Origin of the sequence: Campylobacter sp. CNRCH_2015_0338h (genome assembly GCF_025772785.1) — a bacterium.
Lineage (GTDB): Bacteria > Campylobacterota > Campylobacteria > Campylobacterales > Campylobacteraceae > Campylobacter_D.
In genome coordinates this window covers 1-57,671 of sequence record NZ_JAKMST010000008.1, presented here as the reverse complement: position 1 = coordinate 57,671, position 57,671 = coordinate 1, and the positions used below count along the sequence as shown (strand labels likewise).

General features: G+C 30.0%; 53 protein-coding genes, 1 tRNA gene, 1 other RNA gene and 2 pseudogenes (1 of these 57 running past the window's edge). 31 read left to right on the top strand and 26 right to left on the bottom strand.

The features are described from left to right. The 5 genes in view from L8X30_RS06775 to tig are tightly spaced (at most 14 nt apart) and all read right to left on the bottom strand, a layout consistent with a single transcriptional unit that may run on beyond the window. On the bottom strand, positions 1-877 hold the 5' portion of the coding sequence (locus tag L8X30_RS06775) for a YifB family Mg chelatase-like AAA ATPase (RefSeq protein ID WP_263679577.1). 632 nt of this gene lie to the left of the window's left edge; 877 of the gene's 1,509 nt are visible here — the first part of the coding sequence; it begins with the start codon at positions 875-877; the stop codon falls past the left edge of the window. Next, positions 874-1,398, bottom strand: coding sequence for a peptide deformylase (def, locus tag L8X30_RS06770; protein ID WP_257904743.1), 525 nt, complete (start codon positions 1,396-1,398; stop codon positions 874-876). Before def ends, L8X30_RS06775 begins: the two co-directional genes overlap by 4 nt. After that, positions 1,395-2,435, bottom strand: a complete 1,041-nt coding sequence (locus L8X30_RS06765) for a GGDEF domain-containing protein (RefSeq protein WP_263664077.1) — start codon at positions 2,433-2,435, stop codon at positions 1,395-1,397. Before L8X30_RS06765 ends, def begins: the two co-directional genes overlap by 4 nt. Positions 2,436-2,449: 14 nt before the next feature. Next, positions 2,450-3,040, bottom strand: a complete 591-nt coding sequence (clpP, locus tag L8X30_RS06760; protein ID WP_087699173.1) for an ATP-dependent Clp endopeptidase proteolytic subunit ClpP — start codon at positions 3,038-3,040, stop codon at positions 2,450-2,452. Continuing rightward, complete coding sequence (tig, locus tag L8X30_RS06755) at positions 3,040-4,359, bottom strand: trigger factor (protein WP_039619387.1); 1,320 nt, start codon at positions 4,357-4,359, stop codon at positions 3,040-3,042. The genes clpP and tig overlap by 1 nt, the downstream gene beginning before the upstream one ends. Before the next feature lie 109 nt (positions 4,360-4,468). Here tig and folE point away from each other — a divergent pair, with 109 nt between their 5' ends. The 10 genes from folE to L8X30_RS06705 all read left to right on the top strand — a co-directional run bounded on the left by folE (position 4,469) and on the right by L8X30_RS06705 (position 13,155). After that, positions 4,469-5,041, top strand: a complete 573-nt coding sequence (gene folE, locus L8X30_RS06750; protein WP_012662169.1) for a GTP cyclohydrolase I FolE — start codon at positions 4,469-4,471, stop codon at positions 5,039-5,041. Further along, complete coding sequence (gene fliI, locus L8X30_RS06745; RefSeq protein ID WP_039668920.1) at positions 5,041-6,351, top strand: flagellar protein export ATPase FliI; 1,311 nt, start codon at positions 5,041-5,043, stop codon at positions 6,349-6,351. Before folE ends, fliI begins: the two co-directional genes overlap by 1 nt. 54 nt (positions 6,352-6,405) lie before the next feature. Beyond that, positions 6,406-6,894, top strand: a complete 489-nt coding sequence (locus L8X30_RS06740) for a hypothetical protein (protein ID WP_263664075.1) — start codon at positions 6,406-6,408, stop codon at positions 6,892-6,894. Between the two features lie 53 nt (positions 6,895-6,947). Then, entirely contained in the window at positions 6,948-7,127 is a 180-nt protein-coding gene (locus L8X30_RS06735; protein ID WP_039619394.1) for a putative motility protein, read from the top strand. 78 nt (positions 7,128-7,205) lie between these two features. Further along, entirely contained in the window at positions 7,206-8,351 is a 1,146-nt protein-coding gene (locus L8X30_RS06730; protein WP_263679585.1) for a hypothetical protein, read from the top strand. Between the two features lie 122 nt (positions 8,352-8,473). Next, positions 8,474-9,652 (top strand): NifS family cysteine desulfurase, encoded by a 1,179-nt coding sequence (locus tag L8X30_RS06725; RefSeq protein WP_263679576.1) that lies wholly within the window; start codon positions 8,474-8,476, stop codon positions 9,650-9,652. Positions 9,653-9,662: 10 nt separating this feature from the next. After that, positions 9,663-10,634: an iron-sulfur cluster assembly scaffold protein gene (locus L8X30_RS06720; protein ID WP_087685319.1), complete on the top strand. Its 972-nt coding sequence runs from the start codon at positions 9,663-9,665 to the stop codon at positions 10,632-10,634. 81 nt (positions 10,635-10,715) lie between these two features. Next, positions 10,716-11,876, top strand: a complete 1,161-nt coding sequence (nhaA, locus tag L8X30_RS06715) for a Na+/H+ antiporter NhaA (protein ID WP_263679575.1) — start codon at positions 10,716-10,718, stop codon at positions 11,874-11,876. Then, positions 11,873-13,027, top strand: coding sequence for a Na+/H+ antiporter NhaA (nhaA, locus tag L8X30_RS06710; protein ID WP_263679574.1), 1,155 nt, complete (start codon positions 11,873-11,875; stop codon positions 13,025-13,027). The genes nhaA (L8X30_RS06715) and nhaA (L8X30_RS06710) overlap by 4 nt, the downstream gene beginning before the upstream one ends. 53 nt (positions 13,028-13,080) lie before the next feature. After that, positions 13,081-13,155, top strand: a tRNA-Glu gene (locus L8X30_RS06705). A gap of 195 nt (positions 13,156-13,350) precedes the next feature. Here the strand turns inward: L8X30_RS06705 and L8X30_RS06700 are convergent. From L8X30_RS06700 to L8X30_RS06675, 6 genes are read right to left on the bottom strand one after another with little or no spacing between them, the layout of a single operon-like run. Then, a complete protein-coding gene (locus L8X30_RS06700; RefSeq protein ID WP_039629140.1) occupies positions 13,351-13,977 on the bottom strand; it encodes a trimeric intracellular cation channel family protein in 627 nt (208 codons plus the stop codon). A 35-nt stretch (positions 13,978-14,012) separates the two neighbouring features. Then, positions 14,013-15,056, bottom strand: coding sequence for a Cj0069 family protein (locus L8X30_RS06695; RefSeq protein ID WP_263679573.1), 1,044 nt, complete (start codon positions 15,054-15,056; stop codon positions 14,013-14,015). Positions 15,057-15,110: 54 nt separating this feature from the next. Beyond that, the gene (gene aroC / locus L8X30_RS06690; RefSeq protein WP_263664063.1) at positions 15,111-16,199 is read right to left on the bottom strand and encodes a chorismate synthase; all 1,089 of its coding nucleotides are present in this window, start codon (positions 16,197-16,199) and stop codon (positions 15,111-15,113) included. Beyond that, positions 16,196-16,864 (bottom strand): ribonuclease III, encoded by a 669-nt coding sequence (gene rnc / locus L8X30_RS06685; RefSeq protein ID WP_263677482.1) that lies wholly within the window; start codon positions 16,862-16,864, stop codon positions 16,196-16,198. Before rnc ends, aroC begins: the two co-directional genes overlap by 4 nt. Then, positions 16,857-17,297 carry a ribonuclease HI gene (gene rnhA / locus L8X30_RS06680; RefSeq protein ID WP_039668930.1) on the bottom strand — a complete coding sequence of 147 codons (441 nt, stop codon included), beginning with the start codon at positions 17,295-17,297 and terminating at the stop codon, positions 16,857-16,859. The genes rnc and rnhA overlap by 8 nt, the downstream gene beginning before the upstream one ends. Beyond that, positions 17,294-18,256 (bottom strand): hypothetical protein, encoded by a 963-nt coding sequence (locus L8X30_RS06675; protein WP_263679572.1) that lies wholly within the window; start codon positions 18,254-18,256, stop codon positions 17,294-17,296. The genes rnhA and L8X30_RS06675 overlap by 4 nt, the downstream gene beginning before the upstream one ends. A gap of 74 nt (positions 18,257-18,330) precedes the next feature. Between L8X30_RS06675 and dnaG the strand changes: the two genes are divergently transcribed. Both dnaG and L8X30_RS06665 read left to right on the top strand, forming a co-directional pair. Beyond that, positions 18,331-20,115, top strand: a complete 1,785-nt coding sequence (gene dnaG / locus L8X30_RS06670) for a DNA primase (protein WP_263679571.1) — start codon at positions 18,331-18,333, stop codon at positions 20,113-20,115. A gap of 65 nt (positions 20,116-20,180) precedes the next feature. Next, positions 20,181-21,164, top strand: coding sequence for an MnmA/TRMU family protein (locus L8X30_RS06665; protein WP_263679570.1), 984 nt, complete (start codon positions 20,181-20,183; stop codon positions 21,162-21,164). A gap of 23 nt (positions 21,165-21,187) precedes the next feature. Here L8X30_RS06665 and L8X30_RS07975 read toward each other — a convergent pair. The 4 genes and pseudogenes from L8X30_RS07975 to L8X30_RS06650 form a co-directional block, all read right to left on the bottom strand. Continuing rightward, positions 21,188-21,568 (bottom strand): annotated as a pseudogene (locus L8X30_RS07975) (methyl-accepting chemotaxis protein); the annotation flags it as partial. Between the two features lie 1,068 nt (positions 21,569-22,636). Then, positions 22,637-23,272: pseudogene (locus L8X30_RS07970) on the bottom strand (PDC sensor domain-containing protein); the annotation flags it as partial. Positions 23,273-23,450: 178 nt separating this feature from the next. Next, complete coding sequence (gene pbpC / locus L8X30_RS06655; RefSeq protein ID WP_263679568.1) at positions 23,451-25,655, bottom strand: penicillin-binding protein 1C; 2,205 nt, start codon at positions 25,653-25,655, stop codon at positions 23,451-23,453. Further along, the gene (locus L8X30_RS06650) at positions 25,652-30,937 is read right to left on the bottom strand and encodes an alpha-2-macroglobulin family protein (RefSeq protein WP_263679567.1); all 5,286 of its coding nucleotides are present in this window, start codon (positions 30,935-30,937) and stop codon (positions 25,652-25,654) included. The genes pbpC and L8X30_RS06650 overlap by 4 nt, the downstream gene beginning before the upstream one ends. Before the next feature lie 100 nt (positions 30,938-31,037). Between L8X30_RS06650 and L8X30_RS06645 the strand changes: the two genes are divergently transcribed. After that, positions 31,038-31,400 (top strand): hypothetical protein, encoded by a 363-nt coding sequence (locus L8X30_RS06645; protein WP_263664050.1) that lies wholly within the window; start codon positions 31,038-31,040, stop codon positions 31,398-31,400. Between the two features lie 31 nt (positions 31,401-31,431). Continuing rightward, positions 31,432-31,746, top strand: coding sequence for a hypothetical protein (locus tag L8X30_RS06640; RefSeq protein ID WP_263679566.1), 315 nt, complete (start codon positions 31,432-31,434; stop codon positions 31,744-31,746). On the opposite strand, the gene L8X30_RS06635 is transcribed toward L8X30_RS06640, so the two are convergent. Both L8X30_RS06635 and L8X30_RS06630 read right to left on the bottom strand, forming a co-directional pair. Next, entirely contained in the window at positions 31,743-33,614 is a 1,872-nt protein-coding gene (locus tag L8X30_RS06635) for a mechanosensitive ion channel family protein (protein WP_263679565.1), read from the bottom strand. The genes L8X30_RS06640 and L8X30_RS06635 overlap by 4 nt on opposite strands. Further along, positions 33,611-34,249 (bottom strand): carbonic anhydrase, encoded by a 639-nt coding sequence (locus L8X30_RS06630; protein ID WP_263679564.1) that lies wholly within the window; start codon positions 34,247-34,249, stop codon positions 33,611-33,613. Before L8X30_RS06630 ends, L8X30_RS06635 begins: the two co-directional genes overlap by 4 nt. 160 nt (positions 34,250-34,409) lie before the next feature. Here L8X30_RS06630 and L8X30_RS06625 point away from each other — a divergent pair, with 160 nt between their 5' ends. From L8X30_RS06625 to L8X30_RS06575, 11 genes are all read left to right on the top strand, one after another. Next, entirely contained in the window at positions 34,410-35,111 is a 702-nt protein-coding gene (locus L8X30_RS06625; RefSeq protein ID WP_039619421.1) for a Bax inhibitor-1/YccA family protein, read from the top strand. 102 nt (positions 35,112-35,213) lie between these two features. After that, a complete protein-coding gene (secG, locus tag L8X30_RS06620) occupies positions 35,214-35,558 on the top strand; it encodes a preprotein translocase subunit SecG (RefSeq protein ID WP_263679563.1) in 345 nt (114 codons plus the stop codon). A 12-nt stretch (positions 35,559-35,570) separates the two neighbouring features. After that, entirely contained in the window at positions 35,571-36,128 is a 558-nt protein-coding gene (gene frr, locus L8X30_RS06615) for a ribosome recycling factor (protein ID WP_039668941.1), read from the top strand. A 2-nt stretch (positions 36,129-36,130) separates the two neighbouring features. Beyond that, entirely contained in the window at positions 36,131-36,739 is a 609-nt protein-coding gene (pyrE, locus tag L8X30_RS06610; protein ID WP_263679562.1) for an orotate phosphoribosyltransferase, read from the top strand. Beyond that, positions 36,739-37,155, top strand: coding sequence for an RDD family protein (locus L8X30_RS06605; protein ID WP_263664044.1), 417 nt, complete (start codon positions 36,739-36,741; stop codon positions 37,153-37,155). Before pyrE ends, L8X30_RS06605 begins: the two co-directional genes overlap by 1 nt. Further along, a complete protein-coding gene (locus L8X30_RS06600) occupies positions 37,152-38,174 on the top strand; it encodes a ribonucleotide-diphosphate reductase subunit beta (protein WP_263664043.1) in 1,023 nt (340 codons plus the stop codon). Before L8X30_RS06605 ends, L8X30_RS06600 begins: the two co-directional genes overlap by 4 nt. A gap of 124 nt (positions 38,175-38,298) precedes the next feature. After that, positions 38,299-38,466 (top strand): hypothetical protein, encoded by a 168-nt coding sequence (locus tag L8X30_RS06595; RefSeq protein ID WP_039619427.1) that lies wholly within the window; start codon positions 38,299-38,301, stop codon positions 38,464-38,466. A 10-nt stretch (positions 38,467-38,476) separates the two neighbouring features. Then, a complete protein-coding gene (locus L8X30_RS06590) occupies positions 38,477-39,994 on the top strand; it encodes a disulfide bond formation protein B (protein WP_263679561.1) in 1,518 nt (505 codons plus the stop codon). A 90-nt stretch (positions 39,995-40,084) separates the two neighbouring features. Further along, positions 40,085-40,714, top strand: a complete 630-nt coding sequence (locus L8X30_RS06585) for a protein-L-isoaspartate(D-aspartate) O-methyltransferase (RefSeq protein WP_263664091.1) — start codon at positions 40,085-40,087, stop codon at positions 40,712-40,714. Between the two features lie 102 nt (positions 40,715-40,816). After that, a complete protein-coding gene (locus L8X30_RS06580) occupies positions 40,817-40,990 on the top strand; it encodes a hypothetical protein (RefSeq protein WP_263679560.1) in 174 nt (57 codons plus the stop codon). Then, on the top strand, positions 40,981-41,556 hold the full coding sequence (locus tag L8X30_RS06575) for a carbonic anhydrase family protein (RefSeq protein ID WP_318529751.1): 576 nt from the start codon (positions 40,981-40,983) through the stop codon (positions 41,554-41,556). The genes L8X30_RS06580 and L8X30_RS06575 overlap by 10 nt, the downstream gene beginning before the upstream one ends. 11 nt (positions 41,557-41,567) lie before the next feature. On the opposite strand, the gene L8X30_RS06570 is transcribed toward L8X30_RS06575, so the two are convergent. Both L8X30_RS06570 and typA read right to left on the bottom strand, forming a co-directional pair. Next, complete coding sequence (locus tag L8X30_RS06570) at positions 41,568-42,200, bottom strand: poly(A) polymerase (protein WP_263679559.1); 633 nt, start codon at positions 42,198-42,200, stop codon at positions 41,568-41,570. After that, positions 42,200-44,008, bottom strand: a complete 1,809-nt coding sequence (gene typA, locus L8X30_RS06565) for a translational GTPase TypA (RefSeq protein ID WP_039629177.1) — start codon at positions 44,006-44,008, stop codon at positions 42,200-42,202. Before typA ends, L8X30_RS06570 begins: the two co-directional genes overlap by 1 nt. Positions 44,009-44,134: 126 nt before the next feature. On the opposite strand from typA, the gene L8X30_RS06560 reads away from it, so the two are divergent. From L8X30_RS06560 to L8X30_RS06540, 4 genes are read left to right on the top strand one after another with little or no spacing between them, the layout of a single operon-like run. Further along, positions 44,135-44,473, top strand: coding sequence for a hypothetical protein (locus L8X30_RS06560; RefSeq protein WP_257404661.1), 339 nt, complete (start codon positions 44,135-44,137; stop codon positions 44,471-44,473). Positions 44,474-44,476: 3 nt separating this feature from the next. Continuing rightward, a complete protein-coding gene (locus tag L8X30_RS06555; RefSeq protein ID WP_263679558.1) occupies positions 44,477-46,108 on the top strand; it encodes a flagellar hook-length control protein FliK in 1,632 nt (543 codons plus the stop codon). A 52-nt stretch (positions 46,109-46,160) separates the two neighbouring features. Then, a complete protein-coding gene (locus L8X30_RS07965) occupies positions 46,161-47,168 on the top strand; it encodes a flagellar hook capping FlgD N-terminal domain-containing protein (protein WP_412175003.1) in 1,008 nt (335 codons plus the stop codon). Positions 47,169-47,172: 4 nt separating this feature from the next. Then, a complete protein-coding gene (locus tag L8X30_RS06540) occupies positions 47,173-48,798 on the top strand; it encodes a flagellar hook protein FlgE (protein ID WP_263679557.1) in 1,626 nt (541 codons plus the stop codon). Positions 48,799-48,808: 10 nt separating this feature from the next. Here the strand turns inward: L8X30_RS06540 and L8X30_RS06535 are convergent, their stop codons facing one another. Next, positions 48,809-49,252, bottom strand: a complete 444-nt coding sequence (locus L8X30_RS06535; RefSeq protein ID WP_263679556.1) for a hypothetical protein — start codon at positions 49,250-49,252, stop codon at positions 48,809-48,811. 52 nt (positions 49,253-49,304) lie between these two features. Here L8X30_RS06535 and ffs point away from each other — a divergent pair. Beyond that, positions 49,305-49,402: signal recognition particle sRNA small type (ffs, locus tag L8X30_RS06530), an RNA gene on the top strand. A 3-nt stretch (positions 49,403-49,405) separates the two neighbouring features. Here the strand turns inward: ffs and L8X30_RS06525 are convergent. From L8X30_RS06525 to L8X30_RS06505, 5 genes are all read right to left on the bottom strand, one after another. Continuing rightward, positions 49,406-50,629 carry an HD domain-containing protein gene (locus L8X30_RS06525; protein WP_263679555.1) on the bottom strand — a complete coding sequence of 408 codons (1,224 nt, stop codon included), beginning with the start codon at positions 50,627-50,629 and terminating at the stop codon, positions 49,406-49,408. Positions 50,630-50,793: 164 nt separating this feature from the next. Next, positions 50,794-51,402: a protein adenylyltransferase Fic gene (fic, locus tag L8X30_RS06520; RefSeq protein ID WP_263679554.1), complete on the bottom strand. Its 609-nt coding sequence runs from the start codon at positions 51,400-51,402 to the stop codon at positions 50,794-50,796. Positions 51,403-51,464: 62 nt separating this feature from the next. Continuing rightward, on the bottom strand, positions 51,465-52,445 hold the full coding sequence (locus L8X30_RS06515; RefSeq protein ID WP_263679553.1) for an ABC transporter ATP-binding protein: 981 nt from the start codon (positions 52,443-52,445) through the stop codon (positions 51,465-51,467). Further along, a complete protein-coding gene (locus L8X30_RS06510) occupies positions 52,445-54,028 on the bottom strand; it encodes an ABC transporter permease (protein WP_263679552.1) in 1,584 nt (527 codons plus the stop codon). Before L8X30_RS06510 ends, L8X30_RS06515 begins: the two co-directional genes overlap by 1 nt. 17 nt (positions 54,029-54,045) lie before the next feature. Beyond that, on the bottom strand, positions 54,046-55,050 hold the full coding sequence (locus tag L8X30_RS06505; RefSeq protein ID WP_220517292.1) for an extracellular solute-binding protein: 1,005 nt from the start codon (positions 55,048-55,050) through the stop codon (positions 54,046-54,048). A 189-nt stretch (positions 55,051-55,239) separates the two neighbouring features. On the opposite strand from L8X30_RS06505, the gene cgb reads away from it, so the two are divergent. Continuing rightward, entirely contained in the window at positions 55,240-55,668 is a 429-nt protein-coding gene (cgb, locus tag L8X30_RS06500) for a single-domain globin Cgb (RefSeq protein WP_263679551.1), read from the top strand. Between the two features lie 22 nt (positions 55,669-55,690). Here cgb and L8X30_RS06495 read toward each other — a convergent pair whose 3' ends face one another. Then, the gene (locus L8X30_RS06495; protein ID WP_263679550.1) at positions 55,691-57,319 is read right to left on the bottom strand and encodes a multidrug ABC transporter permease/ATP-binding protein; all 1,629 of its coding nucleotides are present in this window, start codon (positions 57,317-57,319) and stop codon (positions 55,691-55,693) included. Positions 57,320-57,671 lie beyond the last annotated feature (352 nt).

Below are 57,671 nucleotides of genomic sequence, written 5' to 3'. Positions count from 1 at the left end.
CATTTTTAGTTCCTCCACCAAAAATACTAGCCCTAGTGCTTGTATGATGAGAACTTCTAAAAACCCTACTAGCACTAAAATCATCATCTAAAGAGTTTAATGACTTATAGGCATTTTGGGCTAAAATTTCTTTCAAACTTTGTGGTGGCATGATGAAAGGAAGTCTTTTAGCACACATACTTTTACCACTACCTGGACTACCTTCAAATAAAATATTATGCATACCCAAAGCTGCTATTATACAAGCAAATTTAGCATTTTCTTGACCCTTAACTTCTTTAAAATCATAAGGATAAATAGAATTTTTTATATATTTTTGATTATTAATTTCTATGGCATTTTCAAACAAAGGATGAGCATTATTTATATGATAATTCTCATAATTTTTTTCTTTAAAAAAATCCATAGCTTGGGCTAAATTTTCCAAAGCATAGATTGTTAAGTTAGGTATCATCGAAGCTTTTTGTGCTATGGCTTTTGGTACCACTACTTTGGCATTTTGTACTTTTGCACTTAAAAAAAGCAAGATAGAAAATAAACTAGCAGTACTTTTAATACTACCGTCTAAACCAAGTTCTCCAAAAACAAAAAAGTCATCTAAATTTTCTTTTTGAAATAAAATCAAAATCGCAATAGCCAAATCAAAATGAGAGCCATTTTTAGGGATATCTGATGGACTAAGATTGATAGTGATTTTTTGTGCTGGGAAATTGAAATTTTGACTTAGTAAAGTTGCCTTAACTCTTTCTGTGCTTTCTTTGATAGTAGAATTTGCAAGGCCTACTATACTAAAACCTGGCAAACCTCTTGTGAAAGTTGATTCTACATCGATAATATCAAGCTCTGTAGAAAAACTTGCACATTTTAGTTTTTTCATTTGGTCTTTTTGGATTTTTTCTTAAAGTCTTTATCAAATTTTTGGCGTTTTAAAAAAGAAAGTTTTTCTATAAATAAATGCCCATCAAGATGATCAACTTCATGTTGAATAGCCACTGCTAAAAAATCATGTGCTTGCAAACTTTGTGGCTTGCCAAATCTATCTTGATAATCAAGTTGTATATTTTTATAGCGCATTACATCTTCATAAAAACCTGGTATGCTTAAACAACCCTCGTTACAAGAAATTTTTTCATCATCTAAAGGTGTTATAATAGGATTAATAATTTCTAAAAGAGTTTGTTTATCTTCTTTTTGCTCACCTTCTTCATCACCAATATCTACAAGCAAAGCTCTAATTGGCACATCAACTTGAATAGCAGCCAAGCCTACACCCTTATTAGCTATCATTGTTTCATACATATCATCTAGAAGTATATGTAAATCTTTATCAAAATTTTCTACTTTTTTTGACTCTAAAAATAATCTTGGATTAGGATAGGTAATTATCTTTCTTATCATTTTTCTTTTTCCACTATTATAAAGGGTTCTAAATTTTTTCCTGAATCTTTTAAAGCTTCAATACATTTTTCTATTAATTCTTCACCCTTGCTATCTTGATTAACAGCACTTATAGCCACTTCAACATCTACATCTATTTCTTTATCTGCTAGGAAAAAATTTGAATTTTCTAAAGATTCTAAAATTTTATTACATATTTCTTGTGCTTTTTCTAAATTTGTATGAGAAATCATCATAGCAAAAATATTGTTTCCACAATGGGCTACTATATCGCTTGAAGAGACATTTTTACTAAAAATTCTACACACACCTTTTAAAAAAGCATTTTTTTCTTTTTGAGTATAAGTTTGCTCAAGAATTTCTTCTTTTACTCTAAAAAATATTAAGGAAGTATGATAATTATATTTTGCATTACTTTCAATGCTTTTTTCTAAATTTTCTAAAAAATATTTTTTATTATAAACTCCAAATTTAGAGTCAAAATCACTTTGCTCTTCTATATGTTTATAAGTTTGTCTAACCTCATCAAAACTTTCTTTAATCTCATCTGAATATTTATCTAAAATACTAGAAAATCTTGAAAGATCTGCTTCAAGAGCGTGAATTACATTAGAAACAGCTAAATTTCCTGTACTAATAGCAAGTTCTGAATTACGTCTTCTTAACATATCTTTAACTGTTTCAAGATGTCTATAAATCATAGCAATGTATTGCAATAATGCCGAAGTAGAACTAAAACTTTTTTTGATTTCTTGTTCTATATTTGCACGTTTGATACCATCATCGTTTTGCTCAAATTCCATAATCTCGCTAACTTTTTTCTTAAAAGCTACCGGACGTTCTTCAAGCATTTTTTGAAAATAAACTCCATAATTAGTTGGTGTTGGAGGTACATTATCTTTTACAAGCTCAGTCAAAATAGACTTTGCAAATTTTTCAAATTCACCTCCACTAATTTTTTGAATTTTTGGAGCTTCTTTGGCTGGAGTTGGATCGCTACTTAAATTTAAATCAGCAAATAAATCATCATCTAACATTGCTATGCTTTTCCTTATTTAAAACTTTTTTCCAAAACCTTATCGATTAAGCCATATTCCTTAGCTTCTACAGCACTCATAAAAAAGTCTCTATCAGTGTCTTTTTCTATTTTAGAGAGTTTTTGTTTGGTGTTTTTAGCCAAAATATCATTTAAAATCGCTTTTAATCTTAGAATTTCTTTTGCTTGAATTTCTATATCAGTTGCTTGCCCTCTTGCACCACCTAGTGGTTGATGGATCATAATTCTTGAATTTGGCAGAGCAAATCTTTTCCCTGGAGCACCACAACTAAGCAAAAATGCACCCATTGAAGCAGCTTGACCAATACAAATAGTACTTACATCAGCTTTAATATAATTCATCGTATCATAAATACTAAATCCACTGGTTACAACCCCACCTGGTGAGTTAATATAAAGATAAATATCTTTTTGAGGATCTTCAGCCTCTAAAAACAAAAGCTGAGCTACAATAGAAGCAGCAAGATCATCATTGATCTCGCCACTTAGCATGATAATTCTATCTTTTAAAAGTCTTGAATAAATATCATAACTTCTTTCGCCTCTGCTTGTTTTTTCAACCACATAAGGTATGTATGAGCTCATTATTTTTCACTTTCTTTTTCAGTTTTCTTTTTGTCATTTTTTTTGAAAATATCAGCAAAAAGTTTTTCTTCGATTAAAGACATTTTAATAGCAGGCAATGCACCTTGTTTTTTGTAATTATCTAAATGTTCTTGCGGGTTAAAACCATATCTATAAGCTTCAAAATAAATCGCTTGGATTAATTCTTGATCGCTTACTGTAACATTTCTAAGTTTTGCTAGCTCGTCTATAATGAAAGTTAATTTTACGCTTTTTTGTGCATCTTCTTTAAAACTTTCTCTTTTTTCTTTATATTTAGCCTCATCTTTAAATTCTTTTAATTCTTCTTCGCTTAAAGTTCTCAAAGAGCTTCTAAATTGCATATCTGTTTCTTGCTCTACTATATTTCTTGGTAAAACAAAGTCAAACTTAGCTACCAAAGCTTCTGCAAATTGATTTTTAAGCTCATCGTTGATAAGTTTAAAGATTTTTTCATTTTTTAGTTGTTCTTTTAATTTTGCATCTAATTTTTCAACACTTGGTTCTTTTTCTTCAGGTAACAAGCTTTTTAAAAGCTCTTCATTTAACTCAGGTAATTTAAGTTCTTGAATTTCGTGAATTTTTACTTTAAATACCGCATCTTTTCCTGCTAAATGCGCTGCGCCATATTCTTTTGGAAAAGTTACATTAATATCTTTTTCCTCACCTGCTTTTAAACCAATCATACCTTCTTCAAATCCTGGTATGAATTGTTTTGAACCAATTTCTAAAACATAATTTTGAGCTTTTCCGCCATCAAATGCTTTACCATCAACAAAACCTTCAAAATCAAATTTAGCAAAATCACCTTCTTTTAAAGCTCTTGCTTCTTTAATCGCTTCAGGAGTAGCAAATCTTTTTAATAATTCTTCTTTTTTTGCATCAATTTCTTTTTGAGTTACTTTTGGTGTATTATAAGTTGGAATTAGTTCTTCATATCCATCTAATTTTACTTCTGGTCTAAAAGATAATACCATTTGAGCCTCAATAGCGCCATCTTTTCTATCAAATTTTTCAAAATATGGCTCACCTACTAAATCTTTAGCCTCTTTTTTAACTTCTTTTAAAGCACCATCTACAGCATTTCTTAAAAGATCTTGCTCCGCATCTCTTGTAAGCTCTTTTTCATATCTTTTAAGTATAGCAGCAACAGGAACTTTTCCTGCTCTAAAACCATCCATTTTCATAGTTTTAGATGCTTTTTTAGCTAATTTTTCAACTTCTGCTTTAATAGCTCCTTGAGCAATTTTCACAGTAGCATTTGCATTTGCAAAATCAATTAGTTTTGCTGTAACTTCCATAATATTTTCCCTTTTTAAATAAAATTTTTTGATAATATACCAAAATTTTCCTTATCACTTTATATAAAAATAAAAATATGTTAAAATTTTAATTTTTGATGGAGAAAAAATGCAAGAAAAATTTGAACAATCAGTAAAAAATATGTTAGAAATTATCGGAGAAAATCCACAAAGAGAAGGGCTTTTAAAAACTCCTACTAGAGTTTTTAAAGCTTTTGAATTTTTAAATAGCGGTTATAAACAAGATCCAAAACAAATACTAAATGATGCCTTATTTGAAAGTTCAAACAATGAAATGGTTTTAGTAAGAGATATAGAATTTTATAGTCTTTGCGAACATCATCTTTTGCCTTTTTTTGGGCGCGTGCATGTTGCGTATATACCAGATAAAAAAGTCGTAGGACTTAGTAAAATTCCACGCCTTGTAGAAGTTTTTGCAAGACGCTTACAAATTCAAGAGCAACTCACAGAGCAAATCGCAGAAGCACTAATGGAACATGTAGGTGCAAAAGGTGTTGGGGTGGTTATTGAAGCAAGACATATGTGTGTTGAAATGCGTGGGGTGCAAAAGGCAAATTCTACTACTAGTACTTCAGCATTAAGAGGTAGCTTTTTAAAAAGTGAAAAAACAAGAAAAGAATTTTTTACCTTAATTAACTCAGCAAAACAGGTTAGATTTTAATGGGTTTAGAAAAACTTCGTAGCAAAATTGCTTCACAAAATCTTGCTAGTGTTTTTGGACAAATTACTAAAATTTCAAGTACTAGTATAGAAATAAATGGCTTAAAAACTAGCATAGGTGATATTATTAAAATAGTTTCTAGTGAAGATGAGAGTAAAGAAGCTATGGCTATGGTAGTAGAAGTAGATGAGAATTTAAGTTATTTAAGTCCTTTTGGTTTTGTGGAAGGTTTTAAAATAGGCGATCGTGCTTTTATTAATGATGCGGGTATGCAAATAGGAGTTAGTGATGAACTTTTAGGAAGGGTGGTTGATCCTTTTATGCGACCAAAAGATGGTAAAGGACCTATTGAGGCAAGTAAATTTATGCCTATTATGCGTGCACCTATTGATGCAATGAAACGAGGTTTGATAGAGGAAGTCTTTCCAGTAGGAGTTAAAACAATAGATGCGCTTTTAACTTGTGGGGTAGGACAAAAGCTTGGGATTTTTGCAGGAAGTGGGGTTGGTAAATCAACCCTTATGGGCATGATAGTAAAAAATTCCAAAGCTCCCATTAAAGTCATAGCTTTAATCGGTGAGCGCGGTAGAGAAATTCCTGAATTTATACAAAAAAATCTTGGTGGTAAACTTGATGATACTGTCATCATCGTTGCAACAAGTGATGATAGTGCGCTGATGAGAAAATACGGAGCATTTTGCGCTATGAGTGTGGCTGAGTATTTTAAAGAACAAGGCAAAGATGTGTTATTTATCATGGATAGTGTAACGCGTTTTGCTATGGCTCAAAGAGAAATAGGTCTAGCTCTAGGTGAACCTCCTACAACAAAAGGTTATCCACCAAGTGTTTTAAGTCTTTTACCTCAGCTTATGGAACGCGCAGGAAAAGAAGAAGGCAAAGGAACCATAACAGCTTTTTTTACCGTGTTAGTTGATGGAGATGATATGAGTGATCCAATAGCTGATCAAAGTAGATCCATCCTAGATGGGCATATAGTGCTTAGTCGCGAACTTACTGACTTTGGAATTTATCCACCTATAAATATACAAAATTCAGCCTCAAGGGTTATGGGTGATATTATTAGTGATGAACACAAACTAGCTGCTAGAAAATTTAAACGTTTAAATTCTTTGCTTAAAGAAAATGAGGTTTTACTTAGAATTGGTGCTTATCAAAAAGGCACTGATAAAGAACTTGATCAGGCTATCGCTAAAAAAGACTTTATGCAACAATTTCTTAGTCAAAATCCTGAAGAAAGTTTTGAATTTGAAGATACTATCAATATGCTAAAAATGATTGATACACAATAATTGGAATGATTTTTGCTTTTTTTATGATAAAAAGTCATGAAAAAAGGATGGATCATGTCAAATATAGCTTTTTTAGATCATCAACAAAGCTTGGGTTTAAAATACACCGATATTTGTCAAAATATCTTTGAAAGAGAAATTTTTACACATATGTTTTTAGAGTGTATAAGCTATCTTTTATTAGAAAATAAAGCTAAATTAAAATACTTAAAAATTATTAATTCAAAAGAAGAATTTATCGTTGAATTTAAAATCAACAATCAAAAAAAATCATTTATTATCAATGATAAAAAAATACTAAATGCAGAATTTAGTGCAAAAAGAATAACTCAAGATGAGTATGAAAGAGAAATCGCTAGAATTTATCAAATAGAAAGATATTTAAAAACACAAAGCAATCTTCAAAATTTTTCTAGCGAAATTAACACTACCATGAAAAATCTTTTTAAAGATATGGATGAGTTTAAAAACTATATCGATATGCTTGAAGCAAAAGAAAACACTCACAATCACTACTTATCAAAAATTTATAATATAGCTTAATATTAACCAAACTTTGCCGATAATACTACTAATCCAAACAAAAGGAGTATGTTATGGGCGAAGTTACTAACAACCAAGCAAGTTTAATGCTTAACATTGCAACTACTATGATGAAAAAAACCATAGAAGCCAATGAAAATGCAGTAATGCAAGTACTTGAAGGCGTAAATGCAAACCCTGCTCCAACTACTACTCCTAGCACTAGTTCAGGATTGCTTGACATTTACGCTTAATTTTTCTCTTCGATTCAAAAAATTTTGGCATAGCTTTTGCTTTTTTAAGGCTAAGCAATATTTTTGAAGAGAAGAGTTATGTTTGTAAATTCTAATGTCAATCCGTATCAGAATTTTGCAAATTATCCTTTTGCAAAGACTGGACACGCGGAAGAAAAAAAAGAAAATACCAATATTAAAAGTGATTTACTTGATATAAAAGGTTCTAATTTAGATTATGAAGTAAGCTATGCAAGCGAGTTTGGTTTTAGAATCAATGAGCAAGGTTTTTTTGAAAAAGATCTTAATAAAACGGCTGCTTTGCCTCTTGATTATGATATTAATATAAAAAGTATAAGAGAAATTTCAAAACAACTTATAAAGCTTGATGAAAATTTAAACTATAACAAAATAGACTTACCAAGACTTTTAAACACTTATCATAATACGCTAAAAACCATCAATCATGAATTTCAAAAAAATGATAATAATTTTTTAAGCAAAGCGCAAATTTCAGAATTAAATCAAGGTTATAGCTATACTTATGAAGGAAAAATTTTAAAAGTTTATGAAAATGCCAAAAGTTTACAAAATGCAAAAGAAGCAAATAAAAATCTAAATACCTTAATGCTTGATAACAAAATAGGAGACTTTGCATTCAATGCGAGCATTGAAAACACGGCTAGTAATCCTATCATAAGACCTTATCTAAACCGACAAGGCGAAGTTTCTAAAAGTGGATTATTGCTTAATTATATTTATCATGATTTAAAAGAACAAAATAATCAAAAGGCTAATTTCTTTTTAACTCCTATTGAGTTAGATATGTCTTCTAATGTAAATTTTCAAAAACTCATGAGAGGTCAAATGAGTATGCAAGATTATCTAAGTGAAAGCAATAAAGAAAAAATGAGTTTTGATTTATATTTATATATCAATGGAGTAGATAAAAACAACACCACAGAAGATAAACTTTCAGTTTTCTTTCAACAATACATTAACTATCAACACAGTATCAACATGCAAGAATTTGCTAATTCAAGTTCTATTTATAGTCTTTATAGTGAGCAAATTAGCAAAGATTTTGAAGCTTTAAAAAAAGAGTTTAATCAAAATGATTCTAATATAGATCTTGAAAAAATTAATACTCAAAAAGAACTTTTAGACACTCAATTTTTAGAAAATCGCAAAAGACAAGCAAGCATTAATAAAATTTTACACTCATATTTAAATGCAATGGCTTAACTTGTGCTAAAATAATAAAAAATTTTACACAAGTGAAATCCATTTAGTTTAATGTTAAATTTAACATTTTAGTGTATATTAACAAAAAAGATAAAAATTATCCTAATTAAAGGAGTGTAATTTTGAAAGTATATTTAGATAATAATGCAACAACACAACTTGCACCAGAAGCTTATGAGCTTATGAAACCTTTTTTAAAAGAACATTATGGTAATCCAAACAGCCTTCATCAATGGGGTAGTGCAACTCACCCTGCTTTAAAAGAAGCTATGGATAAACTTTATGCAGGACTTGGGGCAAGCGATTTAGATGACATCATTATCACTTCCTGTGCCACAGAGAGTATCAACTGGGTATTAAAAGGTGTGTATTTTGATAGAATTTTAAATAGCAATAGAAATGAAGTAATCATTTCTAGTGTAGAACATCCTGCAGTAGCAGCTAGTGCTATGTTTTTGAAATCTTTAGGAGTAAAAGTCATAGAACTTGGCGTTGATCATGAGGGTGTTTCTAGTGTAAAAGATCTAAAAGAAGCTATTTCAGATAAAACTGCCCTAGTAAGCATTATGTGGGCAAATAATGAAACTGGCATGATTTTTCCTATAGAAGAAATGGCTCAAATTGCTCATGAATATGGAGCATTATTTCATACTGATGCAACTCAAGCTGTTGGGAAAATCAAGGTTAATTTTGCAAAAGCTGGGGTTGATTTTGCTTCATTTTCTGCACATAAATTCCATGGTCCAAAAGGTGTAGGTGGACTTTATATTAAAAAAGATATAGAATTAACTCCGCTTTTACATGGTGGTGAGCATATGGGTGGTAGAAGAAGCGGAACTTTAAATGTACCATATATTATAGCAATGGCAGAAGCTTTAAGAATTGCAAATACTATGCTTGATTTTGAAAACTCACACATTAGAAGATTAAGAGATAAATTAGAAGATTTAATTTTAGCTATGCCTGATACAAGCGTAGTTGGAGATAGATTAAGAAGGGTTCCTAATACCATCTTAGCAAGTATTAAAGGCGTAGAAGGCGAGGCTATGCTTTGGGATTTAAACAAAAATGGTATAGCAGCAAGCACTGGTTCAGCCTGTGCTAGCGAAGCACTTGAGAGCAATCCTATCATGGAAGCAATTGGTGCTGAAAATGATTTAGCTCATACCGCTCTAAGACTTTCTTTATCAAGATTTAACACAGAAGATGAAATTGATTATGCAGCAGAGCAAATAAAAAAAGCAACGCAAAGACTTAGAGCAATCTCAAGTACTTATGCATATAAGCCTGAAAATATTTAAAGGATAAAAAATGGCAAAGAATAATTTAATTGGCGGATCAATTTGGGATGAGTATTCTCAAAAAGTACAAGATAGAATGAATAACCCTCAACATATGGGCGAATTTACACAAGAAGATGCACAAAAAGCAAATGCAAAACTTATTGTTGCAGATTTTGGAGCTGAAAGCTGTGGTGATGCGGTTAGGCTTTATTGGTTAGTAGATGAAAAAACTGATAAAATCATTGATGCTAAATTTAAAAGCTTTGGCTGTGGTACAGCAATAGCAAGTAGTGATACTATGGTTGATCTTTGTATAGGTAAAACCGTAGATGAGGCTGTAAAAATTACAAATTTAGATGTTGAATTTGCTATGAGAGATAACCCTGAAACTCCTGCAGTTCCACCGCAAAAAATGCACTGTTCGGTTATGGCTTATGATGTTATCAAACAAGCTGCAGCGCATTATAAAGGTGTTAATCCTGAAGACTTTGAAGATCAAATCATAGTTTGTGAGTGTGCTAGGGTAAGCCTTGGAACCATCAAAGAAGTAATCAAACTAAATGATTTACATACAGTAGAAGAAATCACGCAATTTACTAAAGCAGGTGCTTTTTGTAAATCTTGTGTTAAGCCTGGAGGACATGAGAAAAAAGATTATTATCTTGTAGATATTTTAGCTGAAACTAGGGCTGAAATGGAAAGAGAAAAGCTAAAAGATCAAAGCAAAACAGATATTGCTTTTGATGATATGACCATGGTTAAACAACTAAAAGCAGTAGAAGCTGTTTTAGATAGCGATGTGCGTCCTATGCTACATGGTGATGGTGGAGATTTAGAAGTAATTGATATCCAAAAAAGTGACAATAAAAATATAGATATATATATACGTTATCTTGGAGCATGTAGCGGCTGTTCAAGTGGGAGTGGTGCAACCTTATATGCTATAGAAAATATCTTACAAGAAGAACTTAGTCCAAATATACGCGTTATACCTGTTTAAGCAGTTTTTCTGCTTAAACTTTAAATTTCAAGCCTTTTTATGTTAAAATAACACGTTAATAAAAATTTAAAAAGGCTATTTATGCAAAGACTTCAAACCTTTGTTAAAAGTGAAACTTTTCCTGGTGTTTTACTAATATTTTTTACCGTACTTGCACTCATTTTACAAAATAGTTCTTTAACGGATCAATATACTAACTTTTTAAATATTCCTTTTGGCTTTCAAGCTGGAAGTTTAGAAATTTTCAAACCTTTACTTTTGTGGATTAATGATGGCCTTATTGCAATCTTTTTCTTTGCCATAGGACTTGAATTAAAATATGAAGTAACAAGAGGGCAACTCAATAGTATAAAGGCTATGTCTTTACCTGTATTTGCTGCACTTGGCGGTATGATAGTACCTGCTTTAATTTTTGCATTTTTTAATTATAAAGATCCTTTTGCTTTGCAAGGTTGGGCTATACCAACGGCTACTGATGTGGCTTTTGCGGTTGGTATTTTAATGCTTTTAGGCAAAAGAGTACCTACTTCTTTAAAATTATTCTTACTTTCTTTAGCTATTTTTGATGATTTAGGCGCGATTATTGTAATTGCTTTATTTTATACAAGCGAACTTTCAGTTTTTGCTATGATTGCTGCCTTGGTGTGTATTTTAGCACTTTATTTGCTAAATCACTTCCATGTTACCAAAAAATCTTTTTATATCATAATAGCTATAGTATTTTGGATAAGCATGTTAAAAAGTGGGGTGCATGCAACTTTGGCAGGTGTGATTACTGCTTTATTTATACCACTTCAAACAAAAAGTGGTGAGTCTTTTTTAAAAGAAATAGAACATGACTTAGCACCTTGGGTGAGTTATTTCATCTTGCCTATTTTTGCTTTTGCCAATGCGGGAGTTGATTTAAAAGATATGGATCCAAGTTTTATGTTTTCTTCGGTTAGCTTAGGTATTATTTTAGGATTATTTTTGGGAAAACAAATTGGAGTATTTTTATTTTCATATATTAGTATAAAACTAGGACTAGCAAAACTTCCACAAAATGTTAATTTCAAACAACTTTACGGGGTTTGTATACTCACAGGTATAGGTTTTACTATGAGCTTTTTTATAGATGGCCTAGCTTATCAAAATAGTGATATTTTTGCATATTCAGACAAACTTGCAATTTTAGTAGCTTCATTATTAAGCGCTATAGTTGGATATGTTTACTTAAAACTTATTTATAGTTTTAAAAAATGAAATTAAGAAGTTTCCAAAACTTTTTATCACTTGAAATTTTAGGAGGATTGTTGCTTTTATTAGCAACGATCTTTGCCTTGCTACTTAAAAATAGTCCTTATGGACAACACTATATGGATTTTTTAAGTGTAGAAATAGGTGTAAAAGTAGGTGCTTGGGAACTTTTTAAGCCTTCTTTATTGTGGATTAATGATGGTCTTATTGCAATCTTTTTCTTTGCCATAGGACTTGAATTAAAAAAAGAATTTGTTCAAGGAGAGTTTAAAACTCTTAGTAATATTACCCTACCCTTAATGGCTGCTATAGGCGGTATAGTTGTGCCTGCTTTGATATTTTGTGCTATCAATTTTAACGATGCTTATGTTTTAAAAGGTTGGGCTATACCAACGGCAACTGATACTGCATTTGCCCTAGTTATACTTACAATGCTAAAACAACGCATACCAAGTTCTTTAAAAATATTCTTAGTATCGTTAGCGATTTTTGATGATGTAGGGGCTATTTTAATCATTGCTATTTTTTATACAGGAGAGCTTTCAACTTTAGCCTTTTTTGTTGCCTTTTGCTGTATTGTGGGTTTGTTTTTACTTAATCGTTTGAGCAATGAAAGAAAATCATTTTATTATATACTTGGAGCATTGCTTTGGCTTAGTGTATTAAAAAGTGGAGTGCATGCAACTTTAGCAGGTATCATCACAGCTTTATTTATACCTGTATTTACAAAAAACAACCATGCTTTATTAGAGGAAATCGAGCATGGTTTAAAATTTTGGATAGCTTTTATAATACTACCACTTTTTGCTTTTGCCAATGCAGGGGTTGATCTTTCAAAAATTGAAGTACATATGCTATTTAGCGGTGTAAGTGTAGGGATTTTCTTAGGCTTGTTTGTTGGAAAACAACTAGGTGTATTTGGCTTTGCTTATATGGCAATTAAATTTAAACTTGTAAAACTGCCAAAAGATGCTAATTTTAAACAACTCTATGGAGTTTGCATACTCACAGGCATAGGTTTTACCATGAGCTTTTTTATAGACGCCCTTGCCTATGAAGTAAGTGATATATTTAATTTTGTGGATAATTTTGCTATTTTACTAGCTTCCTTAGCTTCAGGTGTATTTGGCTATTTTTATCTGCGCTTTGTAAAATAATTAAGTTTTTTTTAAATTAAATAAGATATAATTTCATTTCTTATTTAATATTTGGCCCATTCGTCTAGCGGTTAGGACATCGCCCTTTCACGGCGGTAACACGAGTTCGAGTCTCGTATGGGTCACCACTTTTTAAATTCTAATTACAAAAATATCAAAAATAGCAATTTTCCATAACTAAACTTAATTTATAACCAATACATCAAATAAATATTCTAAAAGTAAAAAATATAAATAAATTTACCTACTAACAAGCTTGTAAGATTTTATGAAAATACTATGGATAATAAGGCTTATCCTTTAAGAATTTATAAGATAGAATTTTAACTTTCTTTATTTTCTCCATCTTTAAAAGAAAATATAGGCAAACTTAAACCATAATATATAGCCAAAAGTCTTGCTATGGTTCCTACAATCAATGAAGCAAGAATTACCCATAACTCATCTACGCCCAAAATATACAATATATAATACAAAGCCCCTGTTAATATAGCAACACCCGCATAAATTTCTTTTTGAAATACAAGTGGTATCCTAGCACACAATATATCTCTTAATATCCCACCAAATACACCAGTAATTACAGCTGAACTCACAGCCACTATAAAACCATACCCCATTTGTATTGCAATTTGTGCACCTAAAACACTAAAAACAACCAAACCTATAGCATCTAAAATCAAAAAAAGTTTTTCAAGCCTTATAACATATTTGGCAATTTTTGTTGTAATCATAGCTGCAACACAAATTAAAATCACATACTCAGGAGTTTTAATCCAAGTTAGCGGATGATGATCAAGCAAAATATCTCTAATAGAACCTCCGCCAATAGCTGTTACCAAAGCTATAAATATCACTCCAAAAAGATCCATTTTATGTCTTCCCGCAGCAATAGCTCCTGTCATTGCATCAACAGTAATTCCGATAATATAAAGTATAGTTAAAAGCATAATGAGTTTTCAAAAAACCCTTGTTAAAACAAGGGTTAATTTTTACTTACGATATCAATGATATTTTGAGCTACTTTTTTAGCAATAGGCTCAACAAATTCAGCAGGAGAAGTAAATCCTACGCAAGAGCAATTAATCTCACCTAAAACATATTTATCTTTACCATTTTCATCTGTATCTAAGATAAAATCAGCAGTCCAAATCAAAGGAATATCATAATTTCCAAGTTTTGAACGAATTTCAGGTAAGGTTGCTAAAAACCAATCAACCAATCCTTGCCAATCTTTTGGCTCATCATATCTATATTTTGCACCTGAAAAAAGTGTTGCAGAGAATGCATCAGCACCTTCTGCAGGCTTTTTATGCACAACATAAATTGGAGTATGATAAAGCATTAAAATTCTAATTTCACCTTCTTTAATACGCGGTAAGAAAGTCATATCTACAAGCATACCATTATCACCTATAATGTATTGCTCACAAAAATCCATAAACTCACCAAGCTCTCTTTCTTCTGTGTGATTATCTTTTGCTTCTGTGCATTTGATTTTTGCATTTAATGGCACACTTGTCGTCCCCGCTGGTAGCTCATCTATCAATCTCACACGCCAAATTCCCTCACCCGTTGAACCACGATTTTGTTTTAAAACCCTCTCACCCTTTGCTAAAGTTTTTGGAAAACTTTCTTTAAAAGTTTTGATATCATAATACGCATAAGTATCTTCAGGTACTAAAGCCGTTTTATTAAGCTTGGTAAGCGCATCTTTAGCTCCATATCCTATCATCGCATCAGGATGAGGCATACCTATAACACCATTTGCACAAAGTTTTCTAAGCATATCAAAATACTCGTTTTCTTCTTTTAAATTTCCAGGGTTGATTCTAGAAACATAAGCATCGGCATTGTTTTTTACATATTCATAAATTTCATCTTTTTTTTCTACTTCAAAAAAGATAACCTCAGCATTCCAACCTTGTTCTTTTAAGGCATTTACCATAGGCATAGTATCTTTTCTATGGCCATCTTCACCTTTATCGCTACCACCTCTAACTTCAAAAAACACAATATTTTTTTTCATATTTCTCCCTTTTTAAAGATATTTTATCATCATATCTAAATAAGTATTAAATTTTTATTTGTTTTTTCCATAAACTCGTTGTAAATTTTGCAAATTTGAGCTTGCATTTAAAAGCAAAGCATCAGCCATGCAAATTGCTACCATAGCATTTACCACAACACTGCCTCTTATACCCACACAAGGATCATGTCTGCCTTTTAACTCATGTATAACATTTTCTCCTTGAGTATTTTGCGTTTGTTGGGGTAAAAATATAGAAGGAGTTGGCTTAAAATATGTTTTTATATCGATAAAGTCCCCATTAGAAATTCCGCCTAAGATCCCACCGCTATGATTGCTTAAAAACACCCCATCTTTTAGTTCATCATTATTTTGACTTCCATATATATAACTACTTTGAAAACCACTTCCTATTTCTATAGCCTTAACCGCATTTACTCCCATAATTGCATGAGCAAGTTTAGAATCAAGCTTATCATACAAAGGCTCGCCTAAGCCTTTGATAGGGTTTTTCACTCTAGTAAAAACTCTAGCACCTATGCTGTTTTTTGCCTTTTTAGCTTTTAAAATTTCATCTTTAAAACTTTGCTCTAAATTTTTATCTAAAGCATAAACTTCACTATTTTTAGCATAATCAAAATCAAACTCATCATTACTAAGTTTGCTATCAATATTTCCTATTCCAAAAACCCCGCTCATTATCTCTATATCAAATTCTTTTAAAAGCATTTGTGCCACAGCACCTGCTGCTGCTCTTGCTACACTTTCTCTAGCACTAGCTCTTCCACCGCCTCTATAATCTCTAATGCCATATTTATGATAATAAGTAAAATCAGCATGTGCAGGACGAAATACATCTTTTTCATAATCTTTTGAGCGTGTATTTTCATTATACACCAAAACACTTATAGGAGTTCCTGTTGTATAACCCTCAAAAACCCCACTTAAAACTTGAGCCTTATCTTCTTCTTTTCTAGGAGTGCTAAATTTATTTTGACCTGGCTTTCTTTTATCTAGCATTTCTTGTAAAAAATCAAAATCAAACTTCACCCCTGCTGGCATACCATCTATTATACAACCTATAGCTTGACCATGAGATTCGCCAAAGCTTGTAAATTTAAATCTTACTCCAAAGCTATTCATAGTTTTCCTAATTTCTCAAGTGCGATTTTAGCACATTGTTGTTGGGCTTCTTTTTTACTACCTGCTGTAGATCTTGCTACTTCTATGCCTTGAATTTTCACTGCGATTTCAAATTGCTTTTTATGATCAGGCCCAAAAGCCTTTACTACAATATACTCAGGTGTGCCTGCCATATTTGCCTGCGTAATTTCTTGAAGTCTTGTTTTATAGTCTTTAAACAAACTTTGTGTATCAATATGCGGATAAACTTCATTAAGCAAATTTAATGCTATATTTTTAGTTTTTTCAAAACCTATTTCTAAATACAAAGCCCCCATTAGTGCTTCAAAAGCATCAGAAAGTATAGAAGGTTTATTGCGTCCATCGTTATTTTCTTCTGCAATAGACATAAAAATACATACTCCAAGATCAAGTTTTTGCGCTAAAGTTGCAAAAGATTTTTCATTCACCAAAGCTGCTCTAAGTTTAGAAAGATTTCCTTCTGAGTCTTTTTGAAATTTAAAAAACAAAAACTCCCCTACTACTAAATCCATCACAGCATCGCCTAAAAACTCTAATCTTTCATTATTATAAGGCTTTTTATAGCTTTTATGCGTCAAAGCTTCGATGAGCAATTGCTCATTTTTAAAATGATAATTTAATCTTTCTTGGAGTTTTTTAAGCATTTATTGACCTTTCTTCTTGGAGCTTTAAGGCTGCATTTCTTGCTAGCTCATCACAACGCTCATTTAATTCATGGCCATTGTGCGCTTTGATCCAAAAAGCAGTTATTTTATGATCTTTAGCAACATTTAAATACTCCTTCCAAAGATCAATATTTTTTTTACCCTTAAAATCTTTTTTTACCCAACCTTCAAGCCATTCATTAATACTTTGTACCATTAAATTTGAATCTGTGTATAATTTTACCTCACATGGTTCTTTTAAAGCTTTTAAAGCCTCTATAATAGCCATTAATTCCATGCGGTTGTTTGTTGTATTCTCACACGCTCCACTTTGTTCTTTTTGATGATTTTTATAAGTTAAAACATAAGCCCACCCTCCAAAGCCAGGGTTGTTTAAGCAAGAACCATCAGTATAAATTTCAATATTTTTCAAGCTTTTACCTCATAATAAATCTCACATTTTCCAAATTCATAACAAAATGGACAATGATAAAAAAACAAAGGACTTTGATTTTTACAATTATTACATACATAAGTAAAGCTAAGATTTGCACTTAGCTCATTATCGTTTAAAATTTTTAAAATTTTTAGTTTATGATTTTTGATAGGAATAGCTTTGTTGCTTAAATTTTTTGCATAAAAAAACTCGTGGTATTTTTCATCTTCAAGATTAAGCGGACTTTTGCATTCATTAAGCAAATCAATGACATTTTCAAATTGAGGCATTTGAGTAAGTTTATCTTTATAATGCAAAAAGCAAAGTCTTAAAATATACTCATTATCCTTGCTCAAAGCTAAAATTTCTTTTAGTTTTTGTTCTTGCTCTTTAGAACTTACTTGAATTTTTAAAGCTTTTATCAAGGCTTTTTCTGCATATATATTTTCTCCTAGCTCAAACAAACACTCTAAAACATCTAAAACCTTGTCATAATCTTTGAGTTTTAAATAAACAATTTTTAAAAGTTTTAAGCTTTCTTTATTACGTGCTTTAATTTTTAAGGCATTTAACAAAGCTTCTACACTACGCTCTAAAAATCCTGCTTTTAGATAAACTTGTGCTAGTGAAAAAAAGATAAATTCTTTTTGGCTTGCTTCATTTGCTTTTTGCAAAGCTATGAGATAAATCCCCACAGCTTTTTCAAATTCACCACTTTTGGTAAAAATTTGAGCTAAGAAATTTAAATTTTCTATGCTTAAATTGGCATTTTTTAAAATTTGTTGGTGTGTGGAATTAATTTCAAATTTTTTTACAAAACGATCAAGTTTGCTTTTTTGGTCTTTACTTGCAACAATACGCCATATATAATGTGAGCTAGCTATAATAAAAACCAAAGCAGTTAAAACAATAAGACCAAATAAAGGATCGCGGTATTCTACAAAGAAAAAATCCATAACCTTACAACTTAATTTTCAAATTTATAACAATTATAGCTAAATGCTTATATAATTTTCTTTAAGGTTTAAAGATGATAGAACAAGCAAGTATAGAACAACTTTTACAAAAAACAGATATTGTTGATATCATAGCTCATTATGTTGAAGTAAAAAAACAAGGCTCAAGCTATGTTTGCGTTTGTCCTTTTCATGATGATAAAAATCCTAGTATGCATATTAATTCTATTAAAGGATTTTATCATTGTTTTGCATGCAAGGCTGGGGGTAATGTTTTTAAATTTGTAATGGATTATGAGAAATTAAACTTTGTTGAAGCGGTGGAAAAAGTTGCTTCATGGAGTAATTTTTCACTTACTTATACCTCGCAAAAACAAGATAATAAAAAATCCATCATTCATATCTTGCCTACTCTTAATGCTTTTTATAAACAAAACCTAGCTAAAAACAAAGAAGCTTTAGCTTATCTTTATAAAAGAGGCTTAAATGATGAGGATATCAGAACCTTTGAACTAGGCTTTGCGCCAAGTTCCAATGAAACACTAAGACTGCTACAAAATGAGCAAATCACTCAAGAAGAAGCTTTAGAGGTAGGTGCGATAAAACAAAATGAAAATGGCGCTTATGCAAGTTTTATCAACCGCATTACTTTTAGTATTTATGATCATAAAAATTTGCTTATAGGCTTTGGTGGTAGAACTTTAGATGAAACAAATATGGCAAAATATGTTAATTCTCCCCAAAGCAAACTTTTTGATAAATCACGCGTTTTTTATGCACTTAATTTAGCAAAAGATGCCATTTATAAACAAAAAGAAATGATAATTTGTGAGGGCTATATGGATGCTATAGCCTTTCATAAAGCAGGATTTAAAAATGCTGTAGCGGTTTTGGGAACAGCTTTGGGTGAAAATCACATACCTTTAATAAAAAGATTAGAAGCAAGGGTAATTTTATGTTTTGACAATGATAATGCAGGACTTAATGCAGCTGTGCGTTCGGCACATTTGCTAAGTTTAGCAAAAATTGATGGAAAAGTAGTCTTAATAGAAGGTGGAAAAGATCCGGCTGAACTTGTAGCAAGCCATCAAGAAAAATTACTTTTTAATATTTTAGAAAAAGGTATAGAACTTGGAGAATTTTATATAAGAAGCTTGATTGCAAGTTGTGATTTAAACTCAGCACTTAGCAAACAAAAGGCTTTAGAAGAGGTACAAAAATATACTTTTAACCTTGAACCTTTAATAGCAAATTCCTACACTACCTTGGTAGCAAATCTTTTGGGTGTAAATATTAATGATATTAAACTTTCTAAAAATACAAGAAAAATAAGCTTCATTAATCCTATAAAACAAAGTAAAATCAACAATATAAGCGAGTTAGAGCTTTTGAAATTTTTATATGAAAATAATGAAACCATAGGGCTTTTTAAGCTTTTAAGCACAAAAGAATATTTTTTACACCAAGATATTACTAAAGCTATTTTAGAGCAAAAAAACTTTGAAGATCCTAGCATAAGAGAGCTTTATGAATTTGAAAATATCAAAAACTTAAGCAATTTAGAAGAATTTTTATATGCTATTTGTAAGATCAACCTTGCATATTTTAATAAATTAAAAAGTTTAAATTTAAAACAAGCCTTTAAAAAACAAATTTATAATTTACTCAATCAAAATTTAGAAAAAATCAAAAAAAGCTATCAAAATGATGAAGTTTTTTTAAACCATTTGATAGAAGTTTTAAAAAGCGTGCATTTTTTAGATGATGAGGAAAGCTTGGAATTATTTTTAAATAGACTACAAAAAAATGTCAAAGATAAAAAAGCAATTCATTATAACTTTGAAGAAGAAGTTTTTTAAATAAAAACTTGCACAAAAATTAAAAAATATTCATTACAATATGCCAAAAATTTCGAAAGGAAAAAATGAAAGCATTAGCACTTTTTAGTGGTGGGCTTGATTCTATGCTTGCTATAAAACTCATAAGCTCTCAAGGTATAGAAGTAAAAGCTTTAAATATAAACATAGGCTTTGGTGGCACAAGTGATAAAAGCGAACTCATGGCAAAACGCGCTGCTATGGCAGGGGCTAGTTTTGAAATGATAGATGTAAGAAATGCTTATTTACAAGAAGTTTTATTTAGCCCTCAATATGGATATGGAAAGCATTTTAATCCTTGTATAGATTGTCATGCTTTTATGTTTAAAACTGCTCTTTCAATGTTAAAAGATGAAAATGCAAGTTTTATCATCACAGGAGAAGTAGTTGGTCAACGCCCAATGAGCCAAAGAAATGACGCTATGGCCAAGGTTAAAAAACTAGCACTTGATGAAGAAGATTTAATCTTGCGTCCAATGTGTGCTAAAAATTTACCTTTAACCAAACCTGAGCGTGAAGGTTGGATTGATAGAGAAAAGTTAGAAAACATAAGTGGAAGAAGTAGAAAAAGACAACTAGAACTAGCTACCAAATTTGGTTTTGAAGATTTTGAAAGTCCAGGCGGTGGATGTTTGCTTACACTTGAGAGCTTTTCTAATAAAATCAAAGATTTCATTAAATTTGATAAAAATATGCAAGTTAATGATGCTCAACTTTTAAAATACGGACGCCACTTAAGACTTCCAAATGGCTCTAAAATGATAGTAGGTAGAAATGAGCTAGAAAATCAATTTTTAAAAGAATTAAAAACTCAAAAATACGAAGAATTAAAACTTTTTGATTTAATAGGCGCTTATTCTTTGGTGGATGAAAATATCAATCCACAAGATCTTGAACTTGCTCTAAGCATAGCACTAACTTATGCTAAAACTCAAAATAATACAAAATACAAAATAGGCTTTAAAGATAAAATTTTCCAAAGTATGGCTTTTGAAGATAAAAATAAAATTCAAGAATATTTTATAAATTAAACTACCCTTTAAAGGGTAGTTTTTTAGAATTTCTTTCTTCTAACCTCTGCTACAATATCAGCTGACATAGAATCAACTTCATTTGCTACAGAATTAGTTGCATGAGCAATTTGTGAGTTTTCTTTAGTTAAACCATCTATTACTGAAACAGATTGATTAATTTGCGAAATTCCTAAAGCTTGCTCTTTAATACTCTCACCCATCTCATTAATAGATTGAACTAAGATATTAGTATTAGCTTCAATCTCACCTAAAGACTTTTGAGTTCTTTCAGCTAGATTTCTAACTTCATCAGCAACAACAGCAAAGCCACGTCCATGTTCACCAGCACGTGCAGCTTCAATAGCTGCATTTAATGCAAGTAGGTTAATTTGATCTGCAATATCTCTAATAACATCGGTTACATCTTTGATATCACTACTTTGTTTAATAACCTCTTCAGTTCTTGCTGCTACTGCATTCATAGAAGCACTCATTTCTTCAACTGCAGCTGCACTTTCTTGTAAAGAATCAGCTTGTTTTTGCGCACCATCATTAAGTTTTAAAACACTCTCTTTTAAAGCATCAGCCTTAGTTTGAAGCATTTCACCTTGTTTTAATGAAGCTTGAAGCATTTTTCTAATCTCTGCACCTACCGCATTAAGTGATTTTTCTATCTCACCTTCTGCATTTTCAAGTTTATCTGAAAAATCAAGATTTTGAAAACTTGCAAATACTCTTTCTATTTCATTTAAATCTTTACCGATTTTTTCTTGCATATCATCAAGCATTTTGTTTAATACTTCTTTTAATTCTACAAGTTTTGGATTTACAGGATTTGCTTCTATCCTTTGAGTGAAATATCCTTTTTCTATTTCACAAGAAACTTCTAAGATGTTTTGCACAGTGATATCATCTTTTTCTAAACAAGTATGAATATACTGAACATTATCATTAATCACACCGGCCATTTTACCAATTTCATCATTATATCTAGGTTTCACAACCTCGACTGTTGAAATTTCATGATTTAAATATTTAAAGAATTTCATCATGTGTTCTTGTAATCTTGCAATTCTATTTGTTATTATAGTTTTCATGCTAATTCCAAGAACTAATATTATAATAACTATAGCAACTAAACCACTTATTAGTATAACATTTCTTAATTCAGCAATAGGTGCATCAATAACCTTTTTCGGTGCAACAGCAAGCATAGACCATAAAATTCCTGTATTAGGCCATACTTCAAAAACTCTTATTGCTCCATGATATTTCGAACCATCATCTGCAACATAATCAATACTTGTAACTTGTGCTTTTTGAATTACCTCAATAACATTACTTGCATTTTTATTAACATCGGTTATGTTTTTTGTAACAAAATCTGCATTTGGATGTGTAGCTATAACACCACCATTAGATAATAATATTCTCCTATCGCCTTCATATACAGATCTAGAAGGATCATTAAAATCATTAGCTAATACTTTCATATCAAATATCATACCAAGCACACCCAAAACTTTTCCGTGTTTGTCTACAAGTGGTGTGGCTATATTTGAACCAAATATTTTTTCGCCATTAATATTAAACCATCTTGGTTCTCCAAAATATAATTTATCGCCACCCATAATATGCTTAATACCCCTTAAAGACGATAAATCTTCACTTGCTTGTACAGTTTTCATACCACCAGGGTTCAATACATCTGAGTCTTTCATTAACACCATAAATTCATTCTTACTTGTGAAGTATTTATTATCTAAACCCATATTTTTATAAGTTGACCCATCTTTTAAATAATAATACCCATAAGCAATAGTAGAGCTAGCATCTATAGTCTCACCAAGAATATTTTCTATTCTTTTTTCTGATATAGGACCCTCTTCGAGCAAGGTGTTGAAGATTTTTTGTGTTCCAATAGCAGAAATAAAAAATGATTTTATAGCAGCTTCAGCAGAATTTGTATAGCGAAAAACTGAAGTAACAAGCGTTTTGTCAATCTGCTGAGTTAAAGTGTTTGTAGATTTTTGTATAATCAACAAAGACAAACTAGCCAAAATTAAAACAACAGTTGACACTACAATAGCGATAACTTTTGTACTAAGTTTTAATTGCTTCCACATTAAGTACTCCTTAAACAAAGTAAAATATTTTTATAATTATAAAAACTTATCATTAAATAAAAATAAAAAAATATTAACTAAAATAAAAAAATATTAAATATTTAATTATATTGCACAAATATCTATAATTATTGGGGAGTGGGAATGAATTTTATTTAGTGATTTTTATGAGTTTTATTTAAAATATATTAAAAGTTATAAAATCGCTTTGACCATTTTCACTAATAATATTAAGAGTATATTTACCTTTTTTTAAATCCAAAGATAAACTTTCTTCTTTTCCTTCAAAAATAAATTCCTGATTTAAATACCAAAAAAGTTTTTCTTTTTTAGGATTTATAAGCTTAATTAACAATTTTTGCTTACTCTTTAAATCTTTTGGCAAAATGATATTAAGATTATTTATTGGATAAATAATTTTTAAATTTTGGTTAGAATTTTGTAAATTTTGCTTTTCTTCTACAAAAAATGCTTGTGCATGGGAGGGTAAATTTAATATAATCTTTTTCTTTGCATGGATGAAATTTTCATCTAAAGAATCAACTTCTTTGTTTTTATACATAAAAACTTCTTTTAAAAATGGTGAAGTCCTTAAAACATTTGCACTTTGTGGGTAAAGTACTTCTTTAAAGTCAAATTTATAATCATATCTATACCCTGTTTGATTTTCAATTTTGATAGTAACTAAATCACTAGGCTTTTCAAATTCTAAATTAACTCCCTCAAGCAAGGCTAAAAGCTCAAAAAACAATTCCCCTGCTATACTCATACCATATAAATTTGCATTTGCTTCGCCATTAAAATTTCCAACCCATACTCCTAAAGTGTATTTTGGAGAAGTTCCTATAGCCCAAGCGTCTTTTCTACCATAACTTGTGCCTGTTTTCCAGGAGATGATAGTATTAAAATCATATTGTCTTAAACCTGCTCTATCTAAATCCTTTAAAGTTTGTAAGGTTAAAAAACTTGCTCCATTACTAATAAGCTTTTTATCTTCTTTAGTAAATGCATTTTCTTCATATAAAAGCTCTTTAAAGTTTCCATAATTTCCAAGCCCTAGATAAATTTTTACCATATCTTCTAAACTAAATTCTTTTGTACCTAAAATCAAAGAAAGTCCATATTTTTTAAAATTTTCATCTTCAAAATCTAAAATATCTTTGAGTTTATAAAAAAACTTCTCATACCCATATTCTGCAAGCAAGCTTACAAAAGGGATATTAAGTGATTTTTGCAAAGATTCTTTTGCGCTAATAAAGCCATGATATTTTTTATTTGCATTTTGCGGGGCAAAATTAGAAAAAAATGTAGGCGCATCAAGCATTAAAGATTCAGGCACTATAAACCCCTCATCTATAGCAAAAGCAAAAAGCAAAGGTTTTAATATTGAACCCACACTACGCTTTGCAATAACCCCATCAACTTGACCAAAACTTACAAAATCATAAAAATCATTAGAACCTACATAAGCTAAAACTTTATTTGTTTTGGTATCTGCTAATAATATAGCTAAATTTTTTATACCCTTTTGCTCTAATTTATAAGAATATTCCTTAGCTTTTTCTTCAAATTTGATTTGAATTTTTTTATCTATACTAGAAATGATTTTTTCTTTATCCGCTAAAAGCCTACGTGCTAAATGCGGAGCTAAGTTTTTTCTTGCTTTAAAACTAGGAAGTTTTTCAGCCTTTGCAAGAGTTAAAATATCTTTAGAAAAATATCCCTTTTCAAAAAGCCTATCAAGCAAAACATTGCGTTTTTTTAAAAGCTTATCTTTGTTTTTTTCAAGATTAATCAAACCTGGATTATTAGGAAGCACAGCAAGCAAGGCTGCTTCACTCCAAGTAAGATCTTTTAAATCTTTTTCAAAATAAAACAAACCCGCACTTGCAACACCTACTAAATTTCCTCCATAAGGGGCATTGTTTAAATAAAGCTTTAGAATTTCATCTTTTTCATAAGCACTTTCTAAAGCAAAAGCTTTGATGATTTCGTTAAATTTATTAAAATATGTACGTTTATTTTGCTCTAGAAGTTTGATTGTTTGCATAGAAATTGTACTTGCACCACTTCTTTTACTTGAAAAAAGATTATTTTTAAAAGCTCTTATAAGTGCTAAAAAATCTACTCCATAATGAGAATAAAAATTTTTATCTTCATATAAAATAACTGCACTTTTTAATTTTTGTGGTATAAAATCACTCTCTAAGTGCCATTGTTCATTAGCATCTAAAAATACACTAAGAATTTCTTTGTTTTTATCAAGTAAAACCTTGCTATAAGTGCCTTTAAATAAATCCTTGTTATCAAAACTAAAATAAACTAAGCCTATGTAAAAACATAGGCTTAAAAAGCATATTGCAAGGCTTATTTTGATTTTCACTGCACTACTTTGACTCTTTTACTCTCACTTAAAGCTTTATAAGCATTATCATACATTGCTTCAACATAAGCTCCACTCAAAGTATAAACACCTGGAGTAACAGCACTTAATTTCACAAAAAATTCTCTTGATTCATCAGAATACAAAGGAAAGAAATACATGATTTTATCATCTCTTATATCGACAAAATCATAATAAGAATTTTTCACAAAATCAGGAGTTTCATCATCTAAAAGATCATGCACTATCTCCCATCCACTTGGTAAAATTTGAGTTAAAGCTATATTAGAAGCGCCTGGATAATTTTTATTTGATATTTTTAATTTCATATAAAAAATTTGAGAACTTTTTATAGCACTTTCATCTATTTCATTTCCATTTTCATCATAAAAACTTCTTTCTATATACATACGCTGCGCAAAAGGCTCGGCAATACCTTTTTTAATACCCTCTACTCCAAAATGTACATAAGTATCTTCTTTAGCTTCTATCAAAGCACCGCCTTGATTAAACTCAAATTTAGAAAAACTCGTATTGAGCTTTTTATCCTCACCATTAATTTTTACTCTTGCATTGATAGTTTTAGAGTTTTCATCACTAAAACTATTTGCCAAAGCATATAAAGCATAACCTGTGCTTTGAGTACTAAGCCAAGCTTGGCTTTCTAAAGTTTTTTTAATATCATCTAATAATTCATCATTATCTTTACCATAGATTATTTTATACGCATTTGCAATAATAGCTTCATCTCTTAGAAAAGATCCATAGGTGTGAGTATAATTAGTTTTTCCATCAGGCTTTGTGCTTAAATTTTTAGCTATATTTAAAGCTACCTCATCAAAACCTGCTAATTTATAAGCTGCGCCAAGTTGCCAAAGACTTACATTATTTAGGCTTTGCAAATAAGTACTATCTTCATAAATGGCATTCATTATACTTAAATTTGGCTCTTTAGCTAAAGCTAAAAGATATAAAGAATTTATTCTAATTTCTTTATTTGTTTGAGCTTTTAAAACATAGCGTTTTTGATAATCAAGCCATGCTTTAAACATACCCTCACTCACATAATAGCCTCTTTCTTTAGCCAAAATCATAAACATACCCGCATAATTACTTCCCCAAGCATCAGAATCTTTAAGTCCTTGCCAATAAGCAAAGCCACCATTAGCAGTTTGGAAATTTGCGTATTTACTTAACAATGCATTGATATTGTTAATATTTTTTTGCTCATTTGCTCCTTGATCAAGTTTTTGTAAAAAAAGTTGTGGTAAAACTGCTGAAGTGCTTTGTTCTATACATCCATAAGGATAATTTTGCAAGTATTTTAATCTATGATTTATATTTAAAATAGGCTTAGAACTCACACTTAAAAACGCCACTGGATTAATATAATCTTGTGTGATTTTAAACTCCATAGAAGTATTTGCAGGAATTTTAAAAGATTTACCCTCATAAGTAATGGTATTTAGCGCTTTTATGTCAATTTGAGTATTTTGAGTATAGGTGTAATCTTTTGCATTTAAACTTAACTCTATTTCTTCTACTCCAAGCTTGTTTGAATTTACTTTTGCATTAACATAAATATCTTTGCTTTTTTCATTACCAAAGTCAATTAAAATTTCATCTTTTTCAAAATTTATGAGTGAATTTTTTGTTTTTAATTTAAGTTTTGCATTTTTTACATCATCATCTACTTTAAATACTTGCACCAAAAACTTAAACTCATCATCAAGCCTTAAAGCCCTTGGCAAAGTTTCAAGCATTACAGCAGGTGCGCTAACTTGGATATCTTTAGAAGCACTACCAAAACCTGCTAAGTTGTTTGCCACTACCATAACTCTAACCGAACCTAAGTATGATGGCATATTAAATTTTAATTTTGCATAACCATTTTCATCACTTTGTACTGGCTCTTGAAACAATACAACAGGTTTAAAACGTCTTGCTTTTTCATCATTTTTGCTTTTATTTGCTCTACTTTCTAAGAAAACATCACCGCCCGTAGTTAATACCTTGGAAGCATTAGAAATATTTTTAGCAATGATTTTATCATAGGTATCATATATACTCATGTTAAAGCGTGTTTTTTGGTAAAAATACCCCCAAATATCTGGGGTTTTAAAAGCATTCACATCAAGCAAGCCCTCATCTACAATAGCTACAGTATAAGTATAACTTTGCTTGTTTTTACTTTGAATTTCTACTTCAAAATCTTGTTTTGGCATGATTTTATCCGGTACTTTTAAATCAAGTTCAATTTTACTTTGCTCATCTACTACATTTAAAGGCACCACACCAAAAAGTCTTAAGGCTCTATCATTAGTGTATTGATCATAATCTTGAAGTAAAATCACGCTCACATAAACATTTGGCATATATTCTTTAAGAATAGGAATTTCAACCTTTGTAATATCTTCATGTGTATCTATCACAAAGCGTTTTAAAACCTTTGCATTATCATTTAAAGTAACAATAGCTTTTGCACCCTTAACACTTTCAAATTCTATAAAAGCTGTTTCATTTGGCTTGTATTCTTTTTTATCACTTTTTATTTTTAAAGAACTCACTATATCAGCATTACTTGGCGCACCAAAACTACTAATATAAAAAAACTCTCCTGTGCTTGTTTTACTTTGTACATCTTCAAGTTCTATGAACATTTCACCATGATATTCTTTTGGATCAAATTCTATTTTAACCGGTTTATCCTTGCTTAAAATACTTCCTTGAGTAATGATTTGTGTGTTTTTATCTTTTTTGAGTGATTTTAAAAAATCATCATAATTATCATAATCCCACCACCAAGAATAATCATTTGCATAAATAGTATATTTAATCTCCCTATTTGCTATCAAATTCTCATCTAAATCACTTACAATGGCTTCAAAATTGATAATAGAACCTGAGCTTAAATAGTGATTTTTTAAACGCTTAATACCTACAAAATACTCATGCAATATTACTTGTGAATTTACAAGTGCTTCAACCGATCTTGAACCTTTTTCAAAAACCCTAGCTCTTATGCTAGCTTCTAAATTATATGGGGTATTTTTTAAAAAGTCATTTAAAGTAAATTCTTGCTTTGTAAAGCCATTTTCATCTAACATACCTTTTAAATTATCTTGATATTTTTGTACCAAAACACTAGGATTTGAAAAAATATATTCTGGGTATTTTGAATTTTTATATTCTTTTTTACTTACAAATAAATCAGCTTGATATTGCAAATTACTTGCTGGTGCTCCAAAAAGATATTTTGAGCTAATATTAAAATCTAATTTTTCATTTTCTTTTATACTTTTTGGAGCTTGCATGGATACTTTTATACGATTTGGCACTATATTTTGTACTAAAATTTCTTTATCAAAAATCGTATTTGCAAATTCAACCCTAGCTAAATACACTCCACTTAAAGCTTGTTGATCAAGTGAAATCTTTTTATAAAAAGCTCCATTACTCAAAGGTTCAAGCTTGATTTTATCTAAAAGCTTTTTATTACGTGGATCAAAAAAACTTAAAAATATAGGATGATTAACAACTCCTTTATCATTTCTTGCAACCATAGTTAAATGGATATCATCACCTGATCTATGAACCTCTCTTTCTGTGTAAATAAATACTTTATTTTGAGAAGTTAAATCAAAACCATCTACATCAAAACCATCATATAATAAAGGTGAACTTAAGCGCAAAATAGAAGCTTGTTTATCTTTTGAAGCAATGATAAATAAAGCTTTTGATTCATCAATACCATCAAAAACAGCCAAACCATTATCATCACTCATTTTAGAAGCTAAAACTTGGTTGCTTTTGCTAATAACATCAACCTTAACCCCACCTAAAGCCTTTTGCGTGGTAAAATCTCTCACATCTACAAAAAGCTTTTTATTTAAATTTTGAGCAATCAAAGCTATATCTGAAAAAATTAAGTTCTTACTTACTTTTGCTTTTTGGTTAAAAAATCTATATTTTTTCCAACTCTCCATTCCCTCATCAAAAACATAATCAACATCTTCTTCTTTAAAATAAAGCTTGACTATAAACACACCGCTTAAATCTTTTAAACCATCTAATACTATTTCATTTTCTTGCCACTGATTTTTGGTATTTTTTATATCAAAATCTTTTTTTAACACTATTTCACTAGTATAATCACTCTCTGAAAAAATATCACTATCATAATCACTTAAATTTTTAGCACCTTGAAGATTTTTATATCTTAAATATTCACTTAAGTTATTTGAAAATACTTGATGAACTTCCAAACGAACTTTTTTAACATTCATACTCTTAAAAGCTATTTTTTTACTCGCTTTGCTAGATAAAAATACCCCTTGATTTGTAAAACTTATAGCAGGCTCATAGTCTTTTAAACTTACTTGAGTTTTATAATTTTCTTTTGTACTAATTCCATCAGCACTTTTAATCCCTTGAGCAAGTTGAATTTCATAAGTTTTATTTGGGGAAAAATTACCTGTAAGCTTGATTTTATTTCCAAAAGCTAATGCCTTAAAATCTACTTCTGGGGTAATAAAAATCAATTCTTTTAAATTCTGATCTTGTGAAATATTTTGAGAAAAAAGCAATTCTATGTTTTTATTAACTATATTTGCATTTTGAAAAACAAATTCGCTCTTTGCAAGCAAAATATACTCTAAATCTATATTTTTCTCTAAACCTAAAATTTCTTTATCAAAAACTACTTTTACATTAGTATTAGTATTTTTGATACTTAGTGCTTTAGAATATATACTTGCTATATCACCTTGGATGATGATTTTATCTATTTGAATTTCTTTTTCTTGTGCAGTAATTTTAATAGCTTTTAACAATTCATCTTTATTAAGAGTATAAAAACTTTGAATATTTAAAAGCAATACACTCTCATCATTTGAAATATTTTGAAAATATCCTTTAATATCTAGTTTTTCAAAAGGAGTTTGGACTTTTAATTGCACTTTTTCATTTGCTAAAATATCATTTAAATCTATAAAAATATCATATGCTTGATTTGCTTTTAAAGCTGTAAAAATATTTAATCTTGTGGGTGTTTCAAGCTCATATTTTACTTTTGTCTTTTGATTATTAACAATAATTTCTCTTTCTTTTATAACGCCTATTTCTTGATTAATAATATTAGTATTAAACTCTATAAAAATACTTTGCGTGTTTTCATTAAAACCATAAGCTCTTATAGCAGAGCTTTTATCTTCATTTTTAGAACAAGCAAACAATAAACTTGCAAGCAAAAATGCAAAAAAACAATGTAAAAACCCTCTCATAAATACCTCATTTTAGTAAATTTTTTAAATTATATCTAAATTCACTCTTGCTTCACTCAAAAAATTATATAATTCTTGCATAAAAAATAAAGGAGAAAAAATGAAAAAGAAAATCGCTACATTATTAACAGTTTTAGGTCTTTCAAGTCTTGCTTATGCAGATGGAATTTATGGAGTAATAGTAGATGTAAATGATGGTGCAAAAACCATTTTAATTGACACCACTTACGGTCAAAAAATGAATGTAAAAATTCTACCAAATACTGAAATTGATATGGATGATTGTGGTATTTTTGGTATGGATAAATACGGCACTTTTAGAGATTTAAAAGTAGGAACTTTTATAGAAGCTGAAGTTTTCCATGGCTATGCTCAAACAACACCAAATCCACAAACACCGAATCAAGTTCAAAATATAACTGCTAAAGAAATCAAAATCGAATGCAAAAAAAGAGCTTATTAAGCAAAATAACTCCTAAAAAGGAGTTATTTTAATGCGTTTTTTTCTTATACTAGTTTGCATTAGCACTTTTGCATTTGCTTATAAAGTTCAAGGCATCTTAAAAAATACCACAGCTCACACAATAAGCATTCAAACAAGTTTTGATAATAATTTAATCATCACAATTTTACCTCAAACACGTATTGATGTTTATGGTTGTGGAATTTTTGGAAGCAATAAAAAACAAGCTAATGTACAAGATTTAAAAAAAGGAAGCCTTGTTAAAATTAAAGGCAGTAAAAATGGAAGTATTATCATCGCTGAAAAAATTATAGTTGAATGCGATAATCAAAGAAGAGCTTATTAAGATAATAGCTCTTCTTTGTCTTCTTTATTGATTTTTTCTATATAAAGACTTTGCGAAGGAAAAGCAAAGCTGAGTTTATTTCTTTCAACAATTTTCATTAACTCAAGCAGAATACTTTGTCTTGCCTCTCTAAAACCACCTGCATCTACTGCTTTGGTATAAAAATATACTTCTATATCAATAGAACTTGCACCAAAACCACTCACAGCCACATAAGTGTTATTTTTATACCCTTCTAAGTCATTTACTGAAACTAAATTTTGTCTGTATCTAGCGCGTGTTCCACCATGATTTAACGCGCTATCATCAACTTGGGCTATCAAAGGACTAGTAGCTAATAAATATCTTATATCTTCTACACATTGTTCAAGTTGCTCAGGTCTTGCATCATAAGTGACACCGATAAATAATTTTACATGGCGTCCTATTTTTCTTTTACTCCAATTTTTTATATTTGTTCCCATGATGGTTGAGTTTGGTAAAAATACTAAAGAATTATCAAAAGTTCTAATGGTGGTTTTTCTAAGTCCAATTTCTACTATGGTTCCTTCTATACCTGAAATTTCCACCCAATCGCCTTGATTAAAACTATTATCAAAAAGTAAAAGCACAGAAGCAAAGAAATTTGCGATAATATCCTTAGCTGCTAATGCCACCGCCAAACCACCAATACCTAAAGATGCAATTAATGCTGAAATATTAAATCCTAAGTGCGCTAAAACAAATAAAACAGCTATTACTATAATGATAAAATATAAAATTTTAATGATTAAATTAACCACTTCACGCTTACCACTTTTTTCAGCAAGCTTTGCAACAATCACCATGCCATAACTATCAAAGATATTTATCACAAGCCAAGCAGTTAAAATAACATAAGCAATAGATAAAATATTGCTAATTCTTATATCAACAGGCGCAGGATAGTAAAAAATAGTAAAACAAATTCCTATAGCATAAGCAAATAAAAACCAACCTACCGGCCCTTGAAGTTTTTCTAGAAAATGAGTTTTTATCTCCATATTAGCTGAATTTTTTCCAAATAAGCGTATAAGTATAAAATATAAAATCTTTGCTAGATAAAATTTCAAAGAATAAAAAAAGACAATTACAGCGATAGAAATGACTATTTTTCCAAGATTTACGCTACTAATAGAAGTTTGTTCATTAATATAATTAATCGCATTTTGCAAACCCAAACCTGTAAATAAAAAGTTAGTTTCAAGCAAGCTTGCATTGTTTCTTAGATAAACTAAAATTTCATTATAAGATTTAATAGCATTTCTTAAATTATTTTCATTGATTTCTAAGGTTCTAAGCTGAGTAATATCATTAATTTTTTCTTTATCTAAGGTAAAATTAAAAACCATATCTTCTTTGAGCGAATCAATACTTTTATCAATAATGCTTCTTATAGTCTTACTTTGTGCTCCTTCGATAAAAACTTTTTCTAATTCAAAGATACATAGGTAAAAATGTTCTGCAGAGGTTAAATTTAAAAGTTTAATTTTATTATCCACGTAATCATAATATCTTTTCTTAGCTTGAGCATTTTCAACACTTTTTTGCAAAGCATTTTTAGTTTGCAAAAAGTCTTTCGCCTCTTTATCATCAATTTTTTGAGATACCATTTTTAAAGGTAAAGTAGTTAAAATTGCAGCTTTTTGTTTTTCTATTTCTTTAATATTATCTTGAAATTCACTGCTATTTGTATCGCTATTTTTAAAGCTTTCTAAAAGTAAATTTAGTTCTATATAGTTTTGCACTAGGGCAAAAATACTATTTTTATCCTCTAAAGCGTTTTTTTCTTGTGCATATAAAGCATTAACAAATAAAAAAAACAAAATAATACTAAAAATCTTTTTCATGATTTTCTCACCCTCTCTTGAATTAAAACAAAATTTTCAAAATTAAAATCATACTCATAAATTTCACCCGTTTCTATGATGTAATACCAAGCATGGAGTTCAATTTCTTTTTTATTTAAAGCTTCTTCAACGCCTGGATAAGTTAATAAATTTTGCAAAGAATTTACCAAATTCATTTTTTCAGTCATCCAAGAACGCATAGCTAAATCACTACCTGCAATCTTTAAAACCTTATTTTTTATAGGCTCAAGCAAAGTAAGCCATTTTTTGACATTAGGCATATTTTTTAAATCATTTTCGTTTGCATATAAAGCCGCGCAGCCTCCGCAATTACTATGACCGCAAACTATAATATTTTTTATATGTAAAGAATTAAAAGCATATTCAATAGCTGAAGTAGTTGCTAAAAAATCATCCCCGACTCTATAAGGTGGAACGATATTGCCTATATTTCTTACAACAAAAAGCTCGCCTGGACCTGTATTAGTGATTAAGTTTGGTATCACTCTTGAATCAGCACAACCTATAAAAAGCGTATGAGGATTTTGTTTGTTTTTTAAACTTTCAAAAAGCTCTGCATGCTCTTTAAAATCTTCTTGCATAAATTTTAAAGCACCATCGATCAAGTCTTTCAAGAATAGTCCTTTTTTGTATTTTAACAAGACATTATACTAAAATTATTTTTACTTAAACCAAATCAATAAATTTATTTTTTGTTATATTTTTATGTAGTTTTAATCTTTTATTTATCTTTTTTTTGTAAATTTTGGTTTTAAAAATTATTGGAGGATTTTAATGAGTCTTTATGATAGAGATTATTCTAACTCTAAAACTCAAGAATTTGAAGGTTATGCTAGAAGTGATTTAAGCATTTTTATAAAACAAACTTATCAGCTTTTTGCTGCTTCATTATTAGCTGCAACAGCGGGCGCTTACATAGGAATTTTTGCCCTAGCGCATTTATTTGCACAATCTCAAGCAACTTTTTGGATTTTATTTATTGTTGAAATTGGTTTATTGTTTGCATTACAATGGAAAAAAAGAGAAGCTCCGCTTAATTTAATTTTACTTTTTGCCTTTACTTTTGTTTCAGGGCTTACTTTAACACCACTTTTATATTCAGTTTTAGCACTTCCTGCAGGGGCTAGTATCATCGCTCAAGCTTTTGCTTTAACAACAGTAGCTTTTGGTGCTTTAAGTGTATTTGCTATGAATACAAAAAGAGATTTTACTATGATGGGAAAAATGCTTTTTATAGCTTTAATCGTTATCGTAGTGGCTTCTTTAATTAATCTATTTTTCCAAAGCTCACTTGTGAGTTTAGCTATTTCTGGTATTGGTGCGATTTTATTTTCTTTTTACATCCTTTATGATACTCAAAACATCATTAGGGGAAACTATGAAACACCAATCGAAGGCGCAGTTGCTCTTTATCTTGATTTTATCAACCTTTTCATCTCTCTTCTTAATATTTTAAGAAGCTTTAATAGCAGATAAAAATTCGCGAGATTTTTTCTCGCAAATTTTCTTTACCTCTTTCAAGTTTTTATCAAACTTTTTAAGTTAAAATACTCATTTTATTTTCAATAAGGAAAATTCATGACTACTCTTTTAATTATTTTGCAATTTGCAATTGTTGTGATTATTTGTATTGCAGTTTTATTACAAAAAAGTTCAAGCATAGGACTTGGAGCTTATAGTGGAAGCAATGAAAGTTTATTTGGAGCAAAAGGTCCTGCGGGATTTTTGGCTAAATTTACTTTTGTAATGGGTATTTTACTTATTGCTAATACAATTGCCCTTAGCTATATGTATAATAATGCTAACTCTAACTCACTTGCTGAAAAAGCAGAACAAATTTTACCAAAAGCACCTGAGACAAATACAACTAACATTCCAGTTGCACCAAGTGCCCCAATTAGCGAAAGTAACACTAGCAAATAAAAAGGATAAACCATGCTAAATGAAATTTATACCAAGCAAAAACAACAATCAGATAAAAGTTTAGAGGCCTTAAAAAAAGATTTTACCACTATAAGAACTGGTAAAGTAAATATCAACATACTTGATCATATTCATGTTGATTATTATGGTAGTGCAACCCCACTTAATCAAGTGGCAACAGTTTTAGCAACCGATGCTTCAACCATAAGCATCACTCCTTGGGAAAAATCAATGCTAAAAGCTATAGAAAGTGCCATAGCTGCAGCAAATATAGGAGTAAATCCAAACAATGATGGTGAAAGTGTGAAATTATTCTTTCCACCTATGACAAGAGAACAAAGAGAAGAAAATGCTAAAAATGCCAAAGCTATGGGAGAAAAGGCTAAAGTAGCCATTAGAAACATTAGAAAAGACGCAAATGATGCGGTTAAAAAACTAGAAAAAGATAAAGCAATTTCAGAAGATGAAGCCAAAAAAGCTTATGATGAGGTTCAAAAACAAACTGATAATTACACAGCAAAAGTAGATGAATTAGTTAAAAATAAAGAAGCAGAACTTTTAAAGGTTTGATAATGAACTTGGAACAAACTTATAAAGATTGTGGGGCATACCTACAAGGGCATTTCTTGCTTAGCTCAGGGAAACACTCTGAGTTTTACCTTCAAAGTGCTAAAGTTTTAGAAAATCCAAAACTAGCAGGTGAGCTTTGTGAAGAGCTTGCAAAAGTTATTGCTAGTTTTAACATTGAATTTGATAGCATTTGTTCTCCTGCCTTGGGTGGAATTTTAGCAGGTTATGAGCTTGCTAGAGCTTGCAATAAACGCTTTATTTTCACTGAGCGCGTAGAAGGAGTGATGAGTCTTAGACGTGGTTTTGAAGTAAAAAAAGGCGAAAAATTTATCGTTTGTGAAGATATTATTACAACAGGTGGTTCTGCGCTTGAGAGTGCAAAAATCATCGAAAGCTTAGGTGGGGAAGTGGTAGGTTTTGCAGCTTTAGCAAATCGTGGTTTTTGTGCGGTAAAAAATTTAAACAACCCTAGAAAAGAAAATGCAAAACTGCCTGAAAATTTACCACTTTTTGCACTAGGAAATTTCGAATTTGATATTTATGAAGCAAATGCTTGTCCACTTTGTGAAAAAGGCACCAAAGCTATCAAACCTGGTAGTCGTGGAAACTAATGAAAACTAAAGCAAAAATAGCTACTCGCTTTTTAAGATTTAAAGCTTTTTTGATTGATCTATTTTTGCTTTATGTGCCTGTTTTATATTTATTTTATTTTACACTTGGCTCTAAAGAAGCCTTTTTAAACAATCAACTTATAATTTTTTTATGTTCTTTGCTTTTTGGGCTTATACAGGCCTTATTTTTAGCAAAAAAAGCTCAAAGTCCTGGACTTAAAGCTTATGATTTATATTTAATTGATCTTAAAAATGGCCAAAAACTTAATTTTTTTAGAATACTCTTGCGCTATATAATTTTTATCGTAAGTTTTGGTTTATTGATTGGGTTTTTGGTAAGTTTTTTAAGAAAAGATACTTTGGCTTTGCATGATATTTTAAGCCAAAGTGTTATTGTCACAAAGGTAGAAAAATGAATAGAAAAAGAATTTATAATCCAAAATCAAATGAAACTTTAAATGATAGAAAAGTATTTAATGGTAATCCTCATGGGATTTTAAATTTTACTAAAGCAAAATACACTTGGGCTTTAAAGCTTTGGGATTTAATGGAGGCAAATACTTGGTTTCCAAAAGAAGTAGATACAACCAAAGATGCACTTGATTATCGCTGTAATCTAACCGTAGCAGAAAAAAGAATGTATGATTTAGTTTGGTCTCAACTTATCTCAATGGATAGTTTTCAAACAAACAACCTTGCTGATAATATCAATCCTTACATCACAGCACCTGAAATCAATGCAGTTTTAGCAAGACAAGCTTATGAAGAAGCAAATCACTCAAAATCTTATGCAGTAATGGTTGAAGCAATCTGTGAAAATACAGACTTAATTTATGAAATGGAAAAACATGATGAAACTTTAAGAGAAAAAAATGATTTCATTTCAAGCATTTATGAAGAATTAGCTGGCGAAGTAGATGATAACAAACTATTACTTGCAATGGTAGCAAATCAAATCTTAGAAGGAGTATATTTTTATAGTGGTTTTACTGCTATTTATGCTTTAGCACGCGCAGGGAAAATGCTAGGATCAGCACAAATGATACGCTTTATACAAAGAGATGAGATTACACATTTGCTATTATTTCAAAATATGATTAATTCTGTGCGCAAAGAAAGACCTGATTTGTTTAATGATACCAATGTAAATAAAATCTATGATATGTTTAAAAAAGCAGGTGAACTTGAAATTAAATGGGGTAAATACATCACTCAAAATCAAATCATGGGTTTTACAGATGATATTATAGAAGAATATATTCATTATCTTGTTGATCAAAGACTAATTGCAATTAATCTTGATAAAATCTATAATGCAAAACATCCTATTAAATGGGTAGATGATTTTTCTAAATTTAATGATCAAAAGAGCAATTTCTTTGAAAGCAAGGTTACAAATTACTCCAAAGGAAGCTTAAGTTTTGATGACTTCTAAGTCTCAAAACTACTCATTTTTTTATACTTTTTAAATCAAATCTCTTTTTCAGTTTAATATTTTATTTTTATTTATTCTAATATAGTAAAATCGGCGGTTTTTATTTTATTTCAAAGGGGAAATGATGGAGTTTTTAGAACTTTTGTTAATCTTTATCGCCATAGTCCTCATGATAGTTAAACCAGAAAAAGAAAAATTAGCTTTTTCTATACTTGTAATTTCATGGGCTATTATGGTATTTGACTATTTAGGTCGTAAATCAGGCGCAATCTTAGGCCTAATGAATCTATAAGGTGGCAAATATGTGTGATATTAACAAAACTAAATTCTTTTACTTTTTAATGTGCTTAGCAGGCTTTTTGGTTATTTTATTGCCTGTTGGAATTGCGAATTTAATCTTTGGCTATATGCTAGGTGATAGCCCTTGTACTTCTTGCTGGGGTCAAAGAGAATCAATGATTTTCATCGGCGTAGCGGCTTTATTTGTTGTACGTTATGGTATGAAAGGTAAATTTTTAGCTTTCCTTTTAATCGCAACAGCTTTTGGTTTATGGCAATCATTTAATCATATAAGCGGCCATGCACACCGTGATCTTGATCAAGGTTTTGGTTTACCTATTTTTGGTTTACATACTTATTTTTGGGCTGAAGTGGTATTTTGGGCTGTAGTTTTACTACTTGGTGTTATTTTTGCCTTTGCTCCAAAATTTGGTTCTTTTGAAAAAGAAATGGAAGGATCTAGCTTTAGAAAATTAACTAAATTTAATCTAGCTGCTATGGTTATTGTTGCTTTTATCGTAGCTTCAAATATATTCCAAGCTTTTGTAAGCACTGGTCCTGTTCCATATAGCGGACAAGGCGATCCGGTTCGTTTTAGTTTAAATCCAAAATACATCATTTGGGATGATTCAGGTTGGAGCAAAAGCTGGAAAAGCATTTCTTTCTTAGGAAAACGCGATGTTAAAGAACCTGACTTTGCTTTTGCGCCTGCTAGTGAAAAACTAGGTATTCAATTTGATAATAATATTAGCAATGCTCCATTTGCAAGTATTGATGAAAATCTAAAAATAACAAATAAAACAAAAATTGATTTTCCTAAAGCTATCAATACACTTGATTATATCAATGGAGAATATGTTGCAAGTTCAAAATGGGAAGTATTTTTCCTAGATAATAATTTTAGCACTAAAGTTGATTTTGTTTTAGATCCATATTTTTCAGCTACAATCAACCCTATCGTAGGAATTATCCCTTATCTAGACAATAAATACATCTTAATGGGTTCTAATAAAACTTTCTTAAGATTTGCTCAAAATCCTAATGCAAATGAGGCTTTACAATATGCTGATTTTATGAAAGGGGCAAATAATTTCGAAGGTCAAGGCAAAGATCTTGGTCGTGGTAGAATTGATACAGTTAGAGCTAAATTCCATCACATCTTAAGCACAACTACCGATGGAAAATATATGTATACAGCAACTGTTCCAAACAATAAAGACGCTAAAACTTTTGTAATTTCTAAAATTTCTTTAGCAGATAGAGTTCTTTCAGCTGAATTTACTCCTAAAGCTGATCTAAAGGAAGGGAAAACACTAGGTGATCTTTATGTAACTTCAATGGCATTTAAAGATGGTAAAATTTATGCATTAAGCAAAAAGCATAATGTTATTGCTGTAATTGATCTAGACAAAGAAGAAGTTGTAAAAACTATTTCTTATCCAGAAAATATAACTAATGCAAGAAGTTTATTCTTTAAAGATGGCAAAATGCACATCTTATCTTATCAAGATGGATCGAACATCCTTTATACACTTGATTAATCTTAAGGCGTTTTTACGCCTTAAGGATTTTAAAGCTAGATAAATAAAATTTAAGATAAAATAACACTTTTTATCAAGGGGTGCTTATTGATTCATATATTTGAACAAAAACAATGTCAAACTATGGCAGAAGAAATTCGCAAAAATACTTTCATCAATGAAGAATTATTTGAAGCTTTTTGTTCCACTCCAAGAGAAATTTTTTCACCTTTAAAAATGCATGCTTATAGACTTGATGCACTTCCTTTAATGGGTAATCAATGGATAAGCTCGCCTTTAACCGTAGCTAAAATGACTATGGCACTTGATTTTAAAGATGCTGATAGTGTTTTAGAAATAGGTTGTGGTAGCGGGTATCAAGCTGCGATTTTAAGCAAACTCATTAGAAGAGTTTTTACCATAGAGCGCATTGAAAAACTTGCAATTAGCGCTATAGAAAAATTTAAAAAACTAAACTATGCTAATATCCATGTAAAATTTGATGATGGACAAAATGGTTGGAAAAATTATGCACCTTATGATAGAATTTTACTCTCAGCTTATATAGAGCATATTCCAAATGTATTGTTTGATCAACTTGAAAACAATGGAATTTTAGTAGCTCCTTTACTCATAGGAAATCAACAATTTATCACTAAATTTACAAAAAAAGATGGCGAGATTAGTAAAGAAGTTTTAGATGAATGTCTTTTTGTACCCATCAAAGATGGTAAAGAATAATCCTACTAATTTTAGGTAAATATTTAATTTTAATATAATTATTTTTAAACATAAGCTTTTTATAGGGGATATTTTTTTATAATTATATTAAAAAGGAATATTATGAGTTTAAAAAAATACTTTTTTGGTTTATTTACCACTAGCATGCTTTTTGCCTATGAGCAAATGCCTCAAAATGCCTCACACGGAAATTTTATAGACAAAGAAAAATGGAAAAATTTAGATAAAAACTGGATTTATTGTGAAAGTGGGTTAAACAATATTTTATTAATATAAACAGCAAAAAAGCTACAAGCAAAAATCATTCTTTAGAATTTAACTATTCAAACGATTCTTTTGGCTTAATAAATGATGGTTATACCATAAAAATGCATTTTGCAAGCAATGGAAGCCATATCATGCTAGATAATACAGCCTATAATTTATCTCATTTTCACTTCCATAGTCCATCAAAAATTTCTATTAATAAAAAATCATATCCTTTAGAAATTCATTTTAGTCACGTAAGTCAAAAAGGCGATATAGCAGTAGTTGTACTGTTTTTACAAGAAGGCGCGGAAAATCCTTTTATTAAAAAAATCATCCGTGCTTTTCCTAAAAAAGAAGGCGATAAACTTTATGTTCAAGGCTTAAGTGCTAATGAGTTATTGCCAAATGACCTTCAATCTTTTTATATCTTTAAAAATAAACTCAACAAGCCTTGTAATCAAAAAATCACTTGGATAGTTTTAAAAGATATAAGTTATGCCTCTAAAGAGCAAATCCAAACCATACAAAATTTAATAGGAAAAAATGAGAATTTAAAAATACAAGAAATTAATAATTTAGAACAAAATGATTAAGTAAGCTAAACTTAATCATGCATAAAAGCTTGAATTTTTTCTAAATTAGCTCTAAAAAGTTTAAAATTTAACTCACTTGAAATTTTTAAATCAGCAAAAAAAGGATTTTTCAAACTAGCTATGAGCAAATAATCATCTTTTTTCAAAACTCTTTGTGTGGAAAATTCTTTATCCTTTACTTTTTCAAAAATACTTTCATTTGAGTTGATATCTTCTTTTAATTTCTTACTATAAAGCAAAACTCCACAAAAGAAATTCCCAAATTCATCTTTAAATTTCACATCATAAAGAATAAAATCATCAAAAATAAAAGAATTTTGAGAATGATAAGTTTTTAAAGAAAAATCAAAAGCAATTTTTTCAAAATCTTTCTGATAAAAGCCTTGCTTATCAAATTTAGCATTGTTTTGCTTTAAAAATTCTTCACACATTTTAAATACAAGCTCATTGCGTCCCCACATAAGCTTTCTTCCTAAAATTCTAAAAAACAAAACTCCTGCTAAAACAGCAAAAAACAAAGCTATAATCACATCTTTGCTAAATTGAAAAGCAAGAAAAAATATAACCAAAGCTTCAGCAAATGCTAAAATTTGCAAAGCTTTGAGTCTTTTATTTAAAGCTTGCCTTATGGCTTCAAAATCCATTAAGACTTAGCCTTTTCCATTCTTTTTCTTTGAGTAGGATCAAGATATCTTTTTCTAACTCTAATATTTTGTGGAGTAACCTCTACAAGCTCATCTTCTTCTATCCATTCTAACGCTCTTTCAAGGCTTAATTTTCTAGGTGGTACAAGCTTAATCGCATCATCACTTCCACTTGCTCTAACATTCGTTAAATTTTTACCTTTAATAGGATTAACGTCTAAATCATTTGGACGTGAATGCTCGCCTATAATCATACCTGTATATACTTTTGTTTGAGGATCAATAAATAATACCCCTCTATCTTGTAAATTAAATAAAGAATATCCTAGTGCAACACCATTTTCCATAGAAATTAACGCACCATTATTTCTTTTTTCAACTGCTCCGCTAAATGGACGAAACTCTAAAAAGCTATGATTCATCACACCCTCGCCTTTAGTATCTGTTAAAAATTGTGATCTAAATCCTATAAGCCCACGCGCAGGAATTTCGAACTCAAGTCTTGTTTGACCATCTCCAGTTGGTGTCATAGTTTTCATTTCAGCTTTTCTTTTACCTAATTTTTCAATCACAACCCCAGTAAAATCATCAGGCACATCAATCACTAAATGCTCAAATGGTTCTGTTTTAACTCCATCTTCTACCTTAACGATAACTTCAGGTCTTCCCATACAAAACTCAAAACCTTCTCTACGCATATTTTCAGCCAAGATAGTTATTTGCAGTTCACCTCTTCCGCTTACTTTAAATTTACCCTCACCTGTGCTTTCATATTTCATAGCAATATTAGTTTTCATCTCAGCTTCTAGACGTTCTGCGATTTTATTTGAAGTTACATGCTTGCCTTCAGTACCTGCTAAAGGACCATCATTTACCGAAAATACTATGCTTAAAGTTGGTTCTTCTATATGTAAAGGATCAAGCGGCATAGGATTGTTTGGATCTACCACACTATCTCCCACATCTAAAGCTTCAAAACCTGCAATCGCTACAATATCGCCTGTCCCTGCTTCCTCGATGTCCATTTTTTCTAGACCCATAAAACCAATAAGTTTTGAAATTCTTCCATTGATTTTAGAACCATCTGCCTTAGCAAGCATTACATTTTGATTTTTCTTTACTTTACCATTAAAAATTCTTGCAATGCCTATTTTACCAACGAAATTATCATAACCTAGAGTAAAAACTTGAAGCTGTAAAGGGTTTTCATCGCTACCGCTTGGAGCAGGTACGCGCTCAAGTATAGTCTTAAACAATGGCTCCATATTAGTGCTTTCATCTTCAAGTGCAAGCTTTGCATAACCATTTTTAGCAGCTGCATAAACTACAGCAAAATCAAGTTGTTCATCATTTGCTTCTAAAGCCACAAAAAGATCAAAAATTTCATTAATTACTCTTTCAGGATCAGCAGCTGGTTTGTCGATTTTATTGATAACAACGATAGGTTTAAGCCCTAAAGATAAAGCCTTTTTTACCACAAATTTAGTTTGAGGCATAACCCCTTCTTGCGCATCAACTAAAAGCAAAACCCCATCAACCATTTTTAATACACGCTCAACTTCACCACCAAAATCAGCATGGCCTGGAGTGTCTATGATGTTTATTTTAGTGCCTTTATAATTAATAGCAGTATTTTTAGAAAGTATAGTAATACCTCTTTCTTTTTCTATATCATTACTATCCATCACACGCTCTGCTATTTGCTCGCGTTCACTAAAGGTTCCTGATTGTTTTAAAAGCTCATCTACCATTGTTGTTTTTCCATGGTCAACGTGAGCTATAACAGCTATATTTCTAATATTGTCCAAATTTTTCTCCAAAGTCTTAAATTTAAAATCTAATATTATATAAAAAAATTGCTTAAAAATTAAGATTGCTAAATTGGAACACTTGTTGCTTTTGTTTGGGTAAGAATTATTTTTAAGGAGAAAAATATGTCAAATCTAGGAACTCAAATCTTTAACGCTAACTTAGAAAAACAAGGAACTTCAGTTTTAAATAGTAAGCATTTTATGGAACTTTTAAATTATTTAGAAGTTGTAAATTCAAATGAAGAAAAAGAACTAAACTATGCAAAACTTTCAAGTAAAGTAAGTGAAATTTTGGATGATGCTCATAATGAAAATGCAGTTTTAAATGCTAAAAATATAGAAGAATTACTAGTAATATTTAAAAACTTTAATCTTTCTCATGAAAATTTAAAACTTGATTGTGCAGCGCAATTGCAAAATTTATTTCCAAATTTAGCAAAAAATAATTTTTTAGTAGGTTAATTAATGTCAAATATCCAAGCTAGCGATGCTTTAAACTTACTAAGCATCGCTCCACAAAATGAAAATCCTAGCAAAGAAAGTGCTAATTCAAATAGTGATGGAGAAAAATTTTTAAATTCACTATTGCAAGCTATAGATGAAAAAGATGGAAGTTTACCAAAAGACTTTAAAGCACCACAAAAAGAAAATAAAAACGAAAGCTTAAAAGAAACCATTGACGATAAAGTTCAATTAGACGAAAAGGATGCTTTAAAGCTTTTTGAAGGTGCAAATTTTATGCAAATTCTTTCTTTACTAGAAGTTTTACAAAGTGATAGCAAGGATATAAAATTAAACAAACTTGTCCAAGATAATACTGCTATTTTAGCTCTTGAAAAAAACCTGCACAAGTTAAAAAATATAAAAAATATCAATGAGCTTTTTAATATATCAAAAGAACTTGGATTAAATATAAAAAATATAAAATTTGAACAAATCAAAGATTTAAAAGAAGCTTTTCCAAATCTTGATAAAAAAGGTTTTTTTGAAAATGCAAAACAAAACAATACTAATGTTTTTCAAGATTTAATCAATCAAAAAATCACCAAACTTTTAAAAGAAGAACCAAATACAAATAAAAATATAAAAAGCAAAGAAAACGAAGGTGTTTCTTTACTTTCTTCTGCTTTAAAAAACATAGAGCTTCCAAAAAAAGATGTAAAAGTAAAAGAAAATATTCAAAATATAGATTTCAAAGAAAAATTTATAGAAAAAATTCAAGATAACAAAGAAACAAAAAATATAAAAAATATTAATAAAAATGATAAATTAAATGATATTGAACTCATTAATCTAACTCAAAATTCAAACTTAAAAAAAGAAATTAAAGATAAAGAAAAAATAGATTTTAAAGAAATATTAAAAAATGAAAAATTAACTACCAGTGAAGATAGTTTTATTAAAAAAATAAGTTCTGTTTTAGAAAATTCAAAGGACTTAAAAGCTGAATTAACAAATACAAAAAATACTCAAAATTTACAAAATCAAGATTTAAAAATTAATTTAGAGAATTTATTAAATACTCAAGAAAAACAATTAAAAACAGAAAAAAATACTAAAAATACAGATGTTTTTAACGATATTTTCAAAACCACCAAAGAACTTACAAAGGATGATAGTGATCATAATGAAGAAAATTTAAATTCTTACGTGAAAGAAATGAATAGAGTTTCCAATAATTTTGTGAAAAATCAAAATATTCCTATGAAAGAAACTTTCAATGATTTTGCCCAAGAATTTAAAGACAAACTAGAAAGTTATAAAGCACCTATAACTCGCTTTAGTATAACTTTAAACCCGCACAATCTCGGGGAAGTAGAAGTAACTTTAGTCCAAAGAGGATCTAACCTAAACATCAGCTTTAATTCTAATCAAAATACCTTAAATCTTTTCATACAACATCAAGCTGAGTTTAAAAATGCTCTTGTAAACATGGGCTTTACAAATTTAGAAATGAATTTTAATAATCAAGAAAGAAAAGAACAAAATAATCAACAAAAACAAAAAAATAACAATAATAAAGAAGATAAGGTGAATTTCGAAAAAGAAATTCAAGAAAAACCAAGCTTAGAAATGGTTTTAGCAAAATATTTTTAAATGGAATATTTTTTGCTTTAAGCTTTAAAAATATATATAAAAAAGGATTTTTATGTCAAATATAAATACACAAACTCTTCAAGGTCCTTTAGCAACACTTAATACTAAAGATATGCCAAATGCAAAAGGAAATGCTAGAGCTGGAGAAGGCGATAGTGGGTTGATTTATAACCCTGGAGCAGAACTTGACAAGGATGCATTTTTAAAGCTTCTTTTGATAGAACTTCAACACCAAGATCCAACCGATCCTATGGATACTGAAAAAATGCTTACTCAAACAGCACAACTTTCAGCACTTGAAATGCAAGATAACACCAATAAAACCATGACTCAACTAGTTGATGCGATGGCAAAACTACAAAACTCTATTGCAGCAAGTACCGGTATGAGTGCATTAGCTGCGGTTGGAAAACTTGCAACAGTTAAAGATGATTATCTTGTGGTAGCAGATGATGATATACAATTTCAAATTAATATGTATTTACCAAAAGAACCACAAAAAGGTAAAAAGACTGATATTGACACTGAAGGTTTTGAACTTAAGAAAAATGGTGAAGATAAGCTAGACATTACAGGTAAGGTAGATAAAGAAATAGCAGGGCCTGGGGAAACTGTATATGTAAAATTAGTTGATGATAAAGGCCAAGAAGAAACTGTTAAAGCAGTAGTTGGTGAGGATCAAACCTTTAAAATCATAGGACATACTCCAAGCGTTGATATCAAAACAGCTAAGATTGATTCAGCTTATAAATCAGATAGCGAACCTGTAACATTTACTATTTATAACGAAGCAGGTGATCCTGTAAGAACAATGAAAGTTAAAGATATGACCGCAGGTATGAAACAAATTGTTTGGGATAGAACAGATGATAGTGGAAATCCTGTGCCATCTGGTAAATACTATGTAAGAGCAAATTATATAGGTGAAGATGGAACAACAGTTAACTCAACTTATGGTGCTTATCCTATCACTGGTGTAAGATTTGAAGATGGCGAAGCTCTAGTTGGTATGGGCGGTAGCTGGGTTAAATGGGAAGACATTAAAGAAATTACAGGATAAAATCATGTTTACAGCATTTTACAATGGAGTAAATGGAGTAAAATCCCAAAGTTATGGTATAGACAATACTGCTCACAATATAAGCAATGTCAATACAGTTGGTTTTAAATACTCTGATGTAGCATTCAAAGATGTATTTTACAGCACCGTTACAACCCAATCATACAACAAAGGTCAAACTGGTTATGGTAGTGTAGCAGGAGCTACAAATGATGTTTTTGAACAAGGGCCACTAGTTTCTACTGATAACGAATTTGATGTGGCTATTGCTGGAAAGGGCTTTTTTGGTGTAAGTAATGCCAATGGAGTTTATTATACTAGAAATGGTGCTTTTAAACCTGATGCAAATGGATTTTTAGTAGATTCAAATGGTAATTATGTGCTTGGAACTATGAATCCATCATTAAAAGAAATTCAGCTAAGCGATAGGGTTTCTAATATGTTTGGTCAAGCTATGGGACAAAAAGTTACCACAGCTTGGAGTGGAACACCTGGAGAAAATTTCCAAATAGGTGGAGTTAATACCCAAGGGCCTATTTCTGTGCCTAAAAATCTTTATTTACCGCCTCAACCAACACAAAATATCACTTGGAGTGGAAATTTAGACACAAGCACTAAAACAGAAGCAGTGAATGTAGATGTAGATGCTTCTAAATTTGAATTTAGTAAAAATGAAGATGGTAGTGTAAAAATTGCAGGTAGTGTAAAAGATGAGCAAATTTTTGGTTTAAAGCCTGGTGATACTATATATTTTAAAATTACTGATGAAAAAGGTGCTAGTCAAACATTACAAGCTACTTTAGATGAGAATTTGGCTTTTAGTATTGACAATCAAAAACTAGATAAAGTAGATTTAGAAACAGCTAAGTTAGAATCATCTCATTTAAGTGTAGAAAAAGAAGTAGCTGATAGCACAGAACTTTCTGCAAAATTAATTAATCCTGATGGTTCTACTAGTTGGGTTAAGGTTAAATTAGATAGAGTTTTACCGCAAAATGGCACAGATTTAGAGTACAAAGCCGTTGCTCAAGTATATGATAATGATGGCAATAAAATAGGCGGAACTACCGAAGGTTTAATCACCTTTAATGAAGCTGGAGCTTTGGTATCTAGCACTCTAAACTCAGTTGATAATAACGGAACAAAAGTCAATATAAACCTTGGTTCTTATTATGATCCAAATATACCAAATTCGGGTTATGATGGACTTCATGCTTTAAAAAATAAACAGCCTTCAGTACACACACAAACAGATGGCAAAGGTGAAGGGTTTTTAAATAATTATTCTATCAACACAGATGGTACTATCATCGCCACTTTTACTAATGGTGATCAAATAGCTATGGCAAAACTTGCTTTGTTTAATTTTACCAATGAACAAGGTTTGGAAAAGCTAGGAGAAAATCTTTATGGACAAACAGGAAATAGCGGTAATCCAACCTTTTTGCTTGATGATAATGGAAATTTCAGCACAGCAACCTTTAAAGGCTCTTATTTAGAGCAATCAAATGTAGATTTATCCGTAGCATTTACAAACTTAATCACTTTGCAAAAAGCTTATGATTCAAGTAGTAAAAGTATCACAACAGCTGATCAAATGATACAAAAAGCAATCAACATGAAACGCTAATTTTAGCCTTTCATGATGGTTCTTTTGAATTTTTTTCTAAAATATATTTTATTTCTTGCTCAAAAAATTCATACACCCTAAGTTGCGCTAAAGATTCTTCTTCATTTTTATCCATCAAACGCTCAAGTCTATGAAAATTAATCTTTTTTGCATATCTTGGATTTTTCTTTAAAAGTGAAGCAATATTTTTAAGCAAAGCATCTAAACTAAGCTCATTTTTTAAAACTCTATCTACATATTCTTTAGAAGTTTGCACTAAAATTGCTTGTCTGCTTTTATCATCTGGATAAACTTCACTTGCAATATCAGCCAAAACTTGCCAAATTTCTACTTTTATAGTCTTATTTGCCACAATAATAGCAGCAAAAGATTTTGCTCTAAATTCTAAAGACAGATGACTAGGAACAAAAAATTCTCTAAATTTAGATAAAAAGTTTGCAAATATACTCAACATACTTCACCTCAATGTTTTTTAAGATATTTTAAGGTATTATTTCAACTGCCTTCTCTTAGACCTGTGCAATGCTATTTTTAAGCACCGCTTCAGGGTGGGAACACAGCAGAGCACTTAGACTTAGTGTGTGCCGCAGTCATCTGGGAGAGGGTTTTAAAGTTTAAAATACCCTTTAATATCCTCACAAATTCTAAAGAAATTTATCCCATTAATAGTCGGATTTGTTTTAAAATATTCATATATTCCCACAAAACCGCTTTCAAGCTCTTTAGACTTTACTCCATAGCTAATTGACAAAGCTGCTTCTATAAAAGCTGCTAATTTATCACAATATTTCAAAGCCTTTCCATCAATAGCCTTAAAACGATCTTCATTAACCGCATCTAAACTACCACTATAAACACTTGGCTTGTTATTAAAAATACGATTTTCAAATTCATTTTTTACAAAGGCACTTTCTTCATTTTGTCCTTCTCTAATACCAAGTATATAGCTAAATTCCTCTCTAAAAGATAGTGGTATAAAAGGTAAAATTTTCTCATTAATAAGCTTCATTTCATACTCATTGATGATTTCATTTAAACCATCTATGCCATATTTTACCGGAGAGATGATATCTCTAGTTAAACTTTCAGGCAAATCATGAAACAAAGCGCAATAAAAATTGCTTTCTATTCTACCATCGCATGCTTTTACTTCTAAAGAATAAAAATAAGACAAAATAGCTACCACAAGCATATGCCCTAAAACTGCAGTTTCTGGAATCCTTGGAGTTTGTGCCCATCTTTTTTGAAAACGCAAGCGTCCACTTAGATCGATTATTTTAGAAATTTTTTGATTAAGAGCTATTTTTCTTGCACCGATTAATTCATAATAATCTTCTAATTCTTCTTCAACCTTAGCCTTAATCTCATCAATATCACTTAAAAACGAGCTAGTTTGATAAACTATATTAAACTCCCACCTTGTCGCAAAATACGACGCAGCTTTTAAAATAAGCCTTTCTTTCGCATAATCTTTACCTTGTAAAAAAAGCTCATAACGTTTTAAAAACTCACCATTTTCAATATCTTGAATCATCGGTGCGATTTTACTTAACACCCAAGCGCTTACCTGCTCATTTTTTGCGCGCGTTATCTCATGATACACATCAGGGCGTATATCAGTCACTACTACCCTGCTTAAAAACTCAAAAATTCCTGCTTCTATGATAAAACGCATATTGACATCTTTTTCCATTTTAGCAATGAAATAAGCAATGATAAATTTATGTGCTTGTTTATCAAGTTCGACTAAATTTGTCATTCTAGGATAATCATTCCACCTTGATATAGAAGCAGCTTTAAAAATATGCTCTATTAATTCTACACTAATCATTTATCTCCTTTTTTGCTGTGATTTTACTTTATTTTATAATCTTTAGCAAATTTTATTTTTATTTTATGATTTAATGTTTTATTATTAAATAATCTTTTACAATAAGAAGAATTTGAGATTAACAAGCTTATGTTAATAAAAATTATAAAACTAGCTTTAAATCATCAAAAAAGCTCTTTTGTTTTATAGAGTGTATATCCTTCATAATAATAGCTTGCATCAATCCCTCTTGCAAAAATATTAAAACTATGAATGTCATCACTCAAAGCATTTTGAAGTAAAATTTTTATCTCTACATCTTTAATAGGGCTTCTTTGCATAGCCATTATATAATCATCTTTATCAATTAAACTCCAATCAACCACTTTTTTCAACTCTTTTTTAAGTATTAAATCAAGCCAAATTCTCATACTTCTGCCATTTCCTTCTCTGAAAGGATGAGCTACATTCATTTCTACATATTTTTCTACAATTTGTTCAAAGCAAGATTGCTCCATGAGTTCTATTTTTTTAATTGCTTCATGTAAATAAACAGCAGGAGCAAATCTAAAATTTCCTTTTGAAATATTTACCTCTCTTATTTTTCCTGCAAAATCATAAATATCTTCAAATAATTTTTGATGAATTACCCTTAAGCTTTCAAAACTTCCTGCTTTTAATGTATCTAAAAAACCACTTTCAAATAAAGCTTTTGCCTTTAGTTTGCTTATTCTTTCTTCTTCTTTGGCTAATTCTAGTTGATTTTTTATACCAAGTTTATTTGTAAGTATCATTTTAAACCTTTAAAGTTTATATTTTATAAGATATTTAATATAAACTTTATTAAATTTATGATTTAAAACTCTTTTGTTTCACTTAACTTAAGATAAATTTCATCATTTTTACTAAGTTCTTTATGATGATAAATACTAAAAATATGCTCTTCCAAACTCACGCTTAACTCATAAAAATCCCCATAAAATACGCATTCTAAAACACTAGCTTTTAAAGGAGTTTGTGAAGTTGAAATTTGTATATCATTAGGGCGTAAAATGCCATTTTTACTTTGCAAATATGCTTTAAATTTCTCATCTAAAATTGTATTTGGATCTATAAAAAATGCTTCTCCCAAAAAGCAAGCGCTATCTATATTTTTAGGCTTATAAAAAAGCTCTTTGGCACTTCCATAGTCTAAAATTTTCCCATCCTTAATCAAAGCGATATTATCTGATAAATAAAAAGCATCGTCTTTATCATGTGTGACAAAAATAGCACTAAGCTTATGCTCTTTTAAGATATTTTTGATTTCTTTGCGCATTTTAACGCTTAAAGTGTGATTTAAATTTGAAAAAGGTTCATCAAAAAGTATGATTTTTGGCCTTGCAACTATGGTTCTTGCTAGTGCTACTCTTTGAGCTTGCCCACCGCTTAGCTCATTTGGATAGCGCTTTAAAAGTGTATTTAAATTTAAAATTTCTAAAACTTCATCAAGCCTTTGTTTTTGCTCGTTTTTATTTAAAGAGCTTATACCAAAGCATATATTTTCTTCTACATTTAAATGTGGAAACAAAGCATAGTCTTGAAACAAAACTCCAACATCACGCTCTTGTGGGGCTAAATATACACTCTTAGAAGCAACTAGTTTATCCCCTATATAAATACTACCATCATTGATTTCAAAAAAACCTGCTATACAACCAAGCAAAGAACTCTTACCACATCCACTTTCTCCCAAAATACTGACAATCTCACCTTCTCTTAAGCTCAAAGAAATTCCTTTTAAAACTTCTGTTTTTCCAAAAGATTTATAAAGATTGTCAATTTTTAAGATTTCCATTATTGTCCTTTTTGGTTGTTTTTATTTTGCAAATAATGCATTAAAAATGTAGGGATAATCCCAAATAACACTATAATCAAAGATGGCAAAGAAACATTATAAATTAATTCATTTTCACTATAAGCAAATACAAGTGATGAAAGCGTTTGAAAACCTGAAGGTGAAAGTATAGTCGAAATAGGCAATTCTTTTAAAATATCCACACAAATAATCACCACAGCTAAAGCTAAATAATGCTTCATCAAAGGAAAATGAACTTGAGTGAAAATTTTAAATGGTTTTGATTTTAAGGTTAAATTTGCATAGTCTATATTTTTAGAAATTCGCTCATAGCCTGATTGAGTTGCAAAAATCCCTGAAGCTAAAAACCTCACAAAATACCCAAAAAACAACACCAAAAATCCACCACCTATGGCATATTCAAAAGATAAAAGATCAAAAATATAATTTAACACACCCAAAATCACTAAAATTCCCACAGCTACCACAGCTCCAGGTAAAGAATACCCCAAAGTCGTAAGCCAAAGGATGATTTTAGAAGCTTTTGTATCATTTAAACGCACCACAAAACACAAATAAAATGCCACTCCCACAATAGCAAAAGAACTCACCAAAGCCACACTAAGACTATAAAATGCAGGTGTTAAGACATTGTTTAAATTTTGCATAAAATCAAACCCAGCCCAATAAACAAGCCATATAATAGGCACGACAAAGGCTAAAAACGCCACCAAAAAGCACCATAAAAATGCTAAAAATGCCTTAAAGCCTTTTAACTCATCTTTTGGAGTAGGTAAAAATACATTTTGATTAAAGCCTTTTTTACCTCTTTGAATTTTTTCTAAAAGCATTAAAAGTGCGATAAACACAAGCAAAGCCACGCTTAAAGCCACAGCACTCACTTCATCACCGCCACTTCCCCATGTTCTAAAAATTCCTGCACTAAAAGTATCTACGCCAAAATACGCCACTAAGCCATAATCACTCAAAACCTCCATAGCCACCAACAGCAAAGCACCCACTATACCTACACGGCAAAATGGCAAAATAACTTTAAAAAATGTTTTTAAATTAGAAGCCTTAAGTGTTTTAGCACTTAAAATGATATTTCCAAGTCCATAAGCAAAGGTGTTTTTAGCAAAAAAATACACATAAGGATAAAGTGCAAAAGATAAAATCACAACCACCCCATATGCATTCATGATATCTATACGCCTATCAACACCTAAAAAAGTAGGTATTAAACCTTGAAATTCAAACAAATCAATCCAAACAAAACCCATCACATAAGAAGGTATAGCCAAAGGTAAAATCAAAAACCATTCAAAAAATTTCGAGCCAAAAAATTTATAAAAAGCTATCAAATAGGCACTAACTAAACCTATAATCAAGCACAATACTAAAGTACCAAACAATATAAAAGCACTACCAAAAATATATCGTGGCAAGACATTTTTACTCAAATGTTTTAAGGTGTTAATGTCTATAAAAGGAAGGTGTAAGATGATAGCAAGTATAGGCAGTATGATTAAACTACAGAAAAAAAAGGTGGCAAAAGACCACCTTAGACTTAAAAATTTCAAATTTTATTTTTCCTTAATTATTTCCATTGAACTTCATCAAAAATCATTAAAGCTTCTTTAGCATTACCCCAGTAAGCTTCAAAATTTGGTTTTTCAATTTTAAACTCACCCCATGATTGTAAAATTTTGGCAGGTTTTACTTCTTTATTTACCGGATACTCATAATTTTGGTTTGTTAAAATTTCTTGTGCTTCTTTTGAAAGCATAAACTCGATAAATTTAACCGCAGCTTCTTTATTTTTAGAAGTTTTTAAAACACCTATACCACTTACATTAATATGTGTTCCTCTACCATCTTGGTTTGGAAAAATCACTTTTACTGAATTTGCAGCTTCAACATCTTTAGGATTTTTTGAATTTGCCAAGTGTCCTAGATAATAACTATTTGATATAGCTACATCGCCTTCTTTTGCATAGATTGCACGAATTTGATCACGATCCCCACCCTTTGGAGTACGTGCAAGATTATTTGCTATACCTTGTGCCCATTCTTTTGCTTTTTCTTTACCCAAAGTATCAATCATTGCACTTAATAAAGAAATATTATAAACATTATTTGAACTTCTTACTAAAACTTTACCTTTAAATTTAGGATCAGTTAAATCCTCATAAGTTTTAATCTCTCCATCTTTAATTCTATCTTTAGAAGCGATGATGATTCTTGCTCTTGTTGTAAAAGCATACCATTCGTTGTTTTTACCTCTTAGCTCTTTTGGAGAAAGTTTTTCTAGCTCAGGCGAGCTAACTGAAACAAAAAGATTATTTGTGCGAACTTGTTCTAAATTTCCCGCATCAGCAGTCATAAATAAATCTGCCTTTGAATTTTTACCTTCAACTTCTAATCTTTTAGCAAGCTCATTAGCTTTAGCTTGCACCACATTTACACTAATACCTGTTTTTTCTTGAAATAATTTGAAAATTCCTTTATCAGAATCATAATGACGATGAGAATAAATCGTAAGCTCTTGAGCGCTTAAACTCATAGCAGCTAATAAAGATAGTAAAACTACTTTTGCTTTCATTTTATAAATTTCCTTAATTTAAATTTTGAAATTGATAAGGATTATTATATTAATAATTCACTTTATATTTACTTAAATTGATACACATAATCATTTTAAAATAAAATGATACAAAATTAACATAAATCAAGATATTTTTTCTCTCATTTTTATATAATCACCAAAAATACAATATACAAAGGAGAAAAAATGACTCAAGAACAAATTCAAATCATCAAAGATTGTGTGCCTATTTTACAAAAAAATGGCGAAGTTTTAACTAAAGAATTTTATAAAATCATGTTTGAAGAATACCCTGAAGTAAAACCTATGTTTAATATGGAAAAACAAGCTTCAGGCGAGCAACCAAAAGCTTTAGCAATGGCTATTTTAATGGCAGCAAAAAATGTAGAAAATTTAGAAAACATGAGAAGCTTTGTTGATAAAGTAGCTATCACCCATACAAAATTAAATGTCAAAGAAGAGCATTACCCTATAGTTGGAGCTTGTCTTTTAAAAGCTATTAAAGTAGTGCTAAATGCAGATGAAACTACACTAAAAGCTTGGGAAGAAGCTTATGGTGCTATTGCTAAATTTTACATAGACATTGAAAAAGAAATTTATGCAAAAACTAAGTAATCATAGGCTTTGATTTCAAAGCCTAGAATTTTTCTACTGCATTTTTTGCTAGTTCTTTTATATCGCCTTTTAATTCACAAATTTGACCATTTTGTGCGAGTAAAATTCTATCAGCCATATCAAAATATACATCATCATGAGTTATAGCAAATATAGTAATGCCTTTTTGTTTTAAAAGTGGCAAAAGTTTAGTATAAAAAAACTTTCTAAACATAGGATCTTGATCAGCTGCCCACTCATCTAAGATCAAAATATCCCTTTTTTCAAGCAAAGCATTAAGCATAGCAAGACGCTTTTTTTGTCCAGCTGAGAGCTTTATAGTACTAAAAGTATTTCCAACAAGTTCTACTTTTTCATTAAGTTCTAAAATTTCAAGCCAATATGCTAAGTCTTCTTTGCTAAATTTCTCATCTTCTAAAACATGCTCAAACAAATGAAAATCACTAAAAATCGCACTAATTAAGCTTCTATACTCATAAATATTTTCCGAAGTTATTTTCTCATTATCTAAAAAAACATTTCCTTTAAAGTCTGTAAAAAGTCCAGCTAAAATCATAGAAAAAGTAGATTTACCGCTACCATTTTTACCTATTAAAAATACACATTCGCCTTTTTTAAGCTCAAAATTTACAGGCTTTAAGGCAAATTTTTCATTGTATGCAAAAGACACATCTTTAAAAGAAAGTTTTTGCCAAGTTTTTTTATTTTGACTGAGTTTAAACTCACGAGAATAATTTTCTAAATTTAAATTTAAAATTTTATCTAAAGCGATTTTTGCCATCATAAGCGTAGGAAAACTTCCTATCATAGCTCCAAGTGGCGCTCTTAAAAAAAGCATACTCAAAGCTATAGTTGTAGCACTTTGCAAACTAGCAAGCTCATAATTTAAAGCTATATAAAACTCTACTCCTACTAAAGCTAGCATAGCACTATTGCTCCAATTGTTAGATAAAATATGCAAGATATTTCCCATAGTAGAGCTTTTTTTCTTTTTCAAAGCATTTTTTTCAAACTCATTTTCATAATAATACTTTGCTCTTAAAGGATTTAAGGTTAATTCTTTATGTCCTTGTAAAATATTTTGATAATTTTTTTGTAAAGCATCATCATTTTCTCTAGCATCTTTAAAATAAAAATACACCTTGCTCATCAAAAAATTATCCACCAAAAAAACACACACTATCCACGCTAAACACAAAAAGAAAATTTCTAAAGAAAGATAAGCTATATAAGCACTTACACAAATAATCAAAACACTTGATTGTACAAATTCAGGAAGCCTTAAAAGCCCAAAAGAAATACTACGCACATCATTATTTAAAGAAGCCAAAATCTTTGCCTTGGTGGTGTTTAAAATACTCAAAACACTTGTATCTAAAATTTGCTTTACAACCCTTCTTTGCATTTTAAAAATAAAACTTTGTCCAAACGAGCTTAGAGCAATTTCTACAAAAGAAGAACTCGCAAAAAACACAAGCAATAAAAGCACAAAATACACAATGATATTTGAGTTTTCAAGACTAATTTTTAATAAAAACTCATTGATGAAAACTAAAGTTAGCACACCTAATATACTCGTAAAAATACTAAAAAGTAAAAAAAGAATGATTTTGAGTTTATTTTCTTGAAATAAAATCCATAAAAAATTCACAATAATACCTTTTAAATAATAATTATAAAATTATAACAATTTTTAAAAATTATTTTTTATATCACAAGCCTATTTTATGGTATTTACAAATTTAAGATATTTTTTATCTTAAATTATTTTTAAGCTTAAATTTATAAACATAGTATTAACATTCCGAATATATTAATAAATTGTTAGTAATTATCATTACTAACTCACTAAAAACAAGCAATAAAACCATCAAACACATTAACTATTTTTTGAAAGGACTTCTCAATGAATAAAAATTTATCTAAAAATTGCCTTATGGGGTGGGGGAATAGCACTTTATTCAAACTCTCTTTTGCTACTATCATCTCTTTAAGCTCCCTAC

What these genes read in the sequence shown, in the direction of transcription:
- def (WP_257904743.1), bottom strand. Translation starts at nt 1,398, where the DNA reads ATGATAAGAAAGATAATTACCTATCCTAATCCAAGATTATTTTTAGAG.
- L8X30_RS06765 (WP_263664077.1), bottom strand. Translation starts at nt 2,435, where the DNA reads ATGTTAGATGATGATTTATTTGCTGATTTAAATTTAAGTAGCGATCCA.
- clpP (WP_087699173.1), bottom strand. Translation starts at nt 3,040, where the DNA reads ATGAGCTCATACATACCTTATGTGGTTGAAAAAACAAGCAGAGGCGAA.
- tig (WP_039619387.1), bottom strand. Translation starts at nt 4,359, where the DNA reads ATGGAAGTTACAGCAAAACTAATTGATTTTGCAAATGCAAATGCTACT.
- folE (WP_012662169.1), top strand. Translation starts at nt 4,469, where the DNA reads ATGCAAGAAAAATTTGAACAATCAGTAAAAAATATGTTAGAAATTATC.
- fliI (WP_039668920.1), top strand. Translation starts at nt 5,041, where the DNA reads ATGGGTTTAGAAAAACTTCGTAGCAAAATTGCTTCACAAAATCTTGCT.
- L8X30_RS06740 (WP_263664075.1), top strand. Translation starts at nt 6,406, where the DNA reads ATGTCAAATATAGCTTTTTTAGATCATCAACAAAGCTTGGGTTTAAAA.
- L8X30_RS06735 (WP_039619394.1), top strand. Translation starts at nt 6,948, where the DNA reads ATGGGCGAAGTTACTAACAACCAAGCAAGTTTAATGCTTAACATTGCA.
- L8X30_RS06730 (WP_263679585.1), top strand. Translation starts at nt 7,206, where the DNA reads ATGTTTGTAAATTCTAATGTCAATCCGTATCAGAATTTTGCAAATTAT.
- L8X30_RS06720 (WP_087685319.1), top strand. Translation starts at nt 9,663, where the DNA reads ATGGCAAAGAATAATTTAATTGGCGGATCAATTTGGGATGAGTATTCT.
- nhaA (WP_263679575.1), top strand. Translation starts at nt 10,716, where the DNA reads ATGCAAAGACTTCAAACCTTTGTTAAAAGTGAAACTTTTCCTGGTGTT.
- nhaA (WP_263679574.1), top strand. Translation starts at nt 11,873, where the DNA reads ATGAAATTAAGAAGTTTCCAAAACTTTTTATCACTTGAAATTTTAGGA.
- L8X30_RS06700 (WP_039629140.1), bottom strand. Translation starts at nt 13,977, where the DNA reads ATGCTTTTAACTATACTTTATATTATCGGAATTACTGTTGATGCAATG.
- L8X30_RS06695 (WP_263679573.1), bottom strand. Translation starts at nt 15,056, where the DNA reads ATGAAAAAAAATATTGTGTTTTTTGAAGTTAGAGGTGGTAGCGATAAA.
- aroC (WP_263664063.1), bottom strand. Translation starts at nt 16,199, where the DNA reads ATGAATAGCTTTGGAGTAAGATTTAAATTTACAAGCTTTGGCGAATCT.
- rnc (WP_263677482.1), bottom strand. Translation starts at nt 16,864, where the DNA reads ATGCTTAAAAAACTCCAAGAAAGATTAAATTATCATTTTAAAAATGAG.
- L8X30_RS06675 (WP_263679572.1), bottom strand. Translation starts at nt 18,256, where the DNA reads ATGGATTTTTTCTTTGTAGAATACCGCGATCCTTTATTTGGTCTTATT.
- dnaG (WP_263679571.1), top strand. Translation starts at nt 18,331, where the DNA reads ATGATAGAACAAGCAAGTATAGAACAACTTTTACAAAAAACAGATATT.
- L8X30_RS06665 (WP_263679570.1), top strand. Translation starts at nt 20,181, where the DNA reads ATGAAAGCATTAGCACTTTTTAGTGGTGGGCTTGATTCTATGCTTGCT.
- L8X30_RS06650 (WP_263679567.1), bottom strand. Translation starts at nt 30,937, where the DNA reads ATGAGAGGGTTTTTACATTGTTTTTTTGCATTTTTGCTTGCAAGTTTA.
- L8X30_RS06645 (WP_263664050.1), top strand. Translation starts at nt 31,038, where the DNA reads ATGAAAAAGAAAATCGCTACATTATTAACAGTTTTAGGTCTTTCAAGT.
- L8X30_RS06640 (WP_263679566.1), top strand. Translation starts at nt 31,432, where the DNA reads ATGCGTTTTTTTCTTATACTAGTTTGCATTAGCACTTTTGCATTTGCT.
- L8X30_RS06635 (WP_263679565.1), bottom strand. Translation starts at nt 33,614, where the DNA reads ATGAAAAAGATTTTTAGTATTATTTTGTTTTTTTTATTTGTTAATGCT.
- L8X30_RS06625 (WP_039619421.1), top strand. Translation starts at nt 34,410, where the DNA reads ATGAGTCTTTATGATAGAGATTATTCTAACTCTAAAACTCAAGAATTT.
- secG (WP_263679563.1), top strand. Translation starts at nt 35,214, where the DNA reads ATGACTACTCTTTTAATTATTTTGCAATTTGCAATTGTTGTGATTATT.
- frr (WP_039668941.1), top strand. Translation starts at nt 35,571, where the DNA reads ATGCTAAATGAAATTTATACCAAGCAAAAACAACAATCAGATAAAAGT.
- pyrE (WP_263679562.1), top strand. Translation starts at nt 36,131, where the DNA reads ATGAACTTGGAACAAACTTATAAAGATTGTGGGGCATACCTACAAGGG.
- L8X30_RS06605 (WP_263664044.1), top strand. Translation starts at nt 36,739, where the DNA reads ATGAAAACTAAAGCAAAAATAGCTACTCGCTTTTTAAGATTTAAAGCT.
- L8X30_RS06600 (WP_263664043.1), top strand. Translation starts at nt 37,152, where the DNA reads ATGAATAGAAAAAGAATTTATAATCCAAAATCAAATGAAACTTTAAAT.
- L8X30_RS06595 (WP_039619427.1), top strand. Translation starts at nt 38,299, where the DNA reads ATGGAGTTTTTAGAACTTTTGTTAATCTTTATCGCCATAGTCCTCATG.
- L8X30_RS06590 (WP_263679561.1), top strand. Translation starts at nt 38,477, where the DNA reads ATGTGTGATATTAACAAAACTAAATTCTTTTACTTTTTAATGTGCTTA.
- L8X30_RS06580 (WP_263679560.1), top strand. Translation starts at nt 40,817, where the DNA reads ATGAGTTTAAAAAAATACTTTTTTGGTTTATTTACCACTAGCATGCTT.
- L8X30_RS06570 (WP_263679559.1), bottom strand. Translation starts at nt 42,200, where the DNA reads ATGGATTTTGAAGCCATAAGGCAAGCTTTAAATAAAAGACTCAAAGCT.
- L8X30_RS06560 (WP_257404661.1), top strand. Translation starts at nt 44,135, where the DNA reads ATGTCAAATCTAGGAACTCAAATCTTTAACGCTAACTTAGAAAAACAA.
- L8X30_RS06555 (WP_263679558.1), top strand. Translation starts at nt 44,477, where the DNA reads ATGTCAAATATCCAAGCTAGCGATGCTTTAAACTTACTAAGCATCGCT.
- L8X30_RS07965 (WP_412175003.1), top strand. Translation starts at nt 46,161, where the DNA reads ATGTCAAATATAAATACACAAACTCTTCAAGGTCCTTTAGCAACACTT.
- L8X30_RS06540 (WP_263679557.1), top strand. Translation starts at nt 47,173, where the DNA reads ATGTTTACAGCATTTTACAATGGAGTAAATGGAGTAAAATCCCAAAGT.
- L8X30_RS06535 (WP_263679556.1), bottom strand. Translation starts at nt 49,252, where the DNA reads ATGTTGAGTATATTTGCAAACTTTTTATCTAAATTTAGAGAATTTTTT.
- L8X30_RS06525 (WP_263679555.1), bottom strand. Translation starts at nt 50,629, where the DNA reads ATGATTAGTGTAGAATTAATAGAGCATATTTTTAAAGCTGCTTCTATA.
- fic (WP_263679554.1), bottom strand. Translation starts at nt 51,402, where the DNA reads ATGATACTTACAAATAAACTTGGTATAAAAAATCAACTAGAATTAGCC.
- L8X30_RS06515 (WP_263679553.1), bottom strand. Translation starts at nt 52,445, where the DNA reads ATGGAAATCTTAAAAATTGACAATCTTTATAAATCTTTTGGAAAAACA.
- L8X30_RS06505 (WP_220517292.1), bottom strand. Translation starts at nt 55,050, where the DNA reads ATGAAAGCAAAAGTAGTTTTACTATCTTTATTAGCTGCTATGAGTTTA.
- cgb (WP_263679551.1), top strand. Translation starts at nt 55,240, where the DNA reads ATGACTCAAGAACAAATTCAAATCATCAAAGATTGTGTGCCTATTTTA.